The organism is Billgrantia zhangzhouensis (assembly GCF_021404465.1).
In the GTDB taxonomy this organism is placed as follows: Bacteria; Pseudomonadota; Gammaproteobacteria; order Pseudomonadales; family Halomonadaceae; genus Halomonas; species Halomonas zhangzhouensis.
Genome location: NZ_JABFTT010000010.1, coordinates 1 through 54788 on the forward strand (window position 1 = coordinate 1; position 54788 = coordinate 54788).

At 63.9% G+C, this 54788-nt stretch carries 55 protein-coding genes and 1 pseudogene (1 of these 56 running past the window's edge); 25 read left to right on the plus strand and 31 right to left on the minus strand.

Annotated elements, in window-relative coordinates:
• Window positions 1–12 precede the first annotated feature (12 nt).
• On the plus strand, window positions 13–93 hold the full coding sequence (locus HOP51_RS13480) for an integrase core domain-containing protein (protein ID WP_407061809.1): 81 nt from the start codon (window positions 13–15) through the stop codon (window positions 91–93).
• Between the two features lie 1621 nt (window positions 94–1714).
• Here the strand turns inward: HOP51_RS13480 and HOP51_RS21010 are convergent.
• A pseudogene (locus HOP51_RS21010) lies at window positions 1715–1822 on the minus strand (NAD-binding protein); the annotation flags it as partial.
• A 236-nt stretch (window positions 1823–2058) separates the two neighbouring features.
• Between HOP51_RS21010 and HOP51_RS13490 the strand changes: the two are divergent.
• Both HOP51_RS13490 and HOP51_RS13495 read left to right on the plus strand, forming a co-directional pair.
• Window positions 2059–2496: a VapA/VapB family virulence-associated protein gene (locus HOP51_RS13490; RefSeq protein WP_234274423.1), complete on the plus strand. Its 438-nt coding sequence runs from the start codon at window positions 2059–2061 to the stop codon at window positions 2494–2496.
• Window positions 2497–2646: 150 nt separating this feature from the next.
• Window positions 2647–3330 carry a DNA-3-methyladenine glycosylase I gene (locus HOP51_RS13495; protein ID WP_234274424.1) on the plus strand — a complete coding sequence of 228 codons (684 nt, stop codon included), beginning with the start codon at window positions 2647–2649 and terminating at the stop codon, window positions 3328–3330.
• Window positions 3331–3479: 149 nt separating this feature from the next.
• Here HOP51_RS13495 and HOP51_RS13500 read toward each other — a convergent pair whose 3' ends face one another.
• The 6 genes from HOP51_RS13500 to HOP51_RS13525 form a co-directional block, all read right to left on the minus strand.
• On the minus strand, window positions 3480–4379 hold the full coding sequence (locus HOP51_RS13500) for a hydroxymethylglutaryl-CoA lyase (protein WP_234274425.1): 900 nt from the start codon (window positions 4377–4379) through the stop codon (window positions 3480–3482).
• An 11-nt stretch (window positions 4380–4390) separates the two neighbouring features.
• The gene (locus HOP51_RS13505) at window positions 4391–6442 is read right to left on the minus strand and encodes an acetyl/propionyl/methylcrotonyl-CoA carboxylase subunit alpha (protein ID WP_234274426.1); all 2052 of its coding nucleotides are present in this window, start codon (window positions 6440–6442) and stop codon (window positions 4391–4393) included.
• A complete protein-coding gene (locus tag HOP51_RS13510; RefSeq protein ID WP_234274427.1) occupies window positions 6439–7272 on the minus strand; it encodes an enoyl-CoA hydratase-related protein in 834 nt (277 codons plus the stop codon). Before HOP51_RS13510 ends, HOP51_RS13505 begins: the two co-directional genes overlap by 4 nt.
• A gap of 43 nt (window positions 7273–7315) precedes the next feature.
• A complete protein-coding gene (locus HOP51_RS13515; protein ID WP_234274428.1) occupies window positions 7316–8923 on the minus strand; it encodes a carboxyl transferase domain-containing protein in 1608 nt (535 codons plus the stop codon).
• 142 nt (window positions 8924–9065) lie between these two features.
• Window positions 9066–10235, minus strand: a complete 1170-nt coding sequence (locus tag HOP51_RS13520; protein WP_234274429.1) for an isovaleryl-CoA dehydrogenase — start codon at window positions 10233–10235, stop codon at window positions 9066–9068.
• Between the two features lie 261 nt (window positions 10236–10496).
• Complete coding sequence (locus tag HOP51_RS13525; protein WP_234274430.1) at window positions 10497–11435, minus strand: sodium-dependent bicarbonate transport family permease; 939 nt, start codon at window positions 11433–11435, stop codon at window positions 10497–10499.
• Window positions 11436–11562: 127 nt separating this feature from the next.
• On the opposite strand from HOP51_RS13525, the gene HOP51_RS13530 reads away from it, so the two are divergent.
• The 5 genes from HOP51_RS13530 to HOP51_RS13550 all read left to right on the plus strand — a co-directional run bounded on the left by HOP51_RS13530 (window position 11563) and on the right by HOP51_RS13550 (window position 16681).
• Window positions 11563–12516 carry a LysR family transcriptional regulator gene (locus HOP51_RS13530; protein ID WP_234274431.1) on the plus strand — a complete coding sequence of 318 codons (954 nt, stop codon included), beginning with the start codon at window positions 11563–11565 and terminating at the stop codon, window positions 12514–12516.
• A 112-nt stretch (window positions 12517–12628) separates the two neighbouring features.
• Complete coding sequence (locus HOP51_RS13535) at window positions 12629–13636, plus strand: Bug family tripartite tricarboxylate transporter substrate binding protein (protein ID WP_234274432.1); 1008 nt, start codon at window positions 12629–12631, stop codon at window positions 13634–13636.
• A 58-nt stretch (window positions 13637–13694) separates the two neighbouring features.
• Window positions 13695–14150 (plus strand): tripartite tricarboxylate transporter TctB family protein, encoded by a 456-nt coding sequence (locus HOP51_RS13540; protein ID WP_234274433.1) that lies wholly within the window; start codon window positions 13695–13697, stop codon window positions 14148–14150.
• Window positions 14151–14161: 11 nt separating this feature from the next.
• Entirely contained in the window at window positions 14162–15670 is a 1509-nt protein-coding gene (locus HOP51_RS13545) for a tripartite tricarboxylate transporter permease (protein WP_234274434.1), read from the plus strand.
• Window positions 15671–15673: 3 nt separating this feature from the next.
• Window positions 15674–16681, plus strand: coding sequence for an AbrB family transcriptional regulator (locus HOP51_RS13550; RefSeq protein WP_234274435.1), 1008 nt, complete (start codon window positions 15674–15676; stop codon window positions 16679–16681).
• On the opposite strand, the gene HOP51_RS13555 is transcribed toward HOP51_RS13550, so the two are convergent.
• Genes HOP51_RS13555 through HOP51_RS13580 form a run of 6 tightly spaced genes read right to left on the minus strand, consistent with a single transcriptional unit; the run spans window position 16650 to window position 22575 of the window.
• Window positions 16650–18053, minus strand: a complete 1404-nt coding sequence (locus HOP51_RS13555; RefSeq protein WP_234274436.1) for a sensor histidine kinase — start codon at window positions 18051–18053, stop codon at window positions 16650–16652. The genes HOP51_RS13550 and HOP51_RS13555 overlap by 32 nt on opposite strands.
• 1 nt (window position 18054) lies before the next feature.
• Entirely contained in the window at window positions 18055–18723 is a 669-nt protein-coding gene (locus tag HOP51_RS13560) for a response regulator transcription factor (RefSeq protein WP_234274437.1), read from the minus strand.
• 51 nt (window positions 18724–18774) lie between these two features.
• Window positions 18775–20286: a tripartite tricarboxylate transporter permease gene (locus HOP51_RS13565; protein WP_234274438.1), complete on the minus strand. Its 1512-nt coding sequence runs from the start codon at window positions 20284–20286 to the stop codon at window positions 18775–18777.
• Between the two features lie 13 nt (window positions 20287–20299).
• Window positions 20300–20779 carry a tripartite tricarboxylate transporter TctB family protein gene (locus HOP51_RS13570; protein WP_234274439.1) on the minus strand — a complete coding sequence of 160 codons (480 nt, stop codon included), beginning with the start codon at window positions 20777–20779 and terminating at the stop codon, window positions 20300–20302.
• Window positions 20780–20802: 23 nt separating this feature from the next.
• Window positions 20803–21765 carry a Bug family tripartite tricarboxylate transporter substrate binding protein gene (locus tag HOP51_RS13575; protein WP_234274440.1) on the minus strand — a complete coding sequence of 321 codons (963 nt, stop codon included), beginning with the start codon at window positions 21763–21765 and terminating at the stop codon, window positions 20803–20805.
• Between the two features lie 51 nt (window positions 21766–21816).
• Entirely contained in the window at window positions 21817–22575 is a 759-nt protein-coding gene (locus HOP51_RS13580) for a GntR family transcriptional regulator (RefSeq protein ID WP_234274441.1), read from the minus strand.
• Between the two features lie 165 nt (window positions 22576–22740).
• On the opposite strand from HOP51_RS13580, the gene HOP51_RS13585 reads away from it, so the two are divergent.
• Window positions 22741–23538: an amidohydrolase family protein gene (locus tag HOP51_RS13585; protein WP_234274442.1), complete on the plus strand. Its 798-nt coding sequence runs from the start codon at window positions 22741–22743 to the stop codon at window positions 23536–23538.
• A 102-nt stretch (window positions 23539–23640) separates the two neighbouring features.
• Here the strand turns inward: HOP51_RS13585 and HOP51_RS13590 are convergent, their stop codons facing one another.
• The gene (locus HOP51_RS13590; RefSeq protein ID WP_234274443.1) at window positions 23641–25095 is read right to left on the minus strand and encodes a sodium/glutamate symporter; all 1455 of its coding nucleotides are present in this window, start codon (window positions 25093–25095) and stop codon (window positions 23641–23643) included.
• A gap of 190 nt (window positions 25096–25285) precedes the next feature.
• Between HOP51_RS13590 and corA the strand changes: the two genes are divergently transcribed.
• From corA to yddG, 3 genes are read left to right on the plus strand one after another with little or no spacing between them, the layout of a single operon-like run.
• A complete protein-coding gene (gene corA / locus HOP51_RS13595; protein WP_234274444.1) occupies window positions 25286–26371 on the plus strand; it encodes a magnesium/cobalt transporter CorA in 1086 nt (361 codons plus the stop codon).
• A 22-nt stretch (window positions 26372–26393) separates the two neighbouring features.
• Window positions 26394–27152: an AraC family transcriptional regulator gene (locus HOP51_RS13600; RefSeq protein WP_234274445.1), complete on the plus strand. Its 759-nt coding sequence runs from the start codon at window positions 26394–26396 to the stop codon at window positions 27150–27152.
• A gap of 41 nt (window positions 27153–27193) precedes the next feature.
• Window positions 27194–28090, plus strand: a complete 897-nt coding sequence (gene yddG / locus HOP51_RS13605) for an aromatic amino acid exporter YddG (RefSeq protein WP_234274446.1) — start codon at window positions 27194–27196, stop codon at window positions 28088–28090.
• 45 nt (window positions 28091–28135) lie between these two features.
• On the opposite strand, the gene HOP51_RS13610 is transcribed toward yddG, so the two are convergent.
• Window positions 28136–29581 (minus strand): GntP family permease, encoded by a 1446-nt coding sequence (locus tag HOP51_RS13610; protein WP_234274447.1) that lies wholly within the window; start codon window positions 29579–29581, stop codon window positions 28136–28138.
• A complete protein-coding gene (locus HOP51_RS13615; RefSeq protein ID WP_234274448.1) occupies window positions 29578–30672 on the minus strand; it encodes a patatin-like phospholipase family protein in 1095 nt (364 codons plus the stop codon). The genes HOP51_RS13610 and HOP51_RS13615 overlap by 4 nt, the downstream gene beginning before the upstream one ends.
• A gap of 185 nt (window positions 30673–30857) precedes the next feature.
• Between HOP51_RS13615 and HOP51_RS13620 the strand changes: the two genes are divergently transcribed.
• The gene (locus HOP51_RS13620) at window positions 30858–31034 is read left to right on the plus strand and encodes a hypothetical protein (RefSeq protein ID WP_234274449.1); all 177 of its coding nucleotides are present in this window, start codon (window positions 30858–30860) and stop codon (window positions 31032–31034) included.
• Between the two features lie 104 nt (window positions 31035–31138).
• On the opposite strand, the gene HOP51_RS13625 is transcribed toward HOP51_RS13620, so the two are convergent.
• From HOP51_RS13625 to HOP51_RS13645, 5 genes are all read right to left on the minus strand, one after another.
• On the minus strand, window positions 31139–31747 hold the full coding sequence (locus HOP51_RS13625; protein WP_234274450.1) for an NADPH-dependent FMN reductase: 609 nt from the start codon (window positions 31745–31747) through the stop codon (window positions 31139–31141).
• A gap of 48 nt (window positions 31748–31795) precedes the next feature.
• Window positions 31796–32737 (minus strand): pirin family protein, encoded by a 942-nt coding sequence (locus HOP51_RS13630; protein ID WP_234274451.1) that lies wholly within the window; start codon window positions 32735–32737, stop codon window positions 31796–31798.
• Between the two features lie 102 nt (window positions 32738–32839).
• Window positions 32840–33415 carry an antibiotic biosynthesis monooxygenase gene (locus HOP51_RS13635; protein ID WP_234274452.1) on the minus strand — a complete coding sequence of 192 codons (576 nt, stop codon included), beginning with the start codon at window positions 33413–33415 and terminating at the stop codon, window positions 32840–32842.
• A 65-nt stretch (window positions 33416–33480) separates the two neighbouring features.
• Window positions 33481–34113, minus strand: a complete 633-nt coding sequence (gene ycaC, locus HOP51_RS13640; protein ID WP_234274453.1) for an isochorismate family cysteine hydrolase YcaC — start codon at window positions 34111–34113, stop codon at window positions 33481–33483.
• Window positions 34114–34186: 73 nt separating this feature from the next.
• Window positions 34187–35056: a pirin family protein gene (locus HOP51_RS13645; RefSeq protein ID WP_234274454.1), complete on the minus strand. Its 870-nt coding sequence runs from the start codon at window positions 35054–35056 to the stop codon at window positions 34187–34189.
• A 128-nt stretch (window positions 35057–35184) separates the two neighbouring features.
• Here HOP51_RS13645 and HOP51_RS13650 point away from each other — a divergent pair, with 128 nt between their 5' ends.
• Window positions 35185–36132 carry a LysR substrate-binding domain-containing protein gene (locus HOP51_RS13650; RefSeq protein WP_234274455.1) on the plus strand — a complete coding sequence of 316 codons (948 nt, stop codon included), beginning with the start codon at window positions 35185–35187 and terminating at the stop codon, window positions 36130–36132.
• 12 nt (window positions 36133–36144) lie between these two features.
• On the opposite strand, the gene HOP51_RS20920 is transcribed toward HOP51_RS13650, so the two are convergent.
• Window positions 36145–36270, minus strand: coding sequence for a hypothetical protein (locus tag HOP51_RS20920; protein ID WP_267957751.1), 126 nt, complete (start codon window positions 36268–36270; stop codon window positions 36145–36147).
• Window positions 36267–37475 (minus strand): MFS transporter, encoded by a 1209-nt coding sequence (locus HOP51_RS13655; RefSeq protein WP_234274456.1) that lies wholly within the window; start codon window positions 37473–37475, stop codon window positions 36267–36269. Before HOP51_RS13655 ends, HOP51_RS20920 begins: the two co-directional genes overlap by 4 nt.
• Before the next feature lie 164 nt (window positions 37476–37639).
• Here HOP51_RS13655 and HOP51_RS13660 point away from each other — a divergent pair, with 164 nt between their 5' ends.
• The 9 genes from HOP51_RS13660 to HOP51_RS13700 all read left to right on the plus strand — a co-directional run bounded on the left by HOP51_RS13660 (window position 37640) and on the right by HOP51_RS13700 (window position 44810).
• A complete protein-coding gene (locus tag HOP51_RS13660; RefSeq protein WP_234274457.1) occupies window positions 37640–37816 on the plus strand; it encodes a YajG family lipoprotein in 177 nt (58 codons plus the stop codon).
• A 106-nt stretch (window positions 37817–37922) separates the two neighbouring features.
• Window positions 37923–38201, plus strand: coding sequence for a hypothetical protein (locus HOP51_RS13665; RefSeq protein ID WP_234274458.1), 279 nt, complete (start codon window positions 37923–37925; stop codon window positions 38199–38201).
• A 75-nt stretch (window positions 38202–38276) separates the two neighbouring features.
• The gene (locus HOP51_RS13670; protein WP_234274459.1) at window positions 38277–39122 is read left to right on the plus strand and encodes a helix-turn-helix domain-containing protein; all 846 of its coding nucleotides are present in this window, start codon (window positions 38277–38279) and stop codon (window positions 39120–39122) included.
• A 61-nt stretch (window positions 39123–39183) separates the two neighbouring features.
• Window positions 39184–40218 (plus strand): histone deacetylase family protein, encoded by a 1035-nt coding sequence (locus HOP51_RS13675; protein WP_234274460.1) that lies wholly within the window; start codon window positions 39184–39186, stop codon window positions 40216–40218.
• Window positions 40219–40283: 65 nt separating this feature from the next.
• Window positions 40284–40640 carry a RidA family protein gene (locus tag HOP51_RS13680; RefSeq protein ID WP_234274461.1) on the plus strand — a complete coding sequence of 119 codons (357 nt, stop codon included), beginning with the start codon at window positions 40284–40286 and terminating at the stop codon, window positions 40638–40640.
• Between the two features lies 1 nt (window position 40641).
• Window positions 40642–41583, plus strand: coding sequence for a bifunctional Delta(1)-pyrroline-2-carboxylate/Delta(1)-piperideine-2-carboxylate reductase (lhpI, locus tag HOP51_RS13685; protein WP_234274462.1), 942 nt, complete (start codon window positions 40642–40644; stop codon window positions 41581–41583).
• On the plus strand, window positions 41580–42698 hold the full coding sequence (locus HOP51_RS13690) for a class II histone deacetylase (RefSeq protein WP_234274463.1): 1119 nt from the start codon (window positions 41580–41582) through the stop codon (window positions 42696–42698). Before lhpI ends, HOP51_RS13690 begins: the two co-directional genes overlap by 4 nt.
• Window positions 42699–42727: 29 nt before the next feature.
• The gene (locus HOP51_RS13695) at window positions 42728–43696 is read left to right on the plus strand and encodes a branched-chain amino acid transaminase (protein WP_234274464.1); all 969 of its coding nucleotides are present in this window, start codon (window positions 42728–42730) and stop codon (window positions 43694–43696) included.
• Between the two features lie 91 nt (window positions 43697–43787).
• Window positions 43788–44810: an Lnb N-terminal periplasmic domain-containing protein gene (locus HOP51_RS13700; RefSeq protein WP_234274465.1), complete on the plus strand. Its 1023-nt coding sequence runs from the start codon at window positions 43788–43790 to the stop codon at window positions 44808–44810.
• A gap of 241 nt (window positions 44811–45051) precedes the next feature.
• On the opposite strand, the gene HOP51_RS13705 is transcribed toward HOP51_RS13700, so the two are convergent.
• The 4 genes from HOP51_RS13705 to HOP51_RS13720 form a co-directional block, all read right to left on the minus strand.
• Window positions 45052–45786 (minus strand): RNA methyltransferase, encoded by a 735-nt coding sequence (locus tag HOP51_RS13705; RefSeq protein WP_234274466.1) that lies wholly within the window; start codon window positions 45784–45786, stop codon window positions 45052–45054.
• Between the two features lie 193 nt (window positions 45787–45979).
• Window positions 45980–47623: a chaperonin GroEL gene (groL, locus tag HOP51_RS13710; RefSeq protein WP_197450687.1), complete on the minus strand. Its 1644-nt coding sequence runs from the start codon at window positions 47621–47623 to the stop codon at window positions 45980–45982.
• 62 nt (window positions 47624–47685) lie between these two features.
• A complete protein-coding gene (locus HOP51_RS13715; RefSeq protein ID WP_234274467.1) occupies window positions 47686–47979 on the minus strand; it encodes a co-chaperone GroES in 294 nt (97 codons plus the stop codon).
• 226 nt (window positions 47980–48205) lie between these two features.
• Window positions 48206–48718 (minus strand): FxsA family protein, encoded by a 513-nt coding sequence (locus HOP51_RS13720; protein ID WP_234274468.1) that lies wholly within the window; start codon window positions 48716–48718, stop codon window positions 48206–48208.
• A 234-nt stretch (window positions 48719–48952) separates the two neighbouring features.
• Between HOP51_RS13720 and HOP51_RS13725 the strand changes: the two genes are divergently transcribed.
• On the plus strand, window positions 48953–49714 hold the full coding sequence (locus HOP51_RS13725) for an SDR family oxidoreductase (protein ID WP_234274469.1): 762 nt from the start codon (window positions 48953–48955) through the stop codon (window positions 49712–49714).
• 113 nt (window positions 49715–49827) lie between these two features.
• On the opposite strand, the gene HOP51_RS13730 is transcribed toward HOP51_RS13725, so the two are convergent.
• From HOP51_RS13730 to phhA, 3 genes are all read right to left on the minus strand, one after another.
• Window positions 49828–50097, minus strand: coding sequence for a ComEA family DNA-binding protein (locus HOP51_RS13730; RefSeq protein ID WP_234274470.1), 270 nt, complete (start codon window positions 50095–50097; stop codon window positions 49828–49830).
• 242 nt (window positions 50098–50339) lie between these two features.
• Window positions 50340–50687, minus strand: coding sequence for a 4a-hydroxytetrahydrobiopterin dehydratase (locus HOP51_RS13735; protein ID WP_234274471.1), 348 nt, complete (start codon window positions 50685–50687; stop codon window positions 50340–50342).
• Window positions 50688–50739: 52 nt separating this feature from the next.
• Window positions 50740–51576, minus strand: a complete 837-nt coding sequence (phhA, locus tag HOP51_RS13740) for a phenylalanine 4-monooxygenase (protein WP_234274472.1) — start codon at window positions 51574–51576, stop codon at window positions 50740–50742.
• A gap of 300 nt (window positions 51577–51876) precedes the next feature.
• Here phhA and HOP51_RS13745 point away from each other — a divergent pair, with 300 nt between their 5' ends.
• The gene (locus HOP51_RS13745) at window positions 51877–53439 is read left to right on the plus strand and encodes a sigma-54-dependent transcriptional regulator (protein ID WP_234274473.1); all 1563 of its coding nucleotides are present in this window, start codon (window positions 51877–51879) and stop codon (window positions 53437–53439) included.
• Here HOP51_RS13745 and HOP51_RS13750 read toward each other — a convergent pair.
• Window positions 53412–54788, minus strand: partial view of a RecQ family ATP-dependent DNA helicase gene (locus tag HOP51_RS13750; RefSeq protein ID WP_234274474.1) — the 3' portion only. 642 nt of this gene lie beyond the right edge of the window; only the last 1377 of its 2019 coding nucleotides appear in the window; its start codon lies beyond the right edge, outside the window; its stop codon occupies window positions 53412–53414. The two genes, HOP51_RS13745 and HOP51_RS13750, sit on opposite strands and share 28 nt — an antisense overlap.

Sequence of the window (54788 nt, forward strand, 5' to 3'; positions counted from 1 at the left end):
ATCGGCCGCTGGATCCGATACTACAACGAAGAGCGGCCACATCAGTCTCTTGGCTATGTGGCACCCCAAGCACACCCTGCATTAGCAGCGTAGGGTGTGCAAAAACCAGGGGGTCATTACAGCCGCCGGCCTGCGGATGACGCTGCCCTGCTTGGCGGTCAGCCGCTGCTAACCGCTGGGGACCGTCGATCCGGCGTTCCGGTGCCGCCAGCAGCAGCTCGACCAGATGCGCCGATTGCTCCAGGCACTGCTCCTGCAGGCCGGCGCCGCGGGTCCAGCCGCCGGCGAACAGCAGGGGGCAACCCTCCTGCTGGCCCTCGGAGCGTCGCTTAGCCGTAGCCTGGTTGTAGCGCTCGATCTCCGCTTGTGCCTCCAGGCAATTGGCATCCAGCACGTTATGCTTGAACAAGGTCCACGCCTTGGATTCCAGGGCGCTGTCCAGCGGCGGCAGCCGGTCCCGATAGCCGCCCTCACCGGGAGCGATGGTCATCGGTACGGACTCGTCCAGGGGAGGGGACTGCCGCTCGAGTATCTCGCTGCGGGGAATCCGGTTGAGATCGTCCACCAGGGAGACGAAGAACTGCGGCAGGCCCGCCTGGTTGTAGGCGGGGTTCTCGGCATCGTTCTGGTGGCGATTGGCCACGTAGTCGATGCGGTAGGGGAAGAAGGTGTCCTCGGGGTTGCGCACCTCGATGTTGTAGGTGCGCCACAGGTTGCGATCGGGCGGCAGTCGAGCGGCGGCGGTGTGACAGACGCCGAAGCTGCGGGTGTAGCGCACCTTGCCGAGGATGTGCCGCAGCTCCCGCTGGGTGTCGCTCAGGCCGTCGCCGAAGGTCAGCAGCGGCAGGGCGTCTTCGGCATGGGTCGCCATGATCAGCAGATCGGCCTCCCAGCGGCGCTCGCCGGGGGCACGCTCCGTCAGCGTCACGCCCTGTGTCGTAAGCTTGGCCTCGACCTCGATGCCGCGCAGGATCTTGACTCGAGGGCCTGGCGTATTCGGGTTGATGATATGAGCAGCCAAGGCCTCCAGCCAGTGCTGGGCACCATGCTCGAAGTAGCGTCGATCCGGCAGTGAGCCGTTCTCCTGAATGAGGTAATACTCGAAGGGGGCCTGGAGCGGCATGCCGCCCGGGCCGCGATCGTCGGCGAAATACATGGCCGAGATGCGGGGGTAGTAGATGGTGTGGCGGATACGCTCCAGCCGCGCCGGTAGCTCGGGGTCGTGCCAGTCGATGGTAACGCTCAAACGCTCCGCTGCTGCTGCCAGCATCTCGGCGGGTGTGGCAACGCAGGCGTCGAAGAAGTCATCCACCGTATAGCGCGGCGTAACGCGATGATTTGCTACCAGGGCGATGGCGCTTTGGTGAACCACGGGGATCAGCAGTGCCAGCCGGCCTCCATCGACCTTGCACAACTCGTGGGCCGGATCGCTGACGCCACGGAACAGCTCCTTGTCGTCGGTCAGGGCGATGCTGCCGTCGCGGCTGAAGTAGCTTTCGGTATTCTCCAGGGGCTTCATGCGCTCCAGCTCGCCGATCTCGCTGAGTATCGTGCGAAGGCGGTGGTAGGTCGTCAGGTTGACGTCATTGACCCCCAGGTCGGCCCAGCGGCGGTAGGGGGTCTCGGGCATGCCCGGATGACGCCGGTTGCCCAGGTCGACCCACACCGTCTCGGCATTGCCGCCCAGGCTGGCCTTGCGCTCGAAGAGAGTGATCTCGATCTGCCGGGCTGCCTTGCCGCCTAGCTTCTGTAGGTAATAGGCCAGTGACAGGCCGGAAACTCCGCCGCCAATGATGGCGACCCGCAGCGGTGCATGGTCCATGATGAGGCCCCTCAATCGTCGTTTTCCTAAGAATCCCTCAAGAGGATGTTGCGACCAAGGGGGTGAGACGAGATGATACCGAAGTGATCCGTTGTGCTTGGCGCGGCCGATTCGGCGTTCGTGGTGATACCGAGGTGATGCGGTCGGTATGAGATATCTGAACTGGAATGACTAGGGCAGTAAGCCGCGGTCGGAACCGACCGCTGATTCCAGAGCAACATATGAGGTATCACCCAATGAACGCACCGCAAACCATCGACAAGCAACTGATCGCCCACGACTTCCGTGTCGCCATGCATGGCAAGCTCGAGCCCGAGAAGATCGACGATGTCGCCCAGGCACTGGCCGCTTCCGAAACGGCCTATCCCGCCAACGGTAGCGTGGCCAGCCTGATCTTCTATCTGAAGTTCCAGGTCAACATCACTAACGGCAAGACCTTCGACGGCAATGCCGGAGGTGCCTCCTTACCGGGCGGCGGCGCACTCTTCGGGCACGTTTACTCCAACGACCTTGAGCGGCTCTACCGCGACACCGTGAGCTTCGAATTCCAGAGCACCCCGGTCTACTTGAGCATCCTGTTCTTCGACAGCCACAGCAAACTGCTGGGTCACTTCCAATCGGGGGCTGTCTCCACCGTTATTGGTGTAGGAGGTGGCAAAGGAAAGTGGCAATGAGTTGAAAAATTGGACTTCTGTTGCCTATCCCCCGGGGGCGCTTCGGTGCCCCCGGACCATGAGGATTCCTTTGGAAACTGCACGCCCCCTTGCCACCGGGGCATGGGGCGCTTGGCAGGTACTGATTCCATTTATCCCATTGAGACAAGCATGACACTTGACTACCGTTGGCTTTACGACACCGCACGCAAGCGTTTTGAATCTGACGAGGCCATGGAGGCCTTCCTGCCCGAAGCGCTGACTCCTGATGAGTTGAAGCAGAAGGGGGACGATCGCTACCTTTCTGCGATGAGCCAGCGGGTATTTCAGGCTGGTATGCAACATTCTATGGTCGACGCCAAGTGGCCTGCCTTTGAAGAAGCCTTCTGGGGCTTTGAACCCGAGAAAATGGTATTGCTCAGCCCGGAGCAAATCGAAGGCTATATGAAAAATGATCGAATCATTCGTCATCTCACTAAGCTGCGGACAATCCCCAAGAACGCCCGATTCATTCTGGACATTCGCCAGGAGAAGGGCTGCAGCTTCGGTGAGTTCATCGCCAGCTGGCCGAGTGCCGACATCATCGGCTTGTGGCGTTTACTGGCCAAACGCGGCGCTCGCCTGGGCGGACGCTCGGCTGCCGGGTTTTTACGTTTGGTCGGAAAGGATACGTTTTTATTGACCAGTGATGTAGTTGCACGTCTGATAGCCGCCGGCATTATTGACCAGGCTCCAACGAGTCAGCGAGACCTGCAAGTCGTACAGGACGCCTTCAATGAGTTGCAGCAGGAATCAGGAAGGCCCTTGAGTCATCTATCAGCCATGCTGTCACTGAGTATCAATCCCAGGTTTTAACGCCTGCCGGCGGATCGTTGTTCTGAGAATCTTGAGGCTGCCGGATATGAGTGGCTACCAGTCGCAATCACGACGCTGACGTCGGCGAGAAACCACAAAGCCCCTGAGCCAGTCACCTGGCTCAGGGGCTTCTCGTTTCTACCACGCAGTCACTTCGCCGCCAGCGCCACGCCCACCTTGGAACGGTTCGGACGGCCGATGGTCTGGGTGATCCAGGTGCCAGTCTCGGCGAGCTTGTTGAGGTCGATACCGGTTTCGATACCCAGGCCGTTGAGCAGGTAGACCACGTCTTCACTGGCCACGTTGCCGGAGGCGCCCTTGGCGTAGGGGCAGCCGCCGAGGCCGGCGACGGAGCTGTCCACTACGCTGATGCCTTCTTCCAGCACGGCGTAGAGGTTGGCCAGCGCCTGGCCGTAGGTGTCGTGGAAGTGGGCGGCGAGCTTTTCCATGGGAATGTCGCGGCTCACGGCTTCGACCATGCGCTTGGCGGCGAGCGGGGTGCCGACGCCAATGGTGTCGCCGAGCGAGACTTCGTAGCAGCCCATCTCGAACAGCGCCTTGCTCACCTCGGCCACCTTGGCTGGGGAGATTTCGCCTTCGTAGGGGCAGCCGAGTACGCAGGAGACGTAGCCGCGCACGCGTACGTTGGCTGCTTTGGCTCGCTCCAGCACGGGGGCGAAGCGCTCGAGGGATTCGGCGACGGAGCAGTTGATGTTCTTCTGCGAGAAGGCTTCACTGGCGGCGCCGAATACCGCCACTTCCTCCACGCCGCACGCCAGCGCCGCTTCCAGCCCCTTGAGGTTGGGGGTGAGGGCGGCGTAGGTCACGCCCTGGCGGCGTGTGAGGCCGGTCATCACTTCGCGGTGGTCGGCCATCTGCGGTACCCACTTGGGCGAGACGAAGCTGGCGGCTTCGATGTAGCCGATGCCGGCGGCGCCCAGGCGGTCGATCAGTGCCAGCTTGGTGGCCGTGTCGATCGGGTTGGGCTCGTTCTGCAGCCCATCGCGGGGGCCGACTTCGACCAGGCGCACTTTCTTCGGAAATGCCATAACTCGTCTCCTTATTCCGCCGGCGCAAACTCGAGCAGCACGTCTCCCTGTCCCACCGTATCGCCGGCGTTGAAGTGGAAGCTCTCCACATGGCCGTCGGCGGGGGCGGTCATGGTGTGTTCCATCTTCATGGCTTCCATGACCATCAGCGGCATGCCTTTTTCCACCTTCTGACCGGCTTCCACCAGCAGCGCGACCACGGTGCCGTGCATTGGCGCGGTGAGGGTCGATTCGGCTTCGTGGTGGCCGTGGTCGATGGCGTCGATGCGGCGCCAGAACAGGCGGGTTTCGCCGCGCGGGTCGACCATCACGACGACGTTGCCGTCGCGGCGTGCCTGCAGGCGGCGACGGTGGCCGTTGAGGGTCACGGCCACGGCGTCGCCCTCCAGGTGCTGCAGGCGGGCGGTGAGGGTCTCGCCGCCGATGGTCAGGTCCCACGGATCGGCGCCGCTGGCACGGATGCCTTCCACGACCACCACGCTCGCTTCATCCTGCACGTTCGCCGGATCGCATAGCGAGATGCGGATGGTATGCGGGGCGTTGAGGCGGAAGCCGTCGTGGCGGTCCCAAGGGGAGTCGCTCTCGCACTCGCGGGCGAGCTGATTGAGGCCGATCAGCGCGGCACCGGCGTACGCTTCGGTGGTGTACTGCTTGGGCGCGAACAGAGTGGCTTCGTTCTTCTCGATGAAGCGGGTGTCCAGCTCGCACGCCTTGAACGCGGGGTGCGTGGCCAGCCGCTGCAGGAAGGCGCGGTTGGTCACCACGCCCTGTACGTCCAGCGCCGCCAGCGCCCGGTTGAGGGTGGAGAGCGCCTGGTCGCGGTCGTCGCCGTGGACGATCAGCTTGGCGAGCATGGGGTCGTAGTGCATGGAAACCACGTCGCCGGTGTCCACGCCGCTGTCCAGGCGGACCCGTTCAGGGTCGAGGCCGGCGCCCTCGAGGTCCATGGCGAAGCGTTCGAGCTTGCCGGTGGCGGGCAGGAAGTCCTGCTCCGGGTCCTCGGCATAGAGGCGCGCCTCGAAGCTGTGGCCGGTAATGGTCAGCGCTTCCTGCGTCAGCGGCAGCGCCTCGCCCATGGCCACGCGCAGCTGCCACTCGACCAGGTCCTGGCCGGTGATCATCTCGGTGACGGGGTGCTCCACCTGCAGGCGGGTGTTCATCTCCATGAAATAGAACGAGCCATCCTGACCTTGTGAAAAGTCGAGCAGAAACTCGACGGTGCCGGCGCCCACGTAGCCGATCTCCTTGGCGGCGCGCACGGCGGCTTCACCCATCTCGCGGCGCAGCTCGGCGGTCATGCCGGGGGCGGGGGCTTCCTCGAGGACCTTCTGGTGGCGGCGTTGCACCGAGCAGTCGCGCTCGAACAGGTAGACGCCGTTGCCATGGGAATCGCAGAACACCTGGACCTCGACGTGACGCGGCTGGGTCAGGTACTTCTCGATCAGCATGCGAGTGTCGCCGAAGGCGGCCTGGGATTCGCGGCGACAGCCGTCCAGCGCGGCCTGGAAGTTCTCACCGCTCTCCACCACGCGCATGCCCTTGCCGCCACCGCCGGCGCTGGCCTTGAGCAGCACCGGATAGCCGATCTTGTCGGCTTCGCGGCGCAGCAGGGCGTCGTCCTGGTCGTCGCTGTGGTAGCCCGGCACCAGCGGCACGCCAGCGTTGGCCATGCGCGCCTTGGCGGCGGACTTGTCGCCCATGGCGGCAATCGCCGAGGCGGGCGGGCCGACGAAGGTGATGCCGGCGGCCTCCAGTGCCTCGACGAAGGCACCGTTCTCGGAGAGAAAACCGTAGCCGGGGTGGATGGCGCCGGCGCCGGTGCGCTTGGCGGCTTCCACCACGGCTTCTATGTTGAGGTAGCTCTCGCGGGCGGCGGGCGGGCCCAGGCGCACGGCCTCGTCGGCCTCGCGCACGTGGCGGGCGTCGGCATCGGCATCCGAGTACACGGCCACGGTGCGCAGGCCCATGGCACGGGCGGTGCGCATCACGCGGCAGGCGATCTCGCCACGGTTGGCCACCAGCAGGGTGTCGAAGGGCGTGATGCGGGAATCGGTCTGGCTCATGAGCGGCGCTCCGAGGAGTTCGTGTTGTCGTCGGCCCAGGCGGGGCGGCGCTTCTCGAAGAAGCTGGTCAGGCCTTCCTGACCTTCGGCGCTCACCCGCAGCTCGCTGATCACGCGGCAGGTGTGCTCGCGAGTCGCCTTGCTGTCGGAGTCGCGGGCCACTTCGGCCAGCAGCGCCTTGGTCGCGCGCTGGGCCTGGGGCGAGCCGACCAGCAGGGTCGCGATCATCGCCTCGACCGCCTCGTCGATGGCGTCGTGACCGACGATCTGATGGGCCAGGCCCAGCTCCAGCGCCTGGTCGGCGTCGATCACCTCGGCGGTCAGCGCGTAGCGGCGCATCTGGCGCGCGCCCAGGGCGCGCTGCACGTAGGGGCTGATCACCGCCGGCGAGAGGCCGATCTTGACCTCGGAGAGACAGAACTTGGCCTTCTCGCTGGCGATCACCACGTCGCAGCAGGCGGCCAGGCCCACGGCACCGCCGAAGGCGGCCCCCTGCACGCGGCATACGGTGGGGCAAGGGAGGGTGTCCAGGCCGTGCATCAACTGCGAGAGCTTGCGCGAATCGGCCAGGTTGCCCTCGACGTCGTACGCCACCATGCGCTTCATCCAGCCGAGATCGGCCCCGGCGGAAAAGCTCTTGCCCTCGGAGCCCAGCACCACCACGCGCACCTCGCCGTGGCGGGCGGCGTCGTGGAGCTTGTCGAGGTGCTCGTTGAGCTCGGCGATCAGGCTGTCGTCGAAGGCGTTGTGCACCTCGGGGCGGTTCAGCGTCAGCCGGGCGACGCCGCGTTCGTCAATGCTTAGCTGCGAAAAGTTATTTGAATCAGTCATTTCATGGCTCCCGTAAAGTCATCGAATGCAGACACGGACGACTTCACATCCGGAATACGCCGAACTTCGTCTCTTGAACCTCGGCATTCATCGCCGCGGCGAGCGAGAGTCCCAGCACGTCGCGGGTCTGGGCCGGGTCGATCACGCCGTCGTCCCACAGCCGCGCGCTGGCGTAGTAGGGGTGGCCCTGGCGCTCATACTGGTCGCGGGTGGGCTGCTTGAAGGCCTCTTCCTCCTCCTGGCTCCACTCGCGGCCTTCGCGCTCGTACTGCTCGCGCTTGACCTGGGCCAGCACGCCGGCAGCCTGTTCGCCGCCCATCACCGAGATGCGCGCGTTGGGCCACATGAACAGCAGGTTGGGATCGTAGGCACGGCCGCACATGCCGTAGTTGCCGGCACCGAAACTGCCGCCGATCAGCACGGTGAACTTGGGCACCTTGGCGCAGGCCACGGCGGTGACGAGCTTGGCGCCGTGCTTGGCGATGCCTTCGTGCTCGTACCTGGAGCCGACCATGAAACCGGTGATGTTCTGCAGGAACACCAGCGGGATCTTGCGCTGGGCGCACAGTTCGATGAAGTGGGCACCCTTCACCGCGGATTCGGAGAACAGCACGCCGTTGTTGGCGACGATGCCCACCGGATAGCCGTGAATATGGGCGAAGCCGGTCACCAGGGTGTCGCCGTAGTAGCGCTTGAACTCGTCGAAGTCGGAGTCGTCGACGATGCGCCCGATCACCTCGCGCACCTCGAACGGCTTCTTGAGGTCGGTGCCGACGATGCCGTAGAGCTCGCTGGGATCGAGCTTGGGCGGCTTGGGCTCCTGCCTCTTGAGCTGGCCGCGTTTTTGCCAGTTCAGCCGCGACACGCAGGCGCGGGCGAGCTGCAGGGCGTGGGCGTCGTTCTCGGCATAGTGGTCGGCCACGCCGCTCACCTTGGCGTGCACGTCGGCGCCGCCCAGGTCCTCGGCGCTGATGGTCTCACCAGTGGCAGCCTTCACCAGCGGCGGGCCGCCGAGGAAGATGGTGCCCTGCTGCTTGACGATGATCGACTCGTCGGCCATGGCCGGCACGTAGGCGCCGCCGGCGGTGCAGGAGCCCATCACCACGGCGATCTGCGGGATACCCTCGGCGGAGAGGGTGGCCTGGTTGTAGAAGATGCGCCCAAAGTGCTCGCGGTCGGGGAACACCTCGTCCTGGCGGGGCAGGAAGGCACCGCCGGAGTCGACCAGGTAGAGGCACGGCAGGCGGTGCTTGCGGGCGATCTCCTGGGCGCGGAGGTGCTTCTTCACCGTGAGCGGGTAGTAGGTGCCGCCCTTGACGGTGGCGTCGTTGGCGACGATCACGCACTCCACGCCACTCACACGACCGATGCCGGTGACCACGCCGGCGGCGGGCACCTCGCTCTCGTAGACCTCATGGGCGGCCAGCGCCGAGAACTCGAGGAACGGCGAGCCCTCGTCGATCAGATGGTCGATGCGGTCGCGCACGAACAGCTTGCCGCGCGATTCGTGCCGGGCACGGGCCTTCTCGCCGCCGCCCTGGCTGATGGCCGCGGTCAGCTCGCGCAGCTTCATCACCTCGTGGCGCATAGCCGCCTCGTTGGCCTGGAAGCCGTCGCTGCGCGGGTTGATTTGTGTCGTTAAGGTAGCCATAGGAGTCTCTTTTTCTCTTCAAGCATGAAAATAAGCGAGCGATATTCAGACAAGGCAAAAATTGACGAAAAAGCGGAGTTTACTGTTGTAAATGAGCATTTTGAGTCAATTTTTAACGCCGTATGAATGAGCGCAGCTATTTTCATTTGGACTCGTTGAAGAGTTCACGGCCGATGAGCATGCGTCGAATCTCGCTGGTGCCGGCGCCGATCTCGTAGAGCTTGGCGTCGCGCAGCAGGCGCCCGGTGGGGTACTCGTTGATATAGCCGTTGCCGCCGAGCAGTTGGATAGCGTCCAGCGCCACCTGGGTGGCCTTCTCGGCGCAGTAGAGGATCACGCCGGCGGCGTCCTTCCTGGAGGTCTGACCGCGATCGCAGGCTGCTGCCACGGCGTAGAGGTAAGCGCGGCAGGCATTCAGCGTGGTGTACATGTCGGCGATCTTGCCCTGCACCAACTGGAATTCGCCGATGGACTGGTTGAACTGCTTGCGCTCGTGAACGTAGGGCACCACCACGTCCATGGCCGCCTGCATGATGCCGATGGGGCCGGCGGCGAGCACGGTGCGTTCGTAATCCAGGCCGCTCATCAGCACGCGCACGCCCTTGCCTTCCTCACCCAGCACGTTCTCGGCCGGCACTTCACAGTCCTGGAACACCAGCTCGCAGGTGTTGGAGCCGCGCATGCCCAGCTTGTCGAGCTTCTGGGCGGTGGAGAAGCCGGGCATGCCTTTCTCGATGATGAAGGCGGTGATGCCCTTGGAGCCGGCGTCCGGGTCGGTCTTGGCGTAGACCACCAGCACGTCGGCGTCGGGGCCGTTGGTGATCCACATCTTGTTGCCGTTGAGGACGTACTTGTCACCCTCCTGGCGCGCACGTAGCTTCATCGAGACCACGTCGGAACCGGCACCCGGCTCGGACATGGCCAGCGCGCCGATGTGCTCGCCGCTGATCAGCTTGGGCAGGTACTTGGCCTTCTGCTCGGGCGAGGCGTTGATCTTGAGCTGGTTCACGCACAGGTTGGAGTGGGCGCCGTAGGAGAGACCCACCGAGGCGCTGGCGCGGGAGATCTCCTCCATGGCGATACAGTGCGCCAGGTAGCCCATGCCGGTGCCGCCATCCTCTTCCGGTACGGTGATGCCGAGCAGGCCCATGTCGCCGAACCTCTGCCACAGGTCGTTGGGGAACTCATTCTTCTCGTCGATCTCGGCGGCGCGCGGGGCGATCTCGTCGCGGGCGAAGGCGTTCACCTGATCGCGCAGCATGTTGAGTTCGTCGTCGAGGCCGAAGTCGAGGGGCTTGTAGGCGGTCAGCATGGCGGAACTCCCTGATGATGGTGTCGGTCGCTGGTGATTCTGGCGACAGCGCAGCTGTGAGTGAGGGGGCGCGGCTGTCAGGCGGTGCGAGCCGCGCAGGTGCGGTTCGCAGTGCTATTCACGAATGTTACAAGATTAGGCGAGGTTTACGTTAACGTAAAGTGCAGCTTTGAAGTGTGCGACGAAAGTCGGGCGGTTAGGAAGGAAGCAAAAAAACGACACCGGCCCTGGAAACTAGCTCGGGACCGGTGGCGCGACTGCTCAGCGCAGCAGCAGGGCCAACTGATAGTAGATGGGGATGCCCACGAGCACGTTGAGCGGGAAGGTGAAGCCCAGAGAGGCCAGCATGGCCAGCCCGATGTTGGCCTGGGGAATGGCGGTGCGCATGGCAGCCGGCGCGGCAATGTACGAGGCACTGGCGGCGAGTGCCGTGAGGATCATTAATGAGCCCATGGGCAGGCCAAGGAGCAGGCCGACGCTCAGGCCGGCCATGGCCAGGCATAACGGTGCCACCAGGGCGAAAGTGAGCAGACGCCAGTGGAACCAGGGGATGGGGCGCAGGGTTTCCGCCGCCGTCAGGCCCATTTGCAGCAGGAACAGGGCGAGTACCGCATGGAAGGCGCCCATCAGCAGATCGGTCACGTTGGCGCCTTCGGCGGGGCCGTACATGGCGCCGATCACTGCACCGCCGGCCAGCAGGATCACGCCGCGATTGGTCAGGGTTTCGTGCCAGATCCCCTGAAGCGCCTCGCTTGCCTCCTTGCCTGCATGGCGGCGGTAGAGTGCGATGGCCACCATGATCGCCGGGAGTTCCATCATCACCAGATAGAGCGTGACTTCAGCGCCGATGGGCAGAGCGCGGCTTTCAGCAAAGGCAAGTGCGACGGCGAAGGTGCCGGCGCTGACCGAGCCGTAGTGAGCGGCGATGCTGGCGCTGTCGGCGGGAGAGAGGCGCACCAGGCGGCGCAGGATCGGCATCAGCGCCAGCGGAATCAGACCGCCGAGGGTGGCCACCGCGAGCAGTTCGGGAATCAGCGACCAGTGCAGGTTGCCGTAAAGCGACATGCCGCCCTTCAGGCCGATGGTCAGCATCAGCAGCAGGCTCAGGGTGTCGTAGGCGGCCTTGGGAATGGTCAGGTCGGACTTGACGATCCCGGCGAGCAGGCCGAGCAGAAAGAACATCACGACGATATCGGGCATGGGGTTCTCTTCTTCTGGAATCGCACAGGCAGGGTAGTCGCGGATTGTGAGGAGTGATGGATATTGATTCCAATTGAATATGGCCGGTCATACTATAGTTAATTGACTATGGCTCGGAGCTGTGCCCATGAACGTGCGCCATCTCACGTTTCGTCTGCTGCAGGTTTATGTCGCCGTGGTGCGCAGCGGCTCGGTCAGCGAGGCGGCGCGCCAGCTTCACCTGACTCAGCCGACTGTGTCACAACAACTGAAGCGCCTGAGCGAGGCAGTGGGGGAACCGCTGCTGGTCATGCGCCAGGGGCGCTTGGCAGTGACCGAGGCGGGGCGAGAGCTCTACCGTGCCAGTCGCGAGGTGCTGGGCCGCTTCGATGACTTTCAGGACTTCCTCGAGGCGCTGCGGGGCGGCGAGCGGGGCCGCTTCAGTATCGCCTTGGTCAACACCGCTCAGTACGTGTTGCCACGCCTGCTCGGTCCATATAGCCATGCTTATCCCGATGTCGACGTGACTCTGCATATCGGCAATCGTCGCCAGATGCTGACGCGCTTCGAGCGCCAGGACGACGATCTCTATGTGTTCAGCCATCCTCCGTCGCTGGCTCATGCCCTGGCCGGGCGTTTCCTGCGTAATCCGCTGGTAGTGGTGGCACCGCAGGGGCACCCCATGGCGAAGCGTGAGCGGATCGCCATGGGTGAACTGCTGGAAGAGCGCTTTCTGCTGCGCGAACCGGGCTCGGCCACGCGCATGATGTTCGAGAGCTGGCTGCAGGAACATGGCCTGTCGCTGGGGCCCGCGCTGCAGATGGCCAGCAACGAGGCCATTCGCGTGGGCGTGGCGGCCGGCATGGGGCTGGCTGTGCTCTCCGAGCACGTGCTGCCGCCGGAGCACCCCGACATCGTGATTCTGCCGGTGACCGATTTCCCCATCGAGAGCCACTGGCAGTTCATCGTGCGCCGCGACCGCCGCCTGCCTCATGCCGCGTTGGGCTTTCTGCGCTTCGCCTTGGGGCATCTTGATGAGTGCGTCGAGCCGCGCTTCGTGGCCAATGAACTGGAGGGACTGCTGGCACGGCTGGCAGATTAGACCATGGTCGAATACGGGGAGCATGCAAGGTTGGTGACAGGTTGGCCCTCTAGAGTTGGAGCTGCCGGGGCGAGCCCCGGCAAGAAACCAACAATGAAGGATATTTCACGCCATGTTTGAAGGAATTGCACAGACCGGTCGGAAAGTGCTCATGACCGGCACCCTCGCAGCCCTGCTGGCTTCGCTGACGATGACGGCCCCCGTGGCGGCCGACGACTTCCCGGATCGTCCCGTGGATCTGGTGGTGGGCTTCGGGACCGGCGGCAGCGCCGACCGCCTGGCGCGCTCCATGTCCAACTTCCTGGCGGAGGAATTGGGCGTTCCGGTACGTGTCACCAACCGCCCGGGGGCCGGTGGCCAGCTGGCTGCTAGTTATATTCTTAGTGCCGAGGATAATGGCTATAGTGTTCTAGCCTCAACTTTCGCGCCATACCTCCCCAACGCAATTGTTGCCAATGGCGCCGACTTTTCCATTGAGGATTTCTCATTTATTAATATTCAGTGGTTTGATATGGATATCATTGCAGCTAATCGAGATTCAGGGTACGAGAATCTGGCTGCTTTGTTAGAAGACATCAAGAATAGTCCTGGTCGGGTGAGAGGCGCTGTAATTCAGGGGTCTGCTGGTCACCTGACGACAAGAATGCTGCTTGATGAAATGGGGATTCCACAAGAAAATCTCAATTTAGTGACTTACCAAAATGGTGGTGAAGCCCGATCTGCCGTTGCAGGTGGCCAAGTGGATTTCATTGCGATTAGCGCCCAAGGCAGTGAAGGGATCAGAGAGTTCCTGAATCCGTTGGCCATTGTCAATGATGAGCGAGTCTCTCAATGGGATGCCCCAGCGCTCAACGAGGCTCTTGAGCCATTCAATATGGAAGTTCCAATTTTTCAAGGCTCTATGCGTGGCCTAGCGGTTTCTGCAGAGTTTGAGCGTCAATACCCTGAACGTTTTGAGGCGCTAGCTAATGCAGTTGAAAATACGTTATCCCGCAAGGAGGTTCAGGACTATCTTGAAGGCCAAGACATTGGTGGTGTCTGGGTCGGCCCGGAACGCTCCAACGAGCTGATGCGCGAAAACTACGAGGTCTTCGAGCAGTACGCCCACCTGCTGAACTGAATCCTTCCGTACGCTGCGGTCCCGGTCAGAGCTGGCCGGGACCGCCTGGAGTCGTCTCATGTCCACCAACAAACGCGACTATGGGGACCTGCTGGTCCTCATGGCCTTGGCCGGCTTCACCCTGTGGTACCTGCTGGACGCCATTCGGGTCTCGTCGGCCGTACAGAATCTTCTGCTGATTCTCCCGCTTTCCCTCGTGGTGCTGGCCATCGTGCTGCTGGAGGTGATGTTGCGCCTGAAGCACGGCACCTTGTTCCAGCGCCAGGGGGAGGAAGGAGAGCCGCTCTACCGCACGTTGCCCGTGGTGGGGCTCTTCGCCGCTTACGTGATCTCGCTCGAGACGCTGGGGTTCGATGTGGCCACGGTGGTGTTCGTCGCGCTGTTCCTACTGCTCAAGGGGGAGCGCAACTGGCTGCTGCTGGGAGGCTATAGCCTGGCCTTCGGTTTCGGCGTGGCGCTCTTCTTCGCCGAGATGCTGCCCTATCCCATGCACATGCTGGTTCTGCCGGACTGAGGAGCGACACCATGATCGATCTTGCCGCCGTCGAGCAGGGGCTGGCCCTGCTGTTCTCGAGTTTCGCGCCGTGGATGGTCGTCGTCCCCGGCATCGTCATCGGCCTGATCTTCGGCGCCACGCCGGGCCTGCAGATCTCCATGGCCATGGCGATCTTCCTGCCCATGACGCTGTACATGGACTTCGTGCAGGCCATGCTTTTCCTTACCGCGATTTTCACCGGGGGGTCCTTCGGTAGCGGCATTCCGGCAATCCTGATGAACATACCCGGTACCTCCTCGGCCATTGCTACCGCCTTCGATGGCTACCCCATGGCGCGCCAGGGCAAGCACAACCAGGCGCTGGGCGTGGCACTGGCATCGTCGGTGGTCGGCGTGCTGATGGGTTACCTGATCCTGTTCATGATGATTCAGCCGCTCTCCTTCATGGTGTTGAAGCTGGGGCCGGCGGAGATGTTCGCCATCATCCTGTGGGGCATGACGCTGATCGCCAGCCTCAGGGGCGAGCAGATGCTCAAGGGGCTGATGGCTGGCTTCGTGGGCATGCTGGTGGGCACCATTGGCTTCAACGAGCTGGGCATGGCCAGGGGCACCATGGGGCAGGCCTACTTGCTCGACGGGGTGCCGGTGATCCCCGCCATGATGGGTATGTTCGCTGCCTCGGAGCTGTTCAAGCTCGCCAACAAGGGCTACATCGTCGAATCCGAGGCCTCGCGCAAGGTGCGGATCGGGGAGATCTTCCAGGGCTTCAAGATGGCCGTGACCTACCCCTGGGTACTGATTCGCGGCGGGCTGATCGGCGTGTTCGTCGGTGCCGTGCCGGGCGTGGGCTCGTCGGTCTCGAACCTGCTCTCCTACGTGGAAACGCAGCGCCGCGATGAGGATCCTTCTTCATTCGGCAAAGGCAACCCCAAGGGAGTGATGGCGTCGGAGTCAGCCAACAGCACCTCCGAGGCGGGCTCCATGGCGACCCTGCTCGCGCTGGGCATTCCGGGCGGCGGTGCCACCGCGGTGATGCTGGCGGCCTTCGCCATGCACAACATCACTGGCGGGCCGCAGTTCATCCGTCAGCAGACCGACGTAGTCTACGCGATCATCTTTGCCAACTTCGCCCAGGTCTTCCTGCTGATGGTGATCGGCCTGTTGTTCATTCCGCTGCTGGCCAACATCGTCAAGGTGCCGATGCGCTACCTGATCCCCTCGGTGCTGGTGCTGGCGGTGATGGGCTCCTTTGGCCTGACCGGCAACATGACCGGCCCCGCCACGGTGCTGATCTTCGCGGTGGTAGGGTGGCTGCTGCGTCACTACGGCTACTCGGTACCCGCCGCGGTGATCGGCATGCTGCTGGGAGCGATGGCGGAGAAATCGCTGTTGCACTCCTATCAGATCAGTGGCGGCAACCTGGCTTACGTGCTCGAGCGACCGGTGACCTTGATCATACTGGCGTTGCTGCTGGTGTCGCTGTTCGGCCAGCGCCTGGTGGGCTGGTTCAGGGACCGCCAGCGTACGGCCGGCGCCTGATCGATGGTGCAACGTACCGTTTCGACATTGCTGATCGGGGCTCTGGGCGGCGGCATTGCCGCCCTTGTCTCCCTGCCCATGGCCTGGATGCTAGGGCCGCTTTTCGCGGTGCTGATCGCTTCTCTGGCCGGCGTGAGAGCGGGTATCGACAAGCGGCTACATCGCTGCTCCATCGCCATGCTGGGGCTGTTCATCGGTAACCGAATCGAGCTGGGCGAGCTGTCGCACCTGCTGGAGTGGTACCCCAGCGTGCTGACCATGCTCGCCTACATGGTCGCGATGCTGGCGGGAGGCACCTGGCTGTTCTCCGCCAGCGGCATGAGCCGGCTGAGCGCTGTGTTCTGCTCTTTCCCGGGCAGCATGAACGCCACGGTGATTCTGGCCGAGCGCCTGGGCGTGGACATCCGCTGGATCGCCATCACCCATGCCATGCGCCTGGTCATTGTGGTGGCTTCCGCGGCCTTCATGGCTAGCTACTTGGCCGGTGGCATTGCGCTCGGTGAGGGCAATGGGGTGGGCTGGCAGGACATCTCACTGCTGGTGCTGGCCCCGGCCTCCTGGTGGTTGGGCAGACTGTTGCGCTTTCCGCTACCGGAATTTCTCGGGCCCATGGCCGTGGGGGCGGTGCTGGCAACGCTGGGCCATGGTGTGGTGCTGCCCGACATGTTGCTGGTGGCGACCTTCCTGGTGTTGGGCAGCTCGGTGGGGGCGCGCTTCGCTGGCACGCCCTGGCAGCGGATCGTCCAGGTTGGCCGTTACGGCCTACTGTTCGGGCTGTATGCCGTGCTGATGGCGGTCGCTGCCGCCTGGCTGCTGTCGACCTTTACTCCGCACACCTTCATCGCTGCTCTGCTGGCGCTGCTGCCGGGTGGGGTGGGGGAGATGGCGGTTATCGCGGTGGCGCTGGACGTGGATCCCATCTATGTGGTGACGCACCATGTGCTGCGTCTGCTGCTGCTGATTCTTGCCACGCCGGTGGTCATTTCGCTAGGCCGGCGGCTGGCTCGTTAGGCCTCGGATGGGGGAAGGTCACCGTCACCGTCAGCCCCTGGCCCGGGGGGCTGCCGAACACCAGGCTGGCGCCATGGGCGCGGGCGATCTCGTCGACGATGGCCAGGCCCAGGCCGCTGCCCGGTGTCTCGGGGCTGGCACGGTAGAAGCGTTCCGTAATCCGGTCGAGTTGTTGTGGGCTTACGCCGACGCCGTCGTCGCTGACCCGCAGTTGCATCCCATTGGGGCAGCGGCAGACGGCCACGTAGATAGTGCCGCGATAGAGCTGGCTGCCGCCGGCGTGCTGGCTGGCATTCTCGATCAGGTTCTGCACCAGCCAGCGCAGCATCACGCTGTCACCAAAGATCCAGACGCCCTCGTCGGCAGCGCAGAATTCCAGTTCCTGGCCACGCTGGTAGATGCGTGAGATCGCCTCGGTGCAGGCCTCACGGCAGGTCCCGGCGAGATCGATCTCGGTCATGGCGGAAGCGTCCACCAGCTCATGGCGGGCCTTGGCCAGAGTGAGCAACTGCTGAACCATGTAGCCGGCGCTCTCGGCGATACGGCCGATCTCGTGCAGGTTGTGCCTGGCCCTGGGGGTGTCGGGCTGGCGCACGGCCAGCTCCGCCAGGGCGCGAATCTCCGATAGTGGCGTGCGCAGCTGGTGCGAGACGTCGGCATTGAACTGCTGGGTGTTGTAGATGCTCTGGCGCATGCGTTGCATCAGGCCGTTGATGCTGGCGACCAGGGTGGAGACTTCCCTAGGCACTTCAGCTTCGATCGGCTCGAGATCGTTCTGCGAACGGCGCCGCAGCGAGCGGCTGATCGAGCGTAGCGGCGCCAGGCCGCGGTGAATGGCCAGCAGAGCGATGCTCACGGCGAGCAGGCCGCCCAGCGCAATCAGGACCGAGAGCGTGAGCAGGAACTCATTGATCAGGCTTTCCCGTGCTTCGGTCGACTCGGCCACGAGCACCTCGATCTGGCTGCTGTGGGTCGAGCGAACCACGGGGAAGGTGGTGGCGACGGCACGTAGCGTATTGCCGGCGTAGCGGGTGTCGTAGAACCGCGGCTCGTCGCGCGGACCAGGAGGGGCCTCCAGGCCGTCGAAGCCCGCCAGCATGTTGCCCTCGGCATCGCGTATCCGGTAGAAGATCTTGCCATCGCCGCGGCTGCCCAGGGTGCTGATGCTGAAGTAATGCATGTTGATGCGCAGCTCGCCATCTACCGAGTAGATTCGTCGCTCCAGGCGCTCGGCGGCGTTGAGCAGCATGTCGTCGAAGGTTTCGGTGATCTGCCGGGCAAGCACGTAGTAACTGGTGACCAGGGTCAGTAGGCCGACGAGAGTAAAGGGCAGGCCGATCCACAGCAGCAGGCGGGAGCGAATGGAGGTCATGTCAGTGAGGCTTGGCGTTGAGCAGGTAGCCCAGCCCACGCACGGTACGCAGTTGGATGCCGTTGCCCAGTTTCTTGCGCAGCCGTGAGATGTAGGTCTCGATGGCGCTGGGAGAGATGGCGTCGTCCAGGTCCGAGAGCCGGTCGATGAGCTGCGCCTTGCTCACCAGTCTCCCCTGGTTGATCAACAGGTATTCGAGCACCTCGCGCTCCCGGCGGTGCAGCGTGATCGGCTGCCCACCTACCAGCACGGCCGGGCTGTCGGGCGGCAGCTCGACGTCGCCGCAGTGCAAGCTTTTCTCGCCGAACTGCTTGGCCCGTCGTACCAAGGCCTTGGCCCTGGCGACCACTTCCACTAACGAGAAGGGCTTGCCGAGATAGTCGTCGGCGCCTTCCTCCAGGCCCAGCACGCGCTGATCGAGGTCGTCGCGGGCCGAGATGATCAATACCGGCGTGTTGTCCTGCCGAGCGCGCAGGCGCCGCAGCACGTGAATACCATCCAGGTTGGGCAATCCCAGGTCGAGCAGAATCAGGTCGAAGGAAAGATGGCGCAGCCACTGCTCGGCGGTCTGGCCATCGTCGCAAGTCTCGACCTGGAAGCCTGCCTCGCCGAGAACGGTGGCGATGGAGATGGCCAGGTTGGAGTTGTCTTCGATGACCAAAGCTTTCATGCGCGATCCCGATGCGAATTCAAAAGCATGAATGGTAACGAATCGGCATGTTCACTGTCGCCCCGGGTGTGCTGCCGGGCGTGGCCGCTGGCGCAGCGTTTTCCAGGCCTGGGAGAGCAGTACCACGGCCAGCAGAGCGACGATGCCCAGTGAGATGGGGCGGGTGAACAGCACCGTCCAGTCGTTCTGGGCAATCAGCATGGTCAGGCGGAAGTTCTGCTCTGCCATGGGGCCCAGCAGCACCCCCAGCACCACGGGTGCCAGCGGGAAGCCGAGCCGGTTGAGCAGGTAACCGGCCAGGCCGAAGGCCAGCATCACATAGAGATCCGTGACGTTGCCGTTCACGGTATACACGCCTACCGCCATCAGCACCAGCGTGGTGGGCACCAGCAGCGCGGAGGGCATGCGCAGCACCTGGGCGAACAGGCGAGTCGCCACCATGCCGCCGAGTAGCAACAGCAGCATGGCCGTCAGCAGCATCTGCCACATGAAGCCGAACACCACGTCGGGAGAGCGGGTGAACAGCTGTGGACCGGGCTGCAGGCCATGGATCATCAGCGCGCCCAGTACCAGTGCCGCGATCAGGTTGCCGGGAATACCCAGCGTCAGCGAGGGGATCATGGCCGCTGCATTGTCGGCGCTGTTGCCGGACTCCGCCGCGGCGATACCGACCGGATTGCCGTTGCCGAAGGTCTCGGAGTCCGTCGCCTTGCGCTTGGCCTCGTTATAGCTGAGCAGAGCAGCCAGGTTGCCGCCGGCGCCAGGCAAAATGCCCACGGCCACACCGATCAGCGAAGAACGGCTCCAGGTGCGCCAGTGGCGGCGCAGCAGGCCCAGGCTGCCACCACTCGGCTTGGCGCGAAAACTGTCGGCATTGAAGTAGGATTCGTTGCGCCTTTCCGCCATTTCGAGCACAGGGGGCACGGCATATAGCCCGATCAATACGATAAGCAGTTCGAAGCCGCCCACCAGATAGAGCGTATCGAAGGTGAAGCGCTCTTCACCGCTGATCGCATCGACGCCCACCAGGCCGATGATGACGCCGAGCAGGGCGCTGAGCATGCCCTTGCTGACATCCTTGCCGACCAGCACGGCGATACTGACGAGGCCGAACACGGCCACCCAGAAGTACTCCGCAGGGCCGAATGCCAGGGTCACCTTGGCCAGCATGGGAGCCAGCGTCATCAGGGCCAGGGCGCTGACGATACCGCCGATGGCGGACGACCAGCAGGCCGTCTTCAGGGCCAGCCCGCCCTCGCCCTTGCGTGTCATCGGGTAGCCGTCGAAGGTGGTGGCAATAGCGGCGGGCGTGCCGGGGATGTTGAGCAGGATGGCGGGAATGGCGCCGCCGTACATGGAGCCGTTGTAGATCCCGGCCACCAGCCCCAGGGCAATGATGGGGTCGAAGCCGTAGGTCAGCGGCAGCATCAGGGCAATGGCCATGACCGGGTTCAAGCCGGGCAGCGCGCCGATCAGGATGCCGATCAGCGTGCCGACGAACAGGCTGATCAGCGAGCCGAACTGCAGGACCACCGGGAGCGCATTCAGGAGCGATTCGAACATGAGCTGGACCTATCTAGGAGGCGAGGAAGAACTCGACGGGCAAGGGGCGCTTGAGCACCACGGCGAACAGGGCGTACAGCAGCGTGATGAAGCCCAGGGCGATGCCCGTTACCACGGCGGGCCGCCGCTCTCCCAGCAGCACGGCTAACAGCGTAATGAACAGGGCGCTGGTGGTATAGAAGCCGACGATCGGCAGGGCTGCGTAGTACACCAGACAGCAGCTCAGGGTCGTGGTGAAGCGCGCCGGATGATCGACCAGGGCGGGTGCAGGGTGAGTCGTCGTGTTGCTACCTGCGGCGGAGTCGGTCGTTGCGTGCGCGGCCAGCACGCTCTTCATGCCTCGCCAGATCAAGGGCAGGGAGAACGCGCCCATCAGGGTGCCTACCCCGATGGGAACGTAGGCGGCATCGGCAAAGAAGTCCTTCCCCATCCAGACGATGGTGATGCCAATGATGAGGAAGGCAATGCCAGAGAAGAGATCTCTGTGGTTCATGGTCTTATCGATGCCTTTGCCGGTTACTGTTGCTTGAGGCCGAGGTTTTCCAGGGTTCCGCCGATGGCCTGGGTTTCTTGCTTCAGGCGCTCGTGCAGTGCTTCGCCGCGTACCAGGTTGAGTGTTTCGCCCTGAGCGGCGAGAAACGCCTGGAACTCCGGCTGTTCCACGGCGCGGGCCACGGCGTCGGCGACCGCTTCCGCGCGCGCTTCCTCCATGCCTTCGGGGCCCAGCATCATGCGCCAGAGCACGGTTTCGAGCTCGGGATGGCCCAGGGCGGCGAGGCCGGATGCCTGCGGCAGGGCCTCGTTGTCATCGGCGGAAGTCACCAGCAGACACTTTGCCTGCCCTTCCTCGACATAAGGCAGCACCGGCGTGATGGAGCCGCCGTAGATGTCGACGTGGCCGCCGAGGAAGTTCTGCAGGGTTTCGCCGGCGCCGCCGAAGGGGATCGGGCGGGCGGTGATGTCGTAGGCCTCGAAGATCCGCTCCGCCGCCAGGCGCATGGTGCCGCCGACGCCATCGTTGCCATAGGTGTACTTGCCGGGGTTGGCTTGCAGCTCGGCAAGGAATTCCTCGCCGCTCTCGGCCGGGAAATCAGGTGCGACACAGAGGGTATAGGCGCTCTGCGAGGTACTGGTGATGGGAGTCAGCGTCTCGTAGGAGTATTGCACGCGCTGCATATGCGGCACCGTGGTGATGGGGCTGTTCCAGGTGGAAAGCAGGGTATAGCCATCGGGGCGCGCCCGGGAGAACTGGTTGACGCCGATGGCGCCGCCGCCTCCCGCCACGTTGAGCACGGCAACGGGCTGGCCCAGTTCCGCCTCGAGATACTGGTTGAGCATGCGTGCCACGTTGTCGGTGCCGCCACCCGCCGGCGCCGGCACGATGACCTCGATGGGGCGGTTGGGATAGTCGCTGGCCATGGCCTGGGTGAAGGCAAGGGCTGACACGGTGACGGTGGTGAGGAGCAGCGTGGTTTTCATTTGTCGTACCTGTCGTTGGAATCGTGATGGGGGCGGATGTCGAGGCCCGCTTCAGGCGTGTTGCTCGCCGAGAGTGACGCGATAGCGGAAGCGTTCGGGACGGCCATGCACGCGGCGGTATTCGATGATGCGGCCCACGGGGTCGCGCGCGATGCGCTCGATGACGGCAACCGGCGAATTGGCAGGCAGTTCCAGGTGCCTGGCGCTTGCCTGGGTGGCGGTGCCGAATGAAAGCTCATCCGTCGCCGACGTGATGAGAATCCCGAACTCCTGAAGGAAAACAGGGTAGAGCAGCGGTCCCATGTCCTTGGGATCGAGCGCCAGCAGCCCTTCGAAATCGGGCAGCCGCAGGTAAACCTCCTCGAACAGCATCGGTTCGCCGGACCACAGGCGAACGCGCTCGAGCTTGAGGCAGCGTGTCGTGTTCGACTCGCCGAAGGCCAGCCGGACCTCGTCGGGCGTCTCGACCTCATGGCGACTGAGGATGCGGCTCTCGGGAATCACGGAGCCGTCGGGGTCGTCGGCGTCGTAAACATGGAAGAAGCGGAACAGGTCAGCGCGGAAAGCCGGCTGCTTGACGAAGGTACCGGTGCCCCGACGCCGTTCCAGCAGGCCTTCGTCCACGAGCTGCTTCAGTGCCATGCGCATGGTGGCCAACGCCACGCCGTACTCCTCGGCCAGGCGGTTCTCCGAGGGGATCGTGTCGCCCGGCGACCACTCTCCATTGGCAATCCGCGACGCCAACTGGTCGCGCAGCCGGGCATAGAGGGGAAGGCGCCCGTCGGCTTGGGGCATGCGCAATGCACACATGGGTTCGGTCTCCTGGATTCGCTGCCTTGTTGTCGTCACTAAAGACGAGTGTATACTTCTAGTCAACCAGTTCTCTAGAGAACTAGACTTAAGTCTAGTCAGGATGACCATGCGTGTTAGCGGTTAGGACCTGACGGATGAGGAAGCCAGGGTGAGGAAACCAGAGTGAAGCAAGGATACGACTGTCACGCCCACGTCTATTCGCAAGTGGATGAGACCAAGGGCTCCAACTATCGTCCGTCACGACCGGCGCCCCTGCATGAGTGGCAGGCGCATCTGGAGGCATGTGAGCTTCGCGGTGGCGTGCTGGTTCAGCCGAGCTTTCTCGGCCACGACAATCGTGAGTTGCTGAGAATCCTCAGCGAGTTGGGTGAGAACTACCGGGGAGTGGTTCAACTTCCCAAGGAGGCCAGCCTGACCGAGATGCGCCAGCTCGATGCAGCCGGCATCGTCGGCGTGCGCTGGAATCTCATCGAACGGCGCCGCGAACTTCCTGACCTCAACGATCCGCAATGGATCGATTTTCTGGACCGGCTGAAGGTACTGGACTGGCACCTGGAGCTGCATCTCGAGGGGGATCGCCTGCCAGAGCTATTCCCAGCGCTGCACGAGCATGGTGTCAGGCTGGTGATCGATCACATCGGGCTGCCCGTCGAGGCCGAACCCGCCGTTGATACCGGTTTTCGACTGCTGCTGGAAGCCGGTCGATACGCTCGCACCTGGGTCAAGTTGTCGGCACCTTATCGCTCCCCCGTGCGCGACCTGCGACCTCATGTTCGCGAGCTGCTGGACAAGCTGGGGCGCGAGCGGCTGGTGTGGGGCAGCGACTGGCCCTGGACCCGCCATGAGGACAAGCACAGCTATCGCGACACCTTCGACTGGCTGACCGAGTGGGTCCGCGATGATGACGACCGGCACGTGATCCTGGACTGCTCCCCGCGGGAGCTGTTTCGTCTCGATTGAAGGCCTGGTTCGGCGGCACGATGCCCAGCCGCTTCATGCGGCGGTAGATGGTCGGGCGTGACACACCGGGGTGACAGCTGTCACGTTACGCCCATGCTGCCGTCACCACCTGCCGCGCCCGCGATCCGGCACCATGCGGCCGAAGTAGAGCAGGCCGAAGATCAGCCAGGCGAGGGTCAATACCAGGGCCAAGCCCAGGATGGCAGGCGCGCCGAACTGAGCAATGAGCGGCAGCGAGGCGGCGGTGAAAAGGCCGCCACCGACAACGGGCTCGAACATCAGCTGCTTGTAGCCGAAGCTTTCAAAGGCGCCGGAGCGGTTCTTGGGATCGGCCATGCGCATCAGCAGCAGGCCGGTGACGGTGACGCCCATGGACTGGCCGAAGTCGCCGATGCCACGCTCGAACCAGTTCTCGGGAATCACTCGTGGGGCGATAACGATCAGCACGAACAGGCACCAGGCGATGCCGGCCGCCGCCAGCAGCAGGAACGGAATCAGGTATTCGCCCAGCGCGGTGAGCGATAGCGTGGCCAGTGCCGCGACGATGGTGAAGTCGAGAGCGGTACCAGCGATGCGCGACATGGTACGGCTAGAGACGTGTGGCTCGAGGCCGAAGCGGGTGACACACAGCTGCACGATCACGCCGCCGATCATGGCGATGGGGAACAGCGGCACATGGGCGAGGACTTCCAGGCCGCCGTCTCGCGCCCAGGTCCGCTGTTCGATCCACTGCAGGGCACTGAGGATCAGCCAGCCGATGACGATGGCGATGCCGACCAAGCCGATGTGCAGGCTCAGGGGGTCGGCCGTTTCCTCCTCCTGGGCCAAGTCTTTCTTGAACTCGCTGTAGTCTTCGGTGGAGGGGCGCTCGTTCTGCTCGGTTTGTTCCTGCGCCCGGTCCAATGCCTCGGAGGTCAAGCCCGTGTCGTTCAGCGAGATGACTCCGCGCCGGGCGGCCAGGTTGATCATCAAGGTACCGATAAGTACGCCCGAGACGATGCCGATGGTGGCCAGGCCCAGCGCCAGGTCGGCGCCCTCCTCGAAACCCAGCTCGGCAAAGGTGTCCGCCATGCCGGCCGCCGTTCCGTGGCCCCCTTCGAAACCGATCTCGATCAGCGCGCCGGCCATGGGATTCATGCCGAAGACGGGAGCTAATACCAGAATCGCCAGGGTGAGACCCACCACGTACTGGCCCCAGGCCATGGTCTGGCCAACCACCACCTGCGGTCCGGCACGCATCCAGATGGTGCGCAGCCCGGGGATCGGCCGACCGATGAACAGCGCAGCGAACACCACGTTGATCAGCAGCCCCGGGAGGGCGGCCCAGCTCTCGAAGACGTACTCGGGGAACAGCCCCGCCGGGTTGTCGAAAGGGGCCGTGACGGCTCGTCCCAGTACCTCGGGGCCCAGCAGCAGCAGGATCAGCCCACCGACCACGGAGCTGGGCAGGAACAGGCGGCGGAGCCAGGGGGAAAAGTTGCGCAGAATGTTGCTTGCCAACAGCACCAGAGAGACGAGTACCAGGGCAATGAAAAGCTCGCCCACCGTCATGGTCATGTCGTTACCCCTCCTTGGGCTTGCTTCCGTTTGCCATCAATGACTGGGTTCAGCTTAGTCGAATTCCGCTGTTGGCCAAACCACTTAGCGCAAATGTCATGAGGACGTCCGGCGTCGAAACAAGGCTCGGGGTTCGCCATTGACGCGGGCCATGCCAGTATTGTCGGGTCGAATTGCCAGGACGCTCTTCATGACCCGACTGTTCAAGAAGCACTACCATCCGGCCGGTACGGCACCGGGTACTCTGCGCGAACTGTCGCCGGATCAAGCCCGACAGCAAGGGCCTGCCACCTTCTTGCTGGCCCGGCGGGAGGCGGGGCGCTGGAGTGAGATGCAGGAAATCTCCGTGGAGGAAATGCCTGTGGCGACCGCCGATGGGCAGCTGTGCTGGCTGCATGTCCAAGGGTTGCCCAGGGCCGAGCAACTGGAGTGGCTAGGCGACCGGGTGGGGCTGCATCCGCTGGCCCAGGAGGACATCCTCAACGGCGGGCAGCGGCCCAAGGTAGAGCGCTTCGAGACGTCGCTGGTCGTTTTCCTCGGTATTCCCGAACTGGACGAAGAGGGTGATCTTCACCTCTACCAACTGACGCTATTCATGGGCGGCAACGTCATCGTCAGCTTCATGAGTGGGGCGCTGGATCCGTTCGTCGTTTTCCGGCGCCGGCTCAAGGAGCGCGGCGGACGCGCCCTGGGCGAACCCGACGACCTGCTCTATGGCCTGCTCGATGCCGCGGTCGACCACGCCTTCCCGGTGCTCGACAGCGTAGGTGAGCGCATCGAGGAGATGGAGGTCGAGATCCTCAACCATCCCGACAGCTCAACGTTGGAGCACTTGCATGGCCTGAAGCGTGAGCTGATCATGTTGCGCCGCTATCTCTGGCCCACCCGCGAGGTGATCAACCAACTGCTGCGCGATCACGACGATCTCTTCACGCCCGATACGCGGCTCTGGATGCGCGACATCTACGACCATACCGTACAGGTCATTGACTTGGTGGAAAGCTATCGCGACATGACGGCGAGCCTGCTCGACGTCTATCTTTCCAGCATGAGCCATCGGCTCAATGAGAGCATGCGCACCCTGACCATCATCGCCACCGTGTTCATGCCGCTGACCTTTATCGTCGGCGTATATGGCATGAACTTCGATAACCCCGCCAGCCCCTTCGCCATGCCCGAGCTCGGCTGGTACTGGGGCTATCCCATGGTATGGAGCGTGATGATCGCAGTGGCCATCGGTATGGTGGTCTGGTTCAAGCGCAAGCGCTGGTTCTAGGCCGAACATGGAGCTTGCCACCTTGGATAGCCCGCTCGTCGAGACGCGAAGCTACCCCGATCGCGAATTGACCGACCGCCACGGGTTTCACCAATTGCTGCTGGGGCTCGATGGTGCGCTGGAGCTCGAGTCGGCAGGGCGGCTCACTCACGTGACGCGCGGCGTGTTGGCCCCGGTGGCCAGTGGTGACGTGCACCACTACCTGGCGCCGGGAGACAACTGCGTGCTGGTGCTCGACTTGCCCGAGGCGTGGTGTGAGGCATTGGCCTTCGAAGAATTGATACTGAGTCAGGCGCGGCGTTTGCCGGAGAGGCTGGCGGTGCAAGGGAAGGGGTTTTGCGGCTCGGGCCAGATGCTGGCCGGCTGGCTGCAGCAAGTGCTCGCCGCCGGTGGCCGACGCTTGGCGCCGCCACGGTTGAAGCTGCTCGAGCTGCTGCCCGCCATGCGCGCCGACCTGGCGCATTCCTGGCGCGTAGGCGAGATGGCCAGGCGTTGCCACTTGGCCGAGGCCGTTTTCGCGCGCCAGTTTCGCGCGCTGACCGGCCAATCGCCCCACGAGTGGCTGGTGTGCGAGCGTTTGGCACTGGCCCGCGAGCTGCTGCGAGTCGACAACGCTTCGCTCACCGAAGTAGCCCAGGCCTGCGGCTTCGCCGACAGCGCTCACTTTTCGAAGACCTTCCGCCAGCGGCATGAGGTGTCTCCCAGTGAGTGGCGCCGGCTGGCGCTGGTGAAGGACGCTGCGTCCAGAGGTCAGGATTCGACAAGCGACCGCGTCACGTGAAGGGCATGCTGAGGCCTCGACATTGTTGACGAGGCTGCCGCATGTTAACGCTCTCCCGACGTCAGGCCACGGCCATCGGGGCCACTACCATTCTCAACTGGGCGCTGCTCGCCACCCTGACGCAGCTCTCGGGGCCGGTGCCGCCGTTCCTGCTCACCGGGCTGGCGTTCGGCATTGCCTTCCTGTGCTTTCTTGCCTGGAGTCTGTGGCGTCGTGAGCCGCTCACGGCGCCGTTGCGCCAGGCTCCTTCGGTATGGGCACTGGGGGTGGGTGGGCTGTTCGGTTATCACGCGCTCTATTTCGTCGCCCAGCAGAACGCACCGCCGGCCAACGCCGGACTGATCAGCTATCTCTGGCCATTGTTGATCGTGCTGTTCGTCGGCTTGCTGCCGGGGGAGCGCCTGCTGGCCAGGCATGTGGTGGGCGGGCTGCTGGGCTTTGCCGGGGCAGCGCTGCTGATCGGTGGTGACCTGGGCGGCGGAGGTAACGCGCTGGGCTATGGCGCGGCCTTCGCCTGCGCCCTGGTATGGAGCGGCTACTCCGTACTGTCGCGGGCCAAGAAGGCGGTGCCAACCAGTGCCGTTGGCGGCTTCTGCCTGGTGACGGCACTGTTGGCCTTCGCCTGTCACGGATTGTTCGAGACAACGCGCTGGCCCCAGGGCATCGAGTGGCTGGGTGTGGTCGGGCTGGGCCTTGGGCCGGTGGGCAGTGCCTTCTTCACCTGGGACATCGGCGTCAAGCACGGCGACCTGCACCTGCTTGGTCTGCTGGCCTACGCCACGCCGTTGCTCTCGACCCTGGTGCTGATCGTGGCTGGCTACGCCGAAGCCACGCCGCTGCTGGCTCTGGCAGCAGGCGTGATCACCCTGGGCATGCTGATTGGTAGCGGCGCGCTGGTACGCCGCAAGAAGCAAGAAATCCCCGTGCGCTCCGCCTGAGACGGGCGCATGGGGTTGCTGGAACGAGTCGTCAGGCAAGAGCCGTTAAAATGAGCCCACCAGCGATCCCACCACGATCAGCAGGATGAGCGAGATGATCGGCCCCACCACGGCCACCGCGGCGATGTCCAGGTAGGCCTGGCGGTGCGTCAGGCCGCAAATCGAGAGCAGGGTGATCACCGCGCCGTTGTGTGGTAGGGCATCCAGCCCGCCGGTGGCCACCGCAGTGACCCGGTGCAGCAGGTCGGGCGAGATGCCTGCCGCCTGGCCCATGGCCAGGTAGGTGTCGCCCAGGGTGGCCAGGGCGATGCTCATGCCGCCGGAGGCGGAGCCGGTCATGCCGGCGAGCAGATTCACCGCGATGGCCAACGAGATCAGCGGATTGTCGCCGCCGGCGGTGGTTACCCAGGCGCTGATAGCATCGAACGCGGCGAGTGACGCAATCACCGAACCGAAGCCGACTAGGCTTGCGGTGTTGAAGATCGGCAGCAGCGAGGCGTTGGCGCCGCTGTCCAGCGAGGCGGTCAAGTGTTGCAGACGCGGCCAGTTCAGCGCGATCAGCACCAGGATCGAGAGTACCAGGGCGGCAATCACCGACCACACGCCGCGTACCGACTCGATGCTGGTGGCGCCATAGACCGGATCCGACAGATAGCCGGTGTCCATGGCCGGGATGATCACCGTCGTGAACAGCAGATTCAGCGCGATCACCAGCACGATGGGCAGCAGCGCCAGGGGCAGCGAAGGTAGCCCGCGGCGCGGCTGCGGATCGACCTCGGCCAGATCGAAGCCTTCACCGGCGGCGCGCTCGCGTAAATGGTCATGAGGAACCGCTTCGCTCTCCTCTTCGCCGTAGCCTTCACCGGCCGCGCGGGCCTGTTTGGCGCGGCAGGAAAGCCAGGCCTGGCCGAGGCCCAGCATGATCAGTCCGGTCATGATGCCGAGCCCAGGTGCGGCGAACGGCGAGGTACCGAAGAAGGGCATCGGGATGGCGTTCTGGATCGCCGGCGTGCCGGGAAGGGCGGTCATGGTGAAGGTAAAGGCGCCCAGGGCGATGGTGCCCGGGATCAACCGCTTGGGCAGGTTGGCCTTGCGAAACAGTGCCGCGGCGATGGGGAACACGGCGAAGGCCACTACGAACAGCGACACGCCACCGTAGGTCATCACCGCGCAGGAGATCACCACGGCCAGGATGGCTCGGCCCTCGCCGAGGCGCTCGACGATAGCTCCGGCCAGTACCTCGGCGCTGCCCGAATCTTCCATCAGCTTGCCGAAGATCGCCCCCAGCAGGAACAGCGGGAAGAAGCTGACGATGAAATTGCCCGCCGCGCCCATGAACACCTGAGTGTAGCTGGCTAGCAGCGGCGTGTCGGCTGAGACCAGTGCCACCAGGGCGGCTAGCGCCGGGGCCAGGATCAGCAGGCTCAGGCCGCGATAGGCCAGATACATCAGCAGGACAAGCGCAATGACGATGGCCAGAATACCGGTCATGTCTTGCTCTCATTGCGATGTGCTCTTGTGTCGCGGCGCTTCTCAGCGGTGGAGACCGGGCGGAAACCGTCGCCGAACACGGCATTGAGGTCGAAGGTGGAGTGCTTGCCGATGGCCTCGAAGTTTTGTTCGAGCCACAGCTCGGCCCAGCCGCGGCCCTGGCGATACAGCCGCGAGACGAAATCCCACTGGGCGTTGAGCTTGCTGGAGGCGGAGAGCTGTTCCACTTCCTGCTCGGCGTGGATCAAGTGCAGGCGCATGGATCGGTAGCGCTCCACCTCGAGGCCTTCGGCGTCGATCAACTGTTGCAGCAGCTGGATGCTGCGCAGTTCCTTGATCAAGCTGGAGTTGAAGGTGATCTCGTTGATGCGATTGACGATGTCGCGGGCGCTGTCCGGCAACCGGTTGCGCACCAGCGGATTGACCTGGACCACCACCAAGTCCTGGCAGTCGAGGTTGTCGACCAGTGGAAACAGCGCCGGGTTGCCGCTGTAGCCGCCGTCCCAGTAGGCCTCGCCGTCGATCATCACGGCAGGGAACATGAACGGCAGGCAGGCTGAGGCCATCACCGTGTCGACCGTGATCTCCGGCTGGTGAAAGATCTTGGCCCGCCCGGTGCGCACGTTGGTAGCGGTGACGTACACCTGGGTCCTGCGGCATGCATTGACCCGCTCGAAGTCGACCAGTTCGCATACCAGGTCGCGCAGCGGATTGAAGCCCAGGGGATTGAGCTTGGCCGGTGCGACGAGCTGGGTCAGGCTCTCGAACATCAGGTAGCTGGGCGAGTAGTCGAGGTTGCCGGTGCCCGTCAGCCAGTCCCAGGGCGTGGGTTGGATGGGCGAGAAGCGCGCCGCATCGCTCACCCCGCGCCAGAAGTGGTGAAGTGCCTCGCGCGCGCCTTCGCGGCCACCGCGGTGCAGGCCATCGGCCAGCACCACTGCATTCATCGCCCCGGCACTGGTACCGCTGACGCCGTCAATCTCCAGCCGTTCTTCTTCCAGTAGACGATCGAGTACGCCCCAGGTCAGTGCGCCGTGAGAGCCGCCGCCCTGAAGCGCGAGGTCGATGTGCTTGCATTCTTCCTTGGGCATGTCAACTCCAGTGTCGTCTATGTTGCGTTGCAGTGTAGGAGGCTCATGCGAGCCTCGCCTGCCCGGGAACATCGGGCGGGACCTCCCGTCGCGAGATAACTTGAACTAAAGTCTAAGAAGGTGGATAATGTGAAAAACGTTTCCATAAATACTCCGGAGGCGGTTCCTGGGAGCCGTAACGAGCCATGACCACACTGCGTTTCCCTACCATTTGGGATCTTCCGCTGGCTACCCGCCGCGAGGCCGCCGTAACCCCGGCCACGCCGACTACCGAGCGCTTTCTGACCATCTGGGACAGCCCGCGTCTCACCAAGGCGGCCAAGGGCAAGCGCTCCCTGCGCAAGCTTTTCAAGTTCTATTAACTGCCTAAGCCTCGTTGCAAGCGGGGCGCCGGTACCAGGCAAGGCGTCCATGCCGTTTGGTATGGGCGCTTTGCCTTGCGCCGTGATTGTCGGCGTGGCCGGGTTCATGAGTCGCTTGGGCTATTGGCAGCGTGCAGTTTGGCCAGGGTATTGACCAGCCGCTGGCAAAGCGCGTCCAGGCGCTCGCGCTGGCTTTCGTCCACCAGCTCGTCGCTCTCGTTGAAGGCCTGGGCGGCATGCGGTACGGCCAGCGGGCCAGGGAGCACGGTCACACCGAGATTGCCGAGCAGTTGGCGAATCAGCGCCAGGCTGCGCATGCCGCCCAGCGCGCCCGGTGAAGCGGAGACCACCGCCGCCACCTGGTCGGCGAACAGGGCCAAGCCGCTGCGCTCGCCATCCGAGCGCGACATCCAGTCGAGCGTATTCTTCATCAGTGGCGTGATGAAGCCATTGTATTCCGGCGAGGCCAACAGCAAGCCCTGATGCTCGTCCAGCAGCGCCTGGAGACGGTGGGCATTGGCGGGCAGACCCTCGCGGTTTTCCAGATCGCCATCGTAGAGCGGCAGGGGATAGTCACGCAGGTCGATGAAGGTCGCCTGGCCGCCGACATGCTCGACCCGTTCGGCGGCCAGGCGGGCAAGGCGCTTATTGAAGGATTTCTCTCTGGCGCTGCCGGCGAAGACCAGGATGCGCGGAGGGTTGGGAGTCGTCATGGGCGAAACGTTCCTCTTGCCGGTTGTCGTCGGTGCTTCTCGGGGATGTCATTCCCGCCAGGGTAGGGGTGGTGGCTCCAGACGCTTGCCGTCGAACTGGGGGATGCTGCCGAAGCGTTCGCTGCCGGCTTCCCAATCGCGCTGGGCCTCGATGATCTCGGCCTTGCTGTGACCGACGAAGTTCCACCAGATCAGGATTTCCTCGCCCAGAGGCTCGCCGCCGACGAGGATCGCGCGTCCGCCTGCCGAAAGCTCGAGGTCGATCTGGCGTCGCCCACGGCCCAGATAGGCCAACTCGTTGGTGGCGAAGCGTTCGCCTTCGATGATGAGTTCGCCTTCCAGCGGCAGCAGGCCGTATTCGAAATCTTCGCGCAGCGGCAGTTCCAGAGAGCCGCCAGAGGCCGCCGCCAGGTCCAGGCCCACCAGTGGCGAGAAAGCCAGCGTTGGTGCCCGCTGGCCGCCGAACTCGCCGGTCAGCAGGGTCATCTCGACGTCGCCTTCGCGCCACTGCGGCAGTGTCGGATAGTGGTCGAAGCGCGGGTCGGTGCGACGATGGGCTTCGGGCAGGGCGATCCATAGCTGGGCGGCATGCAGGTGTGACTCACCGGGTACCGACTCCTCGGTATGACTGATCCCGCGACCGGCTGTCATCAGGTTGACCTGGCCGGGGCGAATTACCTGCTCGTTGCCCAGACTGTCACGATGCAGCACTTCCCCCTCGATCATCCAGGTGAAGGTCTGCAGGCCGATGTGCGGATGGGGGCCGACGCGCAGGCCTCGCGAGTCGCCCTTGAATACCGCCGGGCCGGCGTGATCGAGGAAGCACCAGGCACCTACCAGCCGTCGATGGCGTGAGGGCAGCACACGGTTGACGGGAATGCCGCCGACATCGGCAGTGCGCGGTGCGACATGCTGCACTTGGCGCTTGCCATCGACGATGGGGCAGTCCAGGGAGGAGGAGAGATCGGCTTCGTTGACGAGGTTGCTCATTGTCGTTTTTTCCAGGCAGCGCGAAGTGGGATGGGCGGTCAGGCTTGTTTCAGCATAGGCTCTCGCTTGCGGCATTGCCTGCCCGTCGGGATTGGCCATGCTTCAACGGAACAGCCAGGGCGCTACCAGTTTCACCACTCGGGGCATGATGACGTAGACCACCAGGCCTACGATGGTGGCGGCGACCAGGCCATGACGGATACCCCAAGTGTCCAGCGCCGGTATCAGGCCAAAGAGTGGCAGCCACAGCAGCGGCACGATCATGGTCAGGGGCCAGATCACCGCCGTGGTTACCAGCCACTGTTTCCAGCGAGTCGGCTGCTTGCTGGCGGGTGTCGGCGGGGTGAACCAGTAGTCGATGCCGCTGACGATCTCCACCCGCTCGGCCTGTTGCAGGTCGGGCTGGATGGTTCCCATCAGCTCGCGGCGCTCGGGGGACTCCCGCCAACGCCGGGCGTCGGCGTCGCTGGCGAAGCGCACAGCGATTTCGTAGTCATGATGACCTTCGGGAGGACGCAGGATATGCACTCCCTGATGGCCGGGAAAGCGGCCTGCCGCCTCAATGATCTGGCGTAGCCAGGTTTCGTAGCGAACCATCGCCTCGGGCCTGATCCGGTGGTGGATCTGGATGGTTGTCCCCTCGCAGTGAGCCGAGGGATCCGGTGAGGGGTTGGACATATGGGCCTCTTCTGCGGTCGGGTGGTGAGTAGGAGAGGACCCGGCCAGTGCCGGGCCCTGGGGCCTCAGCGCTTGTGCGCCAGGCTCTGCTGCTCGTAGCTCTGGATCAGGTTGGCGTAGGCGGGCAGGTGGTTGGCCAGCAGGCCGCCGAAGCCTTCGATGTCGTTGCGCCAATCGCGGTGCAGCTCGCAGCCGACACCGAACCAGGTCATCAACTGGGCGCCGGCCTGTGACATGCGATCCCAGGCCGCTTCACGGGTAGTCTGATTGAAGGTGCCGGAGGCATCGGTGACCACGAACACTTCGAAACCTTCCTCCAGCGCCGAGAGCGCCGGGAAGGCGACGCACACCTCCGTCACTACTCCAGCGATCAGCAGTTGCTTCTTGCCGGTGGCCTTGACCGCCGCCACGAACTCCTCGTTGTCCCAGGCGTTGATCTGACCGGGGCGGGCGAAGTAGGGCGCATCGGGGAAGGCTGCCTTGAGTTCGGGCACCATCGGTCCATTGGGGCCGTCTTCGAAGCTGGTGGTGAGGATGGTGGGGATCTCGAAGAACTTGGCGATGTCGGCCAGGGCCAGCACGTTGTTCTTGAAGTCGTCGGGGCTGAAGTCGCGCACCAGCGAGAGCAGGCCGGACTGATGGTCGACCATCAGCAGGGCGACATCGTCCTTGTTCAGGCGGTTGTAGGTATAGGACATCTCGTTTCTCCTTGGCTTTCTCGGGTGAAGCGCCCGGCAGCGAGACCGGGCGCGGTTGGCTGCGGCAGGGCCGCTAGCCCTCCAGGCGGCCGAACTTGCCGGCCTGGAAATCGGCAAAGGCCTGGTGAATCTCCGCCTCGCTGTTCATCACGAAGGGGCCGTAGCCCACCACCGGCTCGCCCAGGGGCGCCCCGGCGAGCAGCAGCAGCTTGGCGTCATTGTTGGCTTCAAGACGTATCTCGTTGCCCTGGCGCTGGAAGGCCACCACGGCTTCTTCACGGACGACAGCCTCGCCGTTGACCTGCACGGTTCCTTCGAGCACCACCAGCAGTGTGGTGTGTCCTTCGGGAACTGCCAGGGTGGTTTCGGTGCCCGGAGCCAGCCGCAGGTCCCAGACCTCGATTGGAGTGAAGGTGTGAGCCGGGCCTCGATGCCCGCGATACTCACCGGCAATCACCCGCAGCTCCCCAGCTCGCTGCGGAAGCGCGACCCGCGGGATATCGGCATCGAGCAGCGTCTGGTAGGCCGCCGGCGCCGATTTGTGCTCGGCCGGCAGATTGACCCACAGCTGCACCATTTCCAGGGTGCCGCCCTGCTGCGTGAAGTTGCCGGAATGAAACTCCTCGTGGACGATTCCCGCCCCGGCGGTCATCCATTGGACGTCTCCTTCGCCGATACGCCCGCCGCTGCCGGTGGAGTCGCGATGTTCCAGCTCGCCCTTGTAGACCAGGGTCACGGTCTCGAAGCCACGGTGTGGGTGTGCACCGACGCCGCGGGGACGGCTTGCCGGGGCGAAGTCGTGGGGGCCGGCATGGTCGAGCAGCAGGAAGGGGCTGAGGTGATCGGCACCCAGACGGTCATAAGAGAACAGGGAGCGGACGGGGAAGCCGTCGCCGACCCAGTGGCCGCGTGGGGCACCATAGATACCGAGAATCTTCTTCATGGTCTGGCTCCTGCATGGATTGGGCTTCTGCCCGATACAGCAAGCCTAGAAAAGCAACGCTCTTGCTGGTAGAGGCTATAATCCACACTCAGCGTTCCATGAGTAGAACGATGGGAGAGTGATAAGCCATGCAGGATCTCAACGATCTCTACTACTTCGTGCAGGTAGTGGATCATGGCGGTTTCGCCCCGGCCGGACGCGCCCTGGGCATTCCCAAGTCCAAGCTGAGCCGGCGTATCGCCAAGCTGGAGGAGCGGTTGGGCACGCGGCTGATACATCGCTCGACGCGCCATCTGTCGGTTACCGAGCTGGGCCAGGCCTATTACCGCCACTGTGCGGCGATGCTGGTAGAGGCTGAATCGGCCGAGGAGCTGATCAAGCGCAATCTCGCTCAGCCAAGAGGCACGGTGCGGTTGAGCTGCCCGCCGAGCCTGCTGCACTACCTGATTACCCCGCTGCTGGTGCGCTTCATGGCGCAGTGCCCCGATGTGGAGGTGCAGGTAGAGGCCACCAGCCGCAGGGTGGACGTGATCAGGGAAGGCTTCGACATGGCCATCCGCGTGCGCTTCCCGCCGCTCGAGGACAGTGATCTCTCGATGAAGGTGCTGGCGCGCAGCCCCCAGCGTCTGGTGGCAGCGCCAATGCTATTCGAGAAGCGGCAGAGGCCGCAGGCGCCGGGTGACCTGGCGGGATTGCCCAGCCTGGATTTCTACCAGATCGACAGGCAGCACCTTTGGGTGCTTGATGGACTGGATGGCGCGACCGCCCGGATTCGTCACCAACCACGGCTGGTCACCGACAATGCCGAGACGCTGCATCAAGCTGCGCTTGCGGGCCTGGGTATGGTCAAGTTGGCGCTGCTGGTGGCAGGGCAAGACCTGAAGGCGGGGCGTCTCATCGACGTGCTGCCCGGCTGGGAACCGCGGGGAGGGATTCTGCATGCCGTCTTTCCGTCGCGTCGCGGCGTGCTACCTGCGGTGCGGGCATTGCTCGACTTCCTGGCCGAGAACATTGCCGAGATCGATTTTACCAGCCAAACCGCCCTGGCCGTGGAGACGAATGAAGAAGAGGTATGACGCTGCGCTCGCTCAGCACAACCGCGTGCCAAGCAACAGTAGAGAGGCATCGGCGGTTTGCCAGCCCCACCACACCAAGGCCAGGGCGCCGGCCAGGACGATCAGGGCGGCAAGTTTCACCAATGGGTAATGCATCATGCCTGAGCCTCCCGTGGGGCGGGGCGCTTGATCGGTGCCTCGCTGATGAACCAGTGCAGCAGCGCCGCCGCTACTGAAAGCAGAATGGCGAGTTTCCATACCACATCATAGTCGCCGTGGAGGTCGTAGAGCATGCCGCCGAGCCACACGCCAGTGAACGAGCCGACCTGATGGAACAGAAAGACGATGCCGCCGAGCATGGAGAGGTGGCGTACGCCGAACACCGCGGCCACGATGCCGTTGGTCAGCGGTACCGTGGAGAGCCACAGCAGACCGATGGCGATGCCGAACAGGTAGGCGCTGGCGGGGCTCAGCGGCAGGAAGACGAAAGTCGCTATCACTGCGCCGCGGGCGAGATAGAGCCAACTGAGCAGGCGCGGCTTGGAATAGAGCCCACCCAGCCAGCCGGCGGCGTAGGTGCCGAAGATGTTGAACAGGCCCACCAGGGCCAGCACCGTACTGCCGACGTGCACGGCCAGGCCGTTGTCGAACAGGTAGCCGGGCAAGTGCACGCCGATGAACACTACCTGGAAGCCGCACACGAAGAAGCCCAGGCACAGCAGCCAGAAGCCGCGGTGTCCGGCGGCCTCGTCCAGCGCACTGCGCAGCGAGAGATCGCTGGCCTGGCGGGCTGAGGGGCGGTCCTTCAGCATGGCGCCGAGCGGCACCATCATCGCCGCCAGGGCACCCATCGCCAGCAGCGCGGCCGACCAGCCTAGCCAGCCGAGCAGGCCCAGGGTGCCCGGTAGCATGGCGAACTGGCCGAACGATCCCGCCGCACTGACGATACCCATCGCCATGCTGCGTTTCTCGGGCGCCACGGCGCGGCCTACGGCGCCCAGGATCACCGAAAAGGTGGTGCCCGATAGCCCCAGGCCGATCAGCAGCCCGGCGGAGAGCGACATGCCCAGCGCCGACTCGGAAACCCCCATGAACAGCAGGCCGAGGGCATAGAGAATGCCGCCGATGGCAACCACCCGGGCCGCACCGAAGCGATCGGCCAGAGCTCCGGTGAAGGGCTGGGCGAACCCCCAGATCAAGTTCTGCAGCGCCAGGGCAAAGGCAAAGACCTCGCGGCCCCAGCCCAGCTCGCTGCTCATCGGCTCGAGGAACAGGCCAAAGCCGTGACGAAGTCCCATGGCCAGCGAGATGACCAGACTGCCGAGCAGGATCAGCAGAAGCGAGTGACGACGAAGGGCATCCATGGTGGCGGGCCTGTTTGCAGACTAATGAATACGGCACTATCGCGCTTTCTCGATACGCTGGCAATGTCGCCAATCGGCGACTTGGCTGTAGTCGCTGTGCCACATGTGTAAAGGCTGCGTGATTCGCTATTATGAACGGTGTTTGACAACTATGGAGATGTCCCATGCCACGGCGCCTGTTGACTCCTTTCCTTCTCGTCCTTGCCGCCATGCTGGTGGCGGGTTGCAGCTACCAACCGGCACGTATCAAGTCCGAGCCGCTGGTCGTCATCGATGATGGTCGTGGCGGCCATGGCGGAAGCTTCTGCCCGCCGGGGCAGGCGAAGAAGGGCCGCTGCTGAGTCAGTGCACCCCAAGGACACACCAGACTGACCAGTTGTACCCATAACGACTTCGAACGGGAACCGAAGGGACGTGAGGAGTTCTTGCCCAGAGAGGTACATTGCCATGAAAACGTCCCTGCGCTTGCTCACCCTGGCTTTTCTGCCCGCCATGCTGACTTTGGCCGGCTGCAGCTACTCGCCGGCCCGGATCACCCCAGAGCCATTGGTTGTGGTCGATGGCGGTCACCGTCATTATCACGACGACAAGCACCGCTACCGGTACCGGGATCGCTACGTCGAGCGCCATTACCACTATGATGGTCGGCGCCATTACGACCGGCGCTACCATGATCGGCGCGGTCGCTTCTGCCCGCCTGGGCAAGCCATGAAGGGGCGTTGTTGACGCCCCCCGGTTTCACGTCGCCGCTGGTCAGGGTAGTGTAGAGGGTCCCTGACCGAGCGGACCCCAAGAAACGTCATGTCTCTACTCGACCTGCGTGCCTGCAACCTGGGGCGGGAGCACATCGCTCATGAACACGCGCACCATCAGTTGATTCTGGCGACCTGTGGCAGCACCGAACTGGAGGTGGCGGGCCTCGGTGATCGCGTTACCGGTGGGCGTGGCTGCCTGATTCCCTGCTCCTTTCATCACGAATACGAAGGGGATGGCCGCAATCGTACGCTGGTGCTCGATGTGCCGTTGGCTGCGGTGACGGAGATGTGTGATGGCGAGGGCCTGCAGCGCCTGTTCGAACGCCCACGTTTCTTCACCGTACCCGCTCGTCTCAGCCAGTTGGCCACCGCCCTGATGGCTCAGTTGGAGCAGTTCCCGGCGCTTCATAGTGAGATCGCGGCACTGCTGCTGCGGGCAATCTACCTGCATCTTGAGGGCGAGGCATCCACTCCTGTGCTGGCTTCCCGGCGACGATCCCAGGAACGGATCGATATCGGTCGCCTCGATGCCTGGATTGACCGGCACCTTGCCGAAGAGATCCGGGTCGAGCGGTTGGCGGCGCTGTGTGCACTCAGCCCAGGTCACTTCCATGCGCTGTTTCGCGAGCTGATGGGGATCACGCCGCTGGCTTACGTGCAGCAACGCCGTCTGGAACACGCCCGTACCCTGGTCCGACATAGCGATCTTAGCCTGGGGCATATTGCGGCCCTGGTCGGCTTCCGCGACCAGGGTAGCTTCAGCCGAGCCTACCGCCGTCATTTCGATGGCACTCCCTCTCAGGAGCGTCGCCATGCCGAGGCAGCTGCCGAGTCTGGGGCAAGTCTTCATGAGTTGCGGGCAAGCATTGCCCCTTCGCACGTTCTAGTCTGACGGTAAGCGTCATTGCCTTGTCTGGCTTAGTACGTCAGCGTCGCCTCGCCAAGGAACCGAGATGAAACTTTTCTACCATCCTGACCAGGAGGCTCACGCTCCTGCCTCTTTCCTGGTTCGTGGCCAGCTCACCTCGTCCCCCGAGGGGCCGGTGCGTGCCGAACTGCTGGCCAAGGGCTTGGCAGCAGCAGGCCTTGCCCTGCATGAACCCGACGATGTCGATAGCCCGCGGCTGCGCAGCCGTCTGGCCCGGATCCATACCCCACGCTACCTGAATTTTCTCGAGACCATCCACGCCCGCTGGCGCGAAATGCCGGGAGCCTCCGAACTGGTGATGCCCAACGTGCACCCATGTGGCGGTGGGAACCACTACCCGCGTCATCCGGTGGGTCAGGCGGGTTGGCACCTGCACGACATGGCGTGTCCCATCGGCGCCGACAGTTTCCGCGGCATACTGGCCAGTGCGGCCACGGCCCAGGCGGCGGCCGAGGCGCTGATCGGCGGACATAGCACCACCTATGCGCTGTGCCGGCCGCCGGGCCACCATGCTGGGCCGGACCGGGCGGGCGGCTTCTGCTTTCTCAACAACTCGGCGCTGGCGGCGACCGTGCTGCGCGAGCACTTCTCACGGGTCGCGATACTCGACATCGACCTTCACCACGGTAACGGTACTCAGGACATCTTCTACTATCGGGGCGATGTCTGGACCGGCTCGATGCATGTCGACCCGGCCGATTTCTATCCCTTCTTCTGGGGCGGTGCCAACGAGGAGGGCATGGGTGAAGGGCTGGGCGCCAACGTCAACCTGCCGCTGCCATTGGGCAGCGATGGCGTCGCCTTCCTCGAGGTGCTGGAGGTGTTGATCGCCCGCATGGAAGCGTTTCGTCCCGAGGCGGTGGTAATCGCGCTGGGACTGGACGCCCATCGCGACGATCCGCTGGCCGGCATGACGCTCGAAACCGCGGATTTCGAATCGGTTGGCCGGCGCCTGAGCCGGTTGGCCCGGCCCGTCGTGTTGGTTCAGGAGGGGGGCTACCCAACCGAACGCCTGGGTGACAATCTGGCCGCCTTCATGAATGGTTTCAGCGGCGGCTGACGTGAGGCCGCGGACGTGCAAGTATTCGCTGTTCCATCCCATTCACCTCCATCGAGAGAGACGACATGACCATTCAGTACCATCACAGCAATGCCCGCATGAGCCAGATCGCCGTGCACAACGGAACCGTCTATCTGGCCGGCCAGGTACCGAGCGATGCCAGCGCCGACATGCGTGGCCAGACCGAGCAGGTCCTGGCACGTATCGACGAGCTGCTGGCCGAGGCCGGTAGCTCCAAGGAGCACCTGATTTCGGCTCAGGTGTGGGTCACCGACATGGCGGAGTTCGACCAGATGAACGCGGCCTGGGAAGCCTGGGTGGTGCCGGGCCGCCCGCCGGTGCGCGCCGCCCTCGAGGCCAAGCTGGCCAAACCCGAATGGAAGGTCGAGATCATGGTGATCGCGGCGCTGCCGGAGGCCTGACATGCGCGTCGTCACCGCCGATGAGGTAGCCGCCGCGCTGCCCTGGAAGGCACTGATCGAGCGACTGGCACTGACCTTCAGCGAAGGGGTCGAGTCGCCGCCGCGCCATCATCACGCCATGCATCGGCCGGATGGCGAAGCCACCATGTTGTTGATGCCGGCCTGGGAACGGGCCGGCTACATTGGCGTGAAAATGGTCAATGTCTTTCCGCAGAATGCCGATCATGGCCTGCCGGCCATCGCCGGCGTCTATTTTCTCAGCGAGGGAGCCCACGGCCGCCCGTTGGCCTGCCTCGAAGGCAGTGAACTGACCCGTCGTCGCACTGCGGCGGCCTCGGCCCTGGCGGCCCGTGAGCTGGCCAGGGAAGATGCCGAGACCCTGCTGGTGGTGGGCACCGGCAAGCTGGCCCCCATGGTGATCGAGGCCCATGCCTCGGTGCGTCCTATCAAGCGTGTGAAGATCTGGGGCCGCCATCCCGAGAAGGCGAGGCGATTGGCTGCCGAGTATGCCGACAGGTTCGATTGCGCGGTGGCCGAGACCCTGGAAACGGCCGCCCGTGAAGCCGACCTGATCAGTTGCGTGACGCTCGCTAGCGAACCGCTGATACGCGGGGAGTGGCTCGCGCCCGGCACCCATCTCGATTTGATCGGCGCGTTTCGTCCCAGCATGCGTGAAACCGACGCCGAGTGCCTGTGCCGTGGCGAGGTATTCGTCGATACCTATGCCGGAGCCCGGGGCGAGGCGGGCGACATTCTCCAGGCGATCGATGAGGGCGCGTTCGCTTTCGGCAACATTGCCGCTGACCTGGCGGAGCTGCTGCGTGGCGAGAAGCCCGGGCGCAGTTCGAACGCTGCCATCACCGTATTCAAGTCGGTCGGCGCTTCGCTGGAAGATCTAGCGGCGGCCATCGAGGTTTGGGAACAGTTGGAGAAGCCTGCATGAAGGAGACGCGTCGAACAGGCTTTTTCTGGCACGAGCGCTGCTTTTGGCATGATCCTGGCGCCATCGGCGTGTTCTCAGCGCCTGGCGAGTTTCTGCAGCCCCAGCCTGCCTCGGAAAGCCCTGAGAGCAAGCGCCGGCTGAAGAACCTGCTTGAGGTGTCGGGCCTGATCGACGAACTCGATGTGCGCAAGGCTCTGCCGGCAAGCCGCGAGGATCTGGCACGGTTTCATACCGGGCGCTACCTGGACGAACTCGAGGAGGGAGACCTGACCCGGGGCGGCGATGCCGGTGAATGCGCACCCTACACGCCGGGCAGCCTGGCGGCGGCGAAACAATCGGCGGGTCTGGCAATCGCCGCGGTGGAGGCGGTGGCCAGCGGTGAGCTGCCCAACGCCTACGCCCTGTGCCGGCCGCCGGGTCACCATGCCGAAGCCGATCGCGGGCGCGGTTTCTGCCTGCTCGGCAACGTTCCGGTAGCGGTGATGCGAGCCCGGGCGCTGGGTCATGCCCGGCGTATAGCGATTCTCGACTGGGACGTGCACCACGGCAACGGCCAGCAGGACGCCTTCTACGACGACCCCGACGTGCTGACCGTGTCGATTCACCAGGCAGGTAATTATCCGCTGGACAGCGGTTTCTTCGAGGAGTTGGGCGAAGGGGCGGGGCATGGTGCCAATCTCAACCTGCCGATGCCTCCCGGCAGCGGCATCGGCGCCTATCGCTACGCCATGCAGGAGCTGGTGCTGCCCGCCATCGGCGGCTTCGCCCCCGACCTCATCGTGGTGGCCTGCGGCTATGACGCCTGCGGCAAGGACCCACTGGGCAAGATGATGCTCAACAGCTCGGCCTTCGCTGCCATGACCCAGCAGCTCAAGGCCCTGGCCGAGCGCATCAGCGACGGCAAGCTGGTCATGATCCACGAGGGCGGCTACTCCGAGGGCTACGTGCCGATGTGCGGCCATGCGGTGATTCAGCAGCTGGCCGGCAGTCGCACCCAGGTGCCCGACCCCCAGAACGATGAGATCGCCGCCTGGGCCTACCAATCGCTGCAACCTCACCAGCGTGTCCTGATCGATGGCTGGCGTGACCAGTGGCTGCGCATTGCTCCGCTATGAAACACGCACCCTGAACCGACGAGGACGACATGACCCCGCTTCATGAACGAGATGGCTGGCTGTGGCTGGACGGCGAGTGGCTGCCATGGCGCGAGGCCCAGACCCACCTGCTGACCCACACCCTGCACTACGGCATGGGCTGCTTCGAGGGAGTGCGCGCCTATGCCGGAGAGCAGGGCACGCACCTGTTTCGCGTTGCCGAGCATACCCGGCGCCTGCTCGACAGTGCCCATGCGCTGGACATACCGGTTGCCTTCGACGAAGCGGAACTGATCGAGGCCCAGCGGCAGTGCCTGGTACGCAACGAGCTGCGTAACGCCTATCTCAAGCCCACCGTGTTCTTTGGCGCCGAAGGGCTTGGGCTGCGGGCCAAGGATCTTTCCGTGCACGTGATGATCGCGGCCTGGAACCTTGGCGACTACATCTCGGCGGAGGCGGCTTCGCTCGGCCTGCGGGCGCTGACCTCTTCCTGGGCACGCCACCACGTCAACATCAGCCTGTGCCGGGCCAAGACCAACGGCCACTATGTCAACTCCATGCTGGCGCTCAACACTGCCGTGAAGGCGGGCTTCGACGAGACGATCATGCTCGATCCCGAGGGCTACGTGGCCGAGGCATCCGCGGCGAACGTCTTCCTGCTGCGCGACGGTGTGCTGCATACGCCGGAGGTTACCTCCTGCCTGCAGGGCATCACTCGCGACAGCGTGATGCAACTGGCACGCGATGTACTGGGCATCGAGGTGAGGGAACGGCGTGTCACTCGCGACGAGTTGTATACCGCTGATGAAGCCTTCGTCACCGGCACTGCCGCTGAGATCCTGCCGCTGCGGGAGCTCGATGGAAGGCATGTCGGTGCGCGCGCCGGCGCGCCCCTTCCGGGACAGCCGATCGCCGAGGATTCGATCACGGCCCAGCTACAGGGGTTATATCGGAGGGTCACTCGCGCCGAGCTGGATGGCGGGCTGCATGCGTTCGCGCCATGGCTGACGCCGGCCTAAGCCGTTTGTCTGATCGGGACCCGCCGCTCCGAGACGCGCATCGCCTTGCATAGCTGCTAATATGGCCGCACCTCGGAGATAGTGGGATGAAATGGCTCAGACAATCGTAGGGTTCTCGTTTAGTGTGTTGCTGGCGTTGTCCATGGCGTGGGGAGCTGCCGCACTGTGGTTTCGCTTGCCATGGGCGCGGGACAAACGACGTCTGGCCGTGGCCTGTTGGGGAACTCTTGCCCTGGGGCTGTTGCTATTGGGTTTGCGCGGGGAGTGGCTGGCGAACGCCGCTCAACTGTTGCTGATGAGCGCACTCCTGATCTGGTGGTTTCGTTTGCGGCCCACCCACGATCGGCCTTGGTCCGATGACGTGGCCTACCTGGCTACCGGTGAGGTTCAGGACAACCAGCTGACGCTGCATCACGTTCGCAACTTCGACTGGCGTACTCGCGACGAGGGCGTGGTGCATTGGGAAGCGCGCAGCTACGATCTGGACCGCCTGGACTCGGTCGACATGGTCGTTTCCAGTTGGGGCCGCCCCGGGGTCGCCCATGTGATGATCTCGTTCGGCTTCGAGGGGGAGCAGTTCGTGATTTTCTCGGTAGAGGTAAGACGCCTGAAGGGCGAGCGCTTCTCCGAGATTGGTGGTTTCTTCCGCCAATACGAGCTTGCCATCGTGGCGGCTGACGAGCGCGACGCGGTGGGCCTGCGCGCCAAGGTCCGCGGTGAACGGGTTTCACTGTTCCGCTTGACCATGTCGCGTAATGCCATGCGTTCGCTGTTGCTCGCTTATGTCGAGGAGGCGAATGCGCTGGCCGAATCCCCGCGTTTCTACAATACCATTATCGCCAACTGCACCACGCTGATCTTCGCCATGGCGCGGGAAATCGGAGCCCGCCTACCGCTGGACTACCGTCTGCTGGTGACTGACAGGTTGCCGGGATATGCGTTCAAGGTCGGTGGGCTGTGGCCCGGGTATACGCTACCTGAACTGGAGGCGAGCGGGCGAATCGACGAGCAGGCGTGCCAGGTGCATCGTGACCCCGCATACTCCCGGCTTATTCGCCGGAGCGTGCCGGGCTGGGCGCCTCCCGAGGAACGGCAACTAGCCCGAAACAGCTAGTCCGAACCGCTAGCCACAAACAAAGAGCGCCACGGGCATGAGGCCTCGTGGCGCATGTCTCCCTGGGCATGGTCCATCATGCCGACTTTCCTGCACCGGCTTCCTGCCCGGTCGCATCCGTGTCGCAGCTCGACAGTATCCCTTGTCTTTCCCCCTGCCGGGGCATGAGCCTTTATCTCATCGACAAGTGACATCGCCGTGACGGCGCGGTGATAAAAGGTCGATAAAGGCATATCGAAGCCTAGTCGCCCGTGGCGGATTCTTCCAGCGAGCGAAGCAGGCCCCGCAGCAGCGACAGCTCCTTGCGATTGGGTTGAGCCCGGGCGAACAACGCTTGCAGCTGGGCCTCGGTGCGCGCGTGGGGCTGGGTCAGGAAACCGCTGGCTTGCATCACCCGGCTCAGGTGAGTGTGGAAGTGGTCGAGCTGCTCTCGGGTCGGCTGGCGCTCCTCAGCCGGCCGCGAGTGGCGAAACTCGCTTTCGGGACGCAGGCGCCAAGCCTTGAACGTTTCGTAGGCGAGTACCTGAACCGCTTGGGAGAGGTTGAGGATGCCGTAATCGGGATTGGCCGGGATGCTGACCTGATGGCTGCAACAGCGAATCTCGTCATTGGTCAGCCCGAAGCGCTCGCGACCGAACACCAAGGCCACCGGATCGTCTGTCGCACGGGAGACAAGTTCACGGGCCATTGCCTCGGGTTCATCGAAGTGGGGCAGGGGCAGGCTGCGCAGCCGGGCGCTGGCCCCCACTACCTGCACGCAGTCGGCTACCGCTTCTTCCAGCGAGGTCACCACTCGGGCACCGTCGACCACGTCCTCGGCACCGGCGGCCAGGCGCGAGGCCTCGCTATCGGGATAACAGCGTGGGTTGACCAGCACCAGGTCGGTCAGGCCCATGGTCTTCATGGCCCGTGCCGAGGCGCCGATGTTGCCGGGGTGATAGGTCTGGACGAGGACGATACGTATGTTCGATAGCATCTGGACGTTCTGTGCCGGAAAACGGTGGGTAGGTACTTTGGGCTACGGGCTACGGGCTACGGGCGGCAGCAGGAAGCGTAAGCCGCAGGGTGCGGAAATCGCAAGGTAAGGTACCCTCCGGCCAAACAAAACCCCTGCCGGTTTCCCGGCAGGGGTTGAGTCAGGCGGGTGCCTGGAGTTGGTCAGGGTCGGCTTACATCATGCCGCCCATGCCACCCATTCCACCCATGCCGCCCATGTCCGGGCCGCCTTCCTTCTCTTCCGGATCGTCGGCGATCATGCACTCGGTGGTGATCATGAGGCCTGCCACGGAACCGGCGGACTGCAGCGCAGTACGGGTCACCTTGGCCGGATCCAGCACACCCATCTCGAACAGGTCGCCGAACTCGCCAGTCTGGGCGTTGTAGCCGAAGTTGCCCTGGCCAGCCTTCACCTCGTTGAGGATCACGGAGGCTTCCTGACCGGCGTTGGTCACGATCTGACGCAGCGGGGACTCCATGGCGCGCAGCGCGATGGCGATACCGTGGGTCTGGTCCTCGTTCTCGCCCTTGAGGTCCTTGATCTTGGTCAGCACGCGCACCAGGGCGGTACCGCCACCAGGCACCACGCCTTCCTCGACTGCGGCGCGAGTGGAGTGCAGGGCGTCTTCGACGCGGGCCTTCTTCTCCTTCATCTCGACTTCGGTGGCAGCACCGACGCGGATGACGGCAACACCGCCAGCCAGCTTGGCGACGCGCTCCTGCAGCTTCTCGCGGTCGTAGTCGGAAGAGGTCTCTTCGATCTGGGCGCGGATCTGGTTGACGCGGGCCTCGATGTCGCCTTCGTTACCGGCGCCGTCGATGATGGTGGTGTTCTCCTTGGACATGGTGATGCGCTTGGCGCTGCCCAGGTGATCCAGGTTGGCCTGCTCCAGGGTCAGACCTACTTCCTCGGAGATCACGGTGCCGTTGGTCAGGATGGCGATATCCTGCAGCATGGCCTTGCGACGGTCGCCGAAGCCAGGCGCCTTGGCGGCTGCGACCTTGACGATGCCGCGCATGTTGTTGACCACCAGGGTGGCCAGGGCCTCGCCCTCGATGTCCTCGGCGATGATCGCCAGCGGCTTGCCGGACTTGGCGACGGCTTCCAGCACCGGCAGCAGTTCGCGAATGTTGGAGATCTTCTTGTCGACCAGCAGCAGGTAGGGGTCTTCGAGCTCGACCGCCATGGTGTCCTGGTTGGTCACGAAGTAGGGCGACAGGTAGCCGCGGTCGAACTGCATGCCTTCGACGACTTCCAGTTCGTCCTCGAAGCCACGGCCTTCGTCGACGGTGATGACGCCTTCCTTGCCGACCTTCTCCATGGCTTCGGCGATGATTTCACCGATGCGCTTGTCGCCGTTGGCGGAGATGGTGCCGACCTGAGCGATGGCCTTGGAGTCGGTGCAGGGTACGGCCAAGGCTTCGATTTCCTTGACCGCAGCGATGACGGCCTGGTCGATGCCGCGCTTCAGGTCCATCGGGTTCATGCCGGCGGTCACACCTTTCATGCCCTCGGTAACGATGGACTGGGCCAGCACGGTGGCGGTGGTGGTGCCGTCACCGGCGACGTCGGAAGTCTTGGAAGCGACTTCCTTGACCATCTGGGCGCCCATGTTCTCGAACTTGTCCTTCAGTTCGATCTCCTTGGCCACGGAGACGCCGTCCTTGGTGACGGTCGGGGCGCCGAAGGATTTCTCCAGCACCACGTTGCGGCCCTTGGGACCCAGGGTGGCTTTCACGGCGTTGGCCAGAACGTCAACACCACGGGCCATGCGCTTGCGGGCGTCATCGGAGAATTTGACTTGTTTCGCTGCCATTTTTCGTTACTTCCTGTGAGTTCGTGAACGTCTTATGGGAACGGAGTAAATTCGCGGCGTGCTTAGCCTTCGACCACGGCGAGAATATCGGACTCGCTCATGATCAGGACTTCCTCGCCATCGATCTTCTGCTTCTCGACGCCAAAGCCTTCTTTGAAGATCACGGTATCGCCGACCTTGACGTCCAAGGGGCGCACATCACCGTTGTCGAGAATCCGACCGTTACCGACGGCGAGGATTTCGCCACGAGTCGGCTTTTCCTGGGCGTTGCCCGGAAGCACGATGCCGCCAGCGGTTTTCTGCTCTTCTTCAACGCGACGGACGACGACGCGATCGTGCAAGGGACGGATGTTCATTGCTCACGTTCTCCTGATGGTCAGTGGTGCCATGCGAGCATGGCGGTTTCATCATTGCCTTCCGGTTGGCCCGGAAGGTGGAGGCGAGGACGCCTTCCTGGTCAAAGGCGCCGAGCGTTGCTCGGCACCACAGCCTGGTGCTGACCGTGAAATGGGGCCAGGCAAAACCCTTTCAAGGGCCAGCAGTAAAAAAATTTCACCGCGCAGCGCAGACGTCAGCGGTCGGCTACCGGCGCGGTTCGTCACGACCGATGAAATCGCCTTCCAGCGGTTCCCCGTGTTCGCTGGTGCGCTGGCCTTCGGAGCCCTCCCGTGCGTAAGATTCTTCCTGGTTCCAGTCGTTGCCTTGGTGCCTCTCCCGAGAGGGGCCCCGGTAGGCCATACCAAGCAGGCGAAGATTCGCCAGTGCCAAAAGACGAGCCAGCAGCCGACGTGCACCAGGCACGACACACAGCAGGCCGAGCGCATCGGAAAGGAAGCCGGGAGCGAGCATCAGGGCGCCGCCGAAGATCAGTGCCGCGCCGGTCAGCAATTCACTCGAGGGGAGTTCGCCCTGCGCCATGCGCTGTCGAGCGCGAGCCAGCGTGGCGGTGCCTTCCTGGCGGATCAGGTAGAGCCCTATGAACCCGGTAGTGAGTACCATGACCAGGGTGGGCAGGAGACCGATTTGGCCGCCAATGGAAAAGAGCACGATGAAGTCGAGCAGGGTGAAAAGCGAGATGAAGAACAGTAACGGCATGACGGCTCCGGAAAAGACGGTTCGTTCATCATGGGGGCGAGAAGGGGAAATTCAAGCGGCAGGCCACTCCGATAGAGATTCGTGATACGCTTGTGCTGCGCTGCACAAAAATCGTCTCCGGCGCTAAAGTCGATTGAGACGTGTGCTGAACAAACGAGGGACGAGGCCGATGGAGAAGAGGCTGGCGGTATCCGGGCCCGCATCTTCCGATTATCACTCTATTGGGGACAGCGAATGAAACTGGACAAGAGCGTAATAGCCATTACCGGCGGAGCCCGCGGCCTTGGTTTTGCCATGGCGCGTCGCTTGGGTCGCCAGGGTGCCACGCTGGCACTGATGGACCTGGATACCGATGCGTTGGACAAGGCTGTCTCCACGCTGCATGCGGAAGGCATCGAGGCAGGCGCGTTCCGGCTCAACGTGGCGAATGAAACATCCGTGAAGCAGGCCTTTGGCGACGTGGCCGCGTCGCTTGGGCCGGTTGCCGGCCTGGTCAACAACGCCGGCATCCTGCGCGATGCCCTGCTGGTGAAGGCCAAGGAGGGCAAGGTGGAGAAGACCATGTCGCTCGAACAGTGGCAGTCGGTCATCGACGTCAACCTCACCGGGGTCTTCCTGTGCGGGCGTGAGGCGGCCAGCCAGATGGTCGAGGCCAATCAGGGTGGCGTCATCGTCAATATATCGAGCATCTCCCGCGCCGGCAACATGGGGCAGAGCAACTACGCAGCCGCCAAGGCGGCGGTGGTCGCGCTTACCACGACCTGGGCCAAGGAACTGGCGCGCTATGGGATCCGTGTGGGGGCGGTGGCGCCGGGCTTCATCGAAACCGACATGACCGCTTCGATGCGTGAGGACATGCTCGAGAAACTGGCGGCGGGCGTGCCGCTCAAGCGCTTGGGCAATCCGGACCACATTGCCCAGAGCGTGGCCTTCATCTTCGAGAACGATTATTTCACTGGCCGCGTGATCGAATGTGACGGTGGGCTGCGCCTGTAGACAGGAGACAGGTTCCAGCAATAGAGAACCCCTGCCATGCCAATGACAACGAGGCCGGCGAAATGCCGGCCTCGTTGTGTTGTGCCTGGATCTCTCCAGAAAGCGACTGATCGCTACTGGAACGTGACCTGATCGCGGAAACTGTCCACGGTGGCTGGCCCGATACCGCTGACCTGGGTTAGGTCCTCGGCGCTCTCGAAATTGCCGTTGGCTTCGCGGTATTCGATGATCGCCTGGGCCCGGCTCGGGCCGACGCCCGGCAGTTCGGTGAGCAATTCCGCATCGGCGGTGTTGACGTTGATCGGTGCTACGTCCTGAGCCATGGCCAGTGAGCCGAAACTCAGTGCCAGCGCCAGCAAGGTTGCCTTGATGACTCCCTTCATTTCGTAAATCCCCTTTGTGATGATTTGCTTTGCAGTGCGGGAGACGTGTGTCGTCTCGCTTTTTCAAGCTAAACGAATCCGAGGGGTGAGAGGATAGGTATATTACCATTCTCTTTGTAAGAAAAAGCCGATGGTTTGCCGCAGTGATTCGCCCGACGGCTTGTGAGCCTATCGTGACAGGGGGTGGCGAGCCGGGTGGAAAAAGCGCCCGGTACCTTGAGGGACCGGGCGATTGTTGTCGATCAGTGGCTCTCGTCGGCGACCTTGTCGGTACGCGCGGCGAGAATGAAGTCATTCTTGTGCAGGCCCTTCATCTCGTGCGACCACCAGGTCACGGTGACCTTGCCCCATTCCGTCAGCAGGGCCGGGTGATGTCCCGCTTCTTCGGCAATCTCGCCAACCCGGTTGGTGAAGGCCAGCGCCTGCTTGAAGTTGCGAAACTTGAACACGCGCTCGAGCTGCTTGATGCCGTTGCGCTCGACCAGGCTCCAACCGGGGATATCCTGCGTGAGCGTTTCGATCTCGCTGTTGCTGACGTGGGGGGCGTCCCAACTGCATGCTTCACATTGCTGCTCGGATAGTTGGCTCATACTTGTTCCTCATCGGAGTGTTGTTGGTTTCGGGCGGGGATGATCGTTGTGTTCAGGCTTTTGCCTTTGCGGCTTTCGGGGCCGGTTTGAAGCGGGGGGCGTGCAGGCCCAGCTCCATGGCCCGGTGCACCATGCCCATGATGTCCTGCTGGGAAAGCTCGTGCAGGGTGGAGAGTTCGTCAAGCACGTAGTAGAGCGGCTGTAGGATGTCGATTCGATAGGGCGTGCGCAGGGCCTCGATGGGGTCGAACGGCAAATGCTCAGGCACGTCCGACAACGCATGCAGGGTCTCCTTGGGTGAGGAGATGATGCCGCCGCCATAGATGCGCCGTCCGGCAGGGGTGTCCACCAGGCCGAACTCGACGGTCATCCAGTAGAGCCGTGCCAGGTAGACCCGCTCCTTGGGCCCGGCAGCAAGGCCGAGGCGACCATAGGTGGCGGTGAATTCGGCGAAGGCCGGATTGGTGAGCATCGGGCAGTGGCCGAATATCTCGTGGAAGATGTCCGGCTCCTTGAGATAGTCGAGTTCCTCCGGGGTGCGAATGAAGGTGGCCACCGGGAAGCGCCGGTTGGCCAGCAGCTCGAAGAAGGTATCGAAAGGTATCAACGCCGGAACCTGAGCGGTCTGCCAGCCGGTGGCGGCGTGCAGCACGCGGTCGATATCGGCGAGCTGTGGGATACGATCCTCGGGCAGGGCCAGTCGCTCCAGGCCGTCGAGATACTCCTGACAGACGCGTCCCTCCAGCATGCCGAGCTGACGCTGCATCAGCGTGTGCCAAGTGACGTTGTCCTGTTCGGGCCAGTCGATGAAGCCGCTGTCGTCGGGTAGGCGTGCGCGATAGCCGGTCTTGCTGGCCACGTCGCTGAGAGTCGGGGAGGATGACGTCATGGCTGTCTCCGGTCGGCGGATCTTGTGTTTGTCTTGCGAACCTTCGACCCGAGTCTAGGGCAGCGAATTCTCGTTTCGGCCGGCGAAGAGGCGCTGCCAGAGGTCGAACAGGGGGCAGCCATGTAAAGAAATCCTGACGATTCATTCCTCTGTCGTGCCGTTACCCATCGATCTGAGACGGTTGCCCCTTTGTGCCCGTCTAGCCGTCACGTTATCTTTACAGCCGAGTCACGTCGCCTTGACGTATTTTGCTGCTGGCACGACCAGCTGCGCTTCGATCATGCCGTAGGGGCCAGGCCCATGAGATTGAGGTTTCACTGCCAGAACCGCATCGGCATTCTGCGCGACATCGTTTCGCATTTCGTCGACTACGGCCTCAACGTGGCACGTGGCGAAGTGGGTGGTGAGCATGGCAATGCCATCTATCTGCACATCCCCAATTTGCTCAATGCGCAGCTGGCTACGCTGAAACCGGAGCTGGAGGCGGTCCCAGGCGTATTCGGTGTACGCCGGGTCAGCCTGATGCCTAGCGAGCGGCGCCACCTCGAACTCGATGCGCTGCTGTCGTCGCTCTCCGACCCGGTGATGTCGATCGACATGGAGGGGCATATCGTGGCCGCCAACCGTGCCGCTGGGCAGTTGCTCGGGGTGCGTATCGACGAGGTGCCGGGGCTGTCGCTCAACCGCTACCTGCCCGACGTGGATCTGCCGGCGTTGATTCGGCGCAACAATGCGCGGGTCAACGGCCTGCGCATCAAGTTGCGCGATGCGACCTTCCTCGCCGACATCGCGCCGCTGCACCGCGAGCACCACGATGACGTGGCCTCCCTGGCCGGTGCCGTGGTGACCCTGCACAGTGCCGACCGGATCGGCGAGCGCATCTATCAGGTGCAGCGCCAGGAGCTGCGTGGCTTCGATGCGCTGTTCCAGGCGAGCCCTCGGCTGGCCGCGCTGATCCGCGAGGCGCGACGTATGGCGCCGTTGGACGCGCCGCTGCTGATCCACGGCGAGACCGGAACCGGCAAGGAGCTACTGGCGCGAGCGTGTCATCTGGCCAGCGCCCGGGGCCAGGCGCCGTTCATGGCACTCAATTGTGCCGGCCTGCCGGAGTCGATGGCCGAAACGGAGCTATTCGGCTATGCACCGGGCGCCTTCGAGGGGGCTCGCCCCGAGGGCAAGCTCGGGCTGCTGGAGATGACCGCGGGCGGTACCATCTTCCTCGACGAGGTGGGGGAGATGAGCCCGCGGTTACAAGTCAAGCTGCTGCGCTTCCTGCAGGACGGCGGTTTTCGCCGGGTGGGCAGCGACGATGAGACCTACCTCGACGTGCGGGTGATCTGTGCCACCCAGCAGGACCTGCCCAAACTGTGTGCCGAAGGCCTCTTCCGGCAGGATCTCTACCACCGGCTCAACGTGCTGTCGTTGACGGTGCCACCGCTGCGCGATTGTCTCGATGGCATCGAGGCCATGGCGCTGCACTTCATCGATCGCGCCGCTCGCCAGATCGGCTGTCGCATGCCTTCGCTCTCACCCGCAGCGCTGGCCAGGCTCTCCACCTATCACTGGCCCGGCAACGTGCGCCAGTTGGAGAACGTGCTGTTCCAGGCGGTATCGCTGTGCGAGGGCGATGCCATCGAACCCTCGCACCTGCGTCTGCCGGACGTGGGCGAGGCGCCGGGCCTCGCGGGGATCGATCTGGACGGCAGCTTGGCCGATATCATGAGTGACGTGGAGCGCCGCGTGCTGGCGGCGCTCTATCCGCAATACCCGTCCAGCCGACAACTGGCCAAGCGCCTCGGGGTGTCGCACACCACCATTGCCAACAAGTTGCGTAGCTACGGCATCGGCGCCGCCGACGCCTGACCGTCCGCCCATGTCGAGCGAGCGGCGAGTTCCCGGACCTCCGCGTAGCGATACGCTTCCAGTGCTCCGAAGCCCGCCAGGCGGCGTGCCTTGAGGCGGGTGAGCAGGGGAGAGGTCAGGCCGCACAGGAAGCGTGCCAGCAGGTCGGGGGTGGCAGGATGAGACTCGTCGCTGACGGACAGTTGCTGCACCAGTTCGCCCGCGAGTCGTGCGACGGCCTCGCTCGACAGCGGCTCGAGTGGCTCGGGGTCGGGCAGGTGAGCGATGGCACCGCGACAGGCCGAGCAGTGGCCGCAGCGCTCGGGTGCTCGGGTATCGCCGAACCACTCGGCCAGCCGGCGACTCAGGCACGCCTCGCTCTCGAACAGCGCCAACATGGCGTGCAGCCGCTCGACCTCGGCCCGCTCCTTGTCATGGAAATAGGCGTGCAACTCCTCGGTCAGGGCCGCCGGGTCGATGTCGTCGCGCAGCACCTCATAGACCTCGGTCATCTGCTTGCTCTCGAGCACCATCCAGCCCTGGGCGACGAAATAGTCCAGCGCGGTGAGTACCCTAGTGCGCTCGACGTTGAGGCCGCGCTCCTCGCCGAGCCGTTCGAGGGCTGCGAAGTCGAGGCTGAACCAGGTACGGGCGCGTTGTGATGCATCGAGAATCGCCTGGACGAAGGTGCTGCGTTCGCCCTCGAAGCGCGACACCAGCGCCTCGGGTCTGTCGTGCAGGCGGAAGCGGTATTCGGCGAAATAGCTGTAGCGCGGCGCGATGATACCGCGCAGTTCGAGCTGCACCAGCAGCGTCTTGAGTGGCAGCGGGCGAATGTTGCTGTGCTGGGAGAGCGAGTTGAGCACCAGCTCCCATTGGCGTCCTGGGGCGATATGGGCGCCGCCTTGGATGGCCCCGATCAACTCGTCGATCACCCGGCGGATGCCGTGAGGTTCCGGGGTGTCGCCGTAGACGAAATTCTCCAGCACGTTGATATGGTCGCGCCCGGCCAGCATCAGGCAGTCGGAGGGTTGGCCGTCGCGGCCGGCACGGCCGATCTCCTGGCTGTAGTTTTCTACCGACTTGGGCAGATCGAAGTGCACCACGTTGCGGATGTCGGCCTTGTCGATGCCCATACCAAAGGCAATGGTGGCAACGATGCAAGGCGTTTGGCCGGCCATGAAGTCGCGCTGGATGCGCTCGCGTGTCTCGGCGTCGAGCCCGGCATGGTAGGCGGTGGCAACGAAACCCGCCTTGTTCAGGTAGGCGGCCAGGCGTTCGGCGGTCTGCTGCAGGGTGACGTAGACGATGGTGGGCTGGGGCGGTTCGCCGCCCAGCCTGGGGCGGAGCCACTCGACCAGTCGTCGCGC

Excerpts from the sequence above, each read along its gene's own strand:
- HOP51_RS13490 (WP_234274423.1), top strand. The coding sequence starts at position 2,059 with ATGAACGCACCGCAAACCATCGACAAGCAACTGATCGCCCACGACTTC.
- HOP51_RS13495 (WP_234274424.1), top strand. The coding sequence starts at position 2,647 with ATGACACTTGACTACCGTTGGCTTTACGACACCGCACGCAAGCGTTTT.
- HOP51_RS13500 (WP_234274425.1), bottom strand. The coding sequence starts at position 4,379 with ATGGCATTTCCGAAGAAAGTGCGCCTGGTCGAAGTCGGCCCCCGCGAT.
- HOP51_RS13505 (WP_234274426.1), bottom strand. The coding sequence starts at position 6,442 with ATGAGCCAGACCGATTCCCGCATCACGCCCTTCGACACCCTGCTGGTG.
- HOP51_RS13510 (WP_234274427.1), bottom strand. The coding sequence starts at position 7,272 with ATGACTGATTCAAATAACTTTTCGCAGCTAAGCATTGACGAACGCGGC.
- HOP51_RS13515 (WP_234274428.1), bottom strand. The coding sequence starts at position 8,923 with ATGGCTACCTTAACGACACAAATCAACCCGCGCAGCGACGGCTTCCAG.
- HOP51_RS13520 (WP_234274429.1), bottom strand. The coding sequence starts at position 10,235 with ATGCTGACCGCCTACAAGCCCCTCGACTTCGGCCTCGACGACGAACTC.
- HOP51_RS13525 (WP_234274430.1), bottom strand. The coding sequence starts at position 11,435 with ATGCCCGATATCGTCGTGATGTTCTTTCTGCTCGGCCTGCTCGCCGGG.
- HOP51_RS13530 (WP_234274431.1), top strand. The coding sequence starts at position 11,563 with ATGAACGTGCGCCATCTCACGTTTCGTCTGCTGCAGGTTTATGTCGCC.
- HOP51_RS13535 (WP_234274432.1), top strand. The coding sequence starts at position 12,629 with ATGTTTGAAGGAATTGCACAGACCGGTCGGAAAGTGCTCATGACCGGC.
- HOP51_RS13540 (WP_234274433.1), top strand. The coding sequence starts at position 13,695 with ATGTCCACCAACAAACGCGACTATGGGGACCTGCTGGTCCTCATGGCC.
- HOP51_RS13545 (WP_234274434.1), top strand. The coding sequence starts at position 14,162 with ATGATCGATCTTGCCGCCGTCGAGCAGGGGCTGGCCCTGCTGTTCTCG.
- HOP51_RS13550 (WP_234274435.1), top strand. The coding sequence starts at position 15,674 with ATGGTGCAACGTACCGTTTCGACATTGCTGATCGGGGCTCTGGGCGGC.
- HOP51_RS13555 (WP_234274436.1), bottom strand. The coding sequence starts at position 18,053 with ATGACCTCCATTCGCTCCCGCCTGCTGCTGTGGATCGGCCTGCCCTTT.
- HOP51_RS13560 (WP_234274437.1), bottom strand. The coding sequence starts at position 18,723 with ATGAAAGCTTTGGTCATCGAAGACAACTCCAACCTGGCCATCTCCATC.
- HOP51_RS13565 (WP_234274438.1), bottom strand. The coding sequence starts at position 20,286 with ATGTTCGAATCGCTCCTGAATGCGCTCCCGGTGGTCCTGCAGTTCGGC.
- HOP51_RS13570 (WP_234274439.1), bottom strand. The coding sequence starts at position 20,779 with ATGAACCACAGAGATCTCTTCTCTGGCATTGCCTTCCTCATCATTGGC.
- HOP51_RS13575 (WP_234274440.1), bottom strand. The coding sequence starts at position 21,765 with ATGAAAACCACGCTGCTCCTCACCACCGTCACCGTGTCAGCCCTTGCC.
- HOP51_RS13580 (WP_234274441.1), bottom strand. The coding sequence starts at position 22,575 with ATGTGTGCATTGCGCATGCCCCAAGCCGACGGGCGCCTTCCCCTCTAT.
- HOP51_RS13590 (WP_234274443.1), bottom strand. The coding sequence starts at position 25,095 with ATGACCATGACGGTGGGCGAGCTTTTCATTGCCCTGGTACTCGTCTCT.
- corA (WP_234274444.1), top strand. The coding sequence starts at position 25,286 with ATGACCCGACTGTTCAAGAAGCACTACCATCCGGCCGGTACGGCACCG.
- yddG (WP_234274446.1), top strand. The coding sequence starts at position 27,194 with ATGTTAACGCTCTCCCGACGTCAGGCCACGGCCATCGGGGCCACTACC.
- HOP51_RS13610 (WP_234274447.1), bottom strand. The coding sequence starts at position 29,581 with ATGACCGGTATTCTGGCCATCGTCATTGCGCTTGTCCTGCTGATGTAT.
- HOP51_RS13615 (WP_234274448.1), bottom strand. The coding sequence starts at position 30,672 with ATGCCCAAGGAAGAATGCAAGCACATCGACCTCGCGCTTCAGGGCGGC.
- HOP51_RS13620 (WP_234274449.1), top strand. The coding sequence starts at position 30,858 with ATGACCACACTGCGTTTCCCTACCATTTGGGATCTTCCGCTGGCTACC.
- HOP51_RS13625 (WP_234274450.1), bottom strand. The coding sequence starts at position 31,747 with ATGACGACTCCCAACCCTCCGCGCATCCTGGTCTTCGCCGGCAGCGCC.
- HOP51_RS13630 (WP_234274451.1), bottom strand. The coding sequence starts at position 32,737 with ATGAGCAACCTCGTCAACGAAGCCGATCTCTCCTCCTCCCTGGACTGC.
- HOP51_RS13635 (WP_234274452.1), bottom strand. The coding sequence starts at position 33,415 with ATGTCCAACCCCTCACCGGATCCCTCGGCTCACTGCGAGGGGACAACC.
- ycaC (WP_234274453.1), bottom strand. The coding sequence starts at position 34,113 with ATGTCCTATACCTACAACCGCCTGAACAAGGACGATGTCGCCCTGCTG.
- HOP51_RS13645 (WP_234274454.1), bottom strand. The coding sequence starts at position 35,056 with ATGAAGAAGATTCTCGGTATCTATGGTGCCCCACGCGGCCACTGGGTC.
- HOP51_RS13650 (WP_234274455.1), top strand. The coding sequence starts at position 35,185 with ATGCAGGATCTCAACGATCTCTACTACTTCGTGCAGGTAGTGGATCAT.
- HOP51_RS20920 (WP_267957751.1), bottom strand. The coding sequence starts at position 36,270 with ATGATGCATTACCCATTGGTGAAACTTGCCGCCCTGATCGTCCTGGCC.
- HOP51_RS13655 (WP_234274456.1), bottom strand. The coding sequence starts at position 37,475 with ATGGATGCCCTTCGTCGTCACTCGCTTCTGCTGATCCTGCTCGGCAGT.
- HOP51_RS13660 (WP_234274457.1), top strand. The coding sequence starts at position 37,640 with ATGCCACGGCGCCTGTTGACTCCTTTCCTTCTCGTCCTTGCCGCCATG.
- HOP51_RS13665 (WP_234274458.1), top strand. The coding sequence starts at position 37,923 with ATGAAAACGTCCCTGCGCTTGCTCACCCTGGCTTTTCTGCCCGCCATG.
- HOP51_RS13670 (WP_234274459.1), top strand. The coding sequence starts at position 38,277 with ATGTCTCTACTCGACCTGCGTGCCTGCAACCTGGGGCGGGAGCACATC.
- HOP51_RS13675 (WP_234274460.1), top strand. The coding sequence starts at position 39,184 with ATGAAACTTTTCTACCATCCTGACCAGGAGGCTCACGCTCCTGCCTCT.
- HOP51_RS13680 (WP_234274461.1), top strand. The coding sequence starts at position 40,284 with ATGACCATTCAGTACCATCACAGCAATGCCCGCATGAGCCAGATCGCC.
- lhpI (WP_234274462.1), top strand. The coding sequence starts at position 40,642 with ATGCGCGTCGTCACCGCCGATGAGGTAGCCGCCGCGCTGCCCTGGAAG.
- HOP51_RS13690 (WP_234274463.1), top strand. The coding sequence starts at position 41,580 with ATGAAGGAGACGCGTCGAACAGGCTTTTTCTGGCACGAGCGCTGCTTT.
- HOP51_RS13695 (WP_234274464.1), top strand. The coding sequence starts at position 42,728 with ATGACCCCGCTTCATGAACGAGATGGCTGGCTGTGGCTGGACGGCGAG.
- HOP51_RS13700 (WP_234274465.1), top strand. The coding sequence starts at position 43,788 with ATGGCTCAGACAATCGTAGGGTTCTCGTTTAGTGTGTTGCTGGCGTTG.
- HOP51_RS13705 (WP_234274466.1), bottom strand. The coding sequence starts at position 45,786 with ATGCTATCGAACATACGTATCGTCCTCGTCCAGACCTATCACCCCGGC.
- groL (WP_197450687.1), bottom strand. The coding sequence starts at position 47,623 with ATGGCAGCGAAACAAGTCAAATTCTCCGATGACGCCCGCAAGCGCATG.
- HOP51_RS13715 (WP_234274467.1), bottom strand. The coding sequence starts at position 47,979 with ATGAACATCCGTCCCTTGCACGATCGCGTCGTCGTCCGTCGCGTTGAA.
- HOP51_RS13720 (WP_234274468.1), bottom strand. The coding sequence starts at position 48,718 with ATGCCGTTACTGTTCTTCATCTCGCTTTTCACCCTGCTCGACTTCATC.
- HOP51_RS13725 (WP_234274469.1), top strand. The coding sequence starts at position 48,953 with ATGAAACTGGACAAGAGCGTAATAGCCATTACCGGCGGAGCCCGCGGC.
- HOP51_RS13730 (WP_234274470.1), bottom strand. The coding sequence starts at position 50,097 with ATGAAGGGAGTCATCAAGGCAACCTTGCTGGCGCTGGCACTGAGTTTC.
- HOP51_RS13735 (WP_234274471.1), bottom strand. The coding sequence starts at position 50,687 with ATGAGCCAACTATCCGAGCAGCAATGTGAAGCATGCAGTTGGGACGCC.
- phhA (WP_234274472.1), bottom strand. The coding sequence starts at position 51,576 with ATGACGTCATCCTCCCCGACTCTCAGCGACGTGGCCAGCAAGACCGGC.
- HOP51_RS13745 (WP_234274473.1), top strand. The coding sequence starts at position 51,877 with ATGAGATTGAGGTTTCACTGCCAGAACCGCATCGGCATTCTGCGCGAC.